Source organism: Actinocorallia populi, from assembly GCF_002995495.1.
Lineage (GTDB): Bacteria > Actinomycetota > Actinomycetes > Streptosporangiales > Streptosporangiaceae > Actinocorallia > Actinocorallia populi.
This window is the reverse complement of the sequence record NZ_PVZV01000004.1, coordinates 386,675-443,120: the sequence shown is the minus strand read 5'-3', so window position 1 is coordinate 443,120 and position 56,446 is coordinate 386,675. Positions and strand designations below refer to the sequence as shown.

The window sequence follows — 56,446 nt, the reverse complement described above, 5'->3', positions numbered from 1 at the left end:
GCGGATCTCCATCGGAGACGTGCCGGCGGTGCTGAAGCTGCTGGAGCCGTTGGACGACGCGGGATGCAAGGAGGTCGCACGCGAGCTGCCCGCCTTCGTGCGTTCACGTGACAACGAGAACTTCTGGCGCCGTACGGGGGGTGTCGAGCTGAACATCGCGCAGAACACGGCTTTGAAGGCTGCCGGAGCCGCGTGCCTTCCGCCCGCCGCCGCCACCACCTGGCTCTTCCGCCGGGACCTCGAGATCTGGCGGACCGCGCCCCGGGCGGCGGAGGCCGTGCTGCAGGCCGCCTCCCTCCGGCCCGTCTCGTGGCGGGCAGACGTCGGACGGCGGATGGCCGGGAGGCTCCGTCTCCGCGACATGGTGCCCTGGGAGGAGGAGGGCGGGCTGAGCTGGGAGGTCGCGGCGCGGCTGCTCGCCTCCGCCGGGGAGGCCCCCGCGACGGACGACGCCTTCGTCATCGGCTGGCTGGTCTGGCGGTGCACGACCCCGCGCGGGCAGGACCCGTTCTTCCCCGCGCTCGTGCCCTTCCTCTTCGAGGCCGAGGGAGTCGGCGCCCGGCTCGCCGACGAGCGGCCCGAGCAGAACGGAACGTGGAGCCGCACCGGTTCCTGGATCGGCAAGCTCCTCGCGGCGGCGGACTCCGCAGGCATCGTGAGCCCGGCAGGCGGTGCGGACGGCGCACAGGCGGATGCGGCGGTGAGCAGGGAGACGCTGCTCGACGGATGCGTCCGGCGTTTCCTGCGCGGCGGCCGGGCGCGGAACCTCGCGTGGTTCGTCCGGCTGCACCAGGCGCTGGCGCCGTCCGTCGAGGAGAGCTCCACCCGGGTCCGCGACTACGTGCGGCTGCTGGCCGCCGCGCCTACCGCCGTGGCGGACCTGGCGTTCGCGCAGGTCAAGGCGGTCGACGAGCGGACGCCGCTGGACGGCGGGCTCTTCGCCGAGACGGCCGAGGCCATGTTGTTCCGGCCCGAGGCCAAGCTCGTCAAGGCGGTGCTCGTCTGGCTGGACCGCACGGCGCGTGCCCGGGGGCGTGAGGCCGCCGTGGTCGGGTTCGCCGCGGGGTTGTTCGGGCACGAGCGGCCCGAGGTTCGGGAACGTGCGGTGAAGCTCGCGGTGAAGTACGCGGCGAAGGTCGACCCGCTCACGGCCGAGACCGTCCGGGAGGCCGCGAGCGTGCTGCCCGGCACGCTCCTGCCGCTGGTCGCCGAGGCGTTCGGCGCGGTCGAGGCCGCCGAGCCCCAGGCGCCTCCCGTGCTGTACGCGCCCGTTCCGACGGACCTTCCGGGGCCGATCGCCTCACCCGCCGAGCTCGTCGAGGAGACCGCGCTTCATCTGCATGACAGCCGCATGAGCTGGCCCGAGATGGAGCGGCTGCTCGCCGGTCTGGTCACCGTGGGCCCCGCCGCCGCCGAGGAGCTCCGGCAGCACGTCCAGAACAACATGCCGTACCTGCTGCACAGGAGCCACCTCGCCCATTTCCACGGGCATTTCCTCCTCGTCCACCTCCTGTTGCAACACCAGCCGAGCCGTTTCCTCGACGACTACCGCAGCTCCGTGCTCTCCCAGAGCGAGCTGAGCCTCCCCGCCCCCGCACGCCTGCTGCGGCTCCGTTTCCTCGACGCCGCGGCCTGTTTCGGCGCGCCGGTCCTGCTGGCCACCCCCACCTCCTCCACCGGCCACCTGGACCCCGACGTCTTCGCCGCCCGGCTGCGCACCCTGGAAGAGACGGGTCTGGAACCGGGACAGTACGACCTCGAGCAGGCCCTCCTGCGCCTCCCCGTCGGCACCGACCGCGTTCCCGCGCTGGACGGCCTGTCCTCCCCCGCCGCCGCACGGGCCCGCGCATGGCTGGCCGAGGGCGGTTACCGCGCTCCCGACCTCGCCTGCGGCTTCATCACGGTCAAACGACGCCATTACTCCTGGTCCCCGACCCCCGCCTGGACGGACATCTCGCACTTCCACGCCGCGGTCTCCTGCGACTCCCCCCTGGACGCGGGCCGCCTCATCGGCACGATCGCCCGGCCCCCGGAGAAGGAGGAGTACCCGCCCGGCCACCACGGCCCGTGGGCTCCCTGGTGGCCGGCGATCCTGCCCTCCCACCGCGAGCTCGTCGCCGCCCACCTGCTGCACCAGACCGCCACCCGCCCCTACGACTCCTACGACCCGGCCGCCGTCCTGCCCGCCCTGGCCGACGCGACGGGCCCCACCGGCTCCGCCACCGCGGCGGTCCTCCTCCACGGCCTCGGTTCCGAACGCGCCGCCGACCGCGCCGGAGCCGTCGACGCCCTCCTGTCGTTCGCCGCCCAGGGCGCCCTTCCGGCCGTCGAGCTCGGCCGGCTCCTCCCGTCCCTCCTGGAAGCCGGCTCCTTCCCCCTCACCCGCCTGCTCCCGCCCCTGACCGAAGCCGTCCGCGCGGGCGCCCCGCTCTGGCCCTTCTTCGCCGAGGCCGTTCCCGTCCTCCTCCCCCTGCCCGGCGCCTCCGCCCGCTCCGGCCTCGCCTCCTTCCTCGCGCTGGCCACCACCACCGCCGAAATCCACCATGTCCGCGAGGCGCTTCCCGCCCTCGCCGACTGGACCCCGGCCTCCCCTTCCTCCCGTCCCGCCAAGGAAGCCGTCCGCCTCCGGCGGACCCTCGCCGCTCCCTGACCCGAGCCCGCCTCGCGGCCGCCTCACTCGCGGAGGCGGCCGTCTCCGCCGATCCCGCCTCCTTTCGGAGGCGCCTGCACGCCTTTTCCGGCTTAGTGGCGGATGTCCGCCGAAATTTCCGGTGGGCGAATACCTTTCGCCGACCAGATGAACGGCCTGCCGATATCCGGTGACGTTTTCCGGGCGGCGACCGTAAACGGGCCGACGCGTCCACACGAGGCGATTTCACGCACTTTCGGTGGCATGAAGGGCCGGGTCAGGGGCGGCGTTCCAGGGAGGTGCGGTCCCAGTGGGCCCGGGTGGCGGCGGCCTCGTAGGTGGACTGGAGAAAGGCCAGGAGAACGGCGTCGGGATCGGGGGAGGTGCGGACGGTCTCGTAGGGGAGGACGAATTCCCCCAGGGACTCGTCGTAGCGGGCCTGGGGCGGGGAGACGGGCGCCTCGCGGTAGGCGGGGGGCTCGGGGTAGGCGTAGGAGTAGAAGACGCCTTCGCCGTCGGGGCCCGGCCAGTAGCCGCAGCTGCTGACCTCGTGGGAGTAGGCCTCGAGCATGACGTGGGGGCCGCAGTTGGGGACGGTGGCGGTGTAGGGCGGGGCCGGGCGGCCGGAGAAGCGGGTGGCGGCCAGGTCGAGGGCGCCCCAGAAGAGGTGGACGGGGCTGGCCTTGCCGACGAAGCGCGACGTGAACTCGGTGAGGACGCGGTGTGCCTGGACGAGGAGGCGCCAGAACAGCAGGGCCTGGGCGGGGTCGTACTCCCGGTGGACGTCGTCCTCGGGGAAGGGGACGGCGTCGGGGAGTTCGACCGGGACCGGCCAGATGGGGGTGGCCAGGCCCAGCCCGTCCAGGGCGGACATCAGGCGCCGGTGGAAGTCGGCGACGTCCGCCGTCTCCGACAGGGTGAACGAGCGGACGGCGCCGTCGGTGACGAGGACGTCGAGGCGGTCGGCGTGGAAGTCGAAGTCGATGCTGAAGGCACGGCCGGACGAGTCGGGCATCAACGACGTGGTCAGGCCGCGTGCGGTGAGGTAGAGGGGCGCGTTCCACCAGTGGTTGACCGGCGGGGTGCGGGCGATGCGGATCTTGCCGACGATCTGCGTCCACAGGGTGAGGGTGTCGCGGGTGGGCCGCCATTCCGCCACCGGCAGGCGGGGCCACGCCTCGGATGGGACCATCATCGTTCTCTCCGTCCGCCGAACGCCCGGTTGACAGAGCCCTTCCCCGTAAGCGCGGGCGGAGCACCCTAACGGTCGCTTGTCCGGGCGGGCCGGCGGCGGATCCGGGGTGCTCCCGCCGGGTCCGGCGGGAGCGGAGGGGCGTCAACTGCCTTCCAGCTCGCGCATGACGGCGCGGGCCTGGGCGAAGAGCATGCCGACGTTGACGTGGCGGGTGCAGATGATGGTGGCGACGATGTCGGGGTTGGTCTTGCTGCGCATGAAGAGGTGGACGAGGTTCTCGCTGTTGACGAGGATCTCGTTGAAGTAGCGGCGGTTGTCGCTGGTGCCGCGGTTCTGCTTCCAGAGCTCCTCGATCTGCAGGACGGTGCGGCCCTGGAAGAGGTCGGCGGTGGCCGCGGCGAGGATGTCGAGGATCTCGCGGGGGTGGTTGTCGACGGTGTCGACGGCCAGCAGCATGCCGGTGGAGATGTCGACGACGCCCGCGCCCACGTAGTCGGGGACGTTCTGGCGGAACGACTTCATGGCCGTGTTGACGACGTGCGTGAGATTCATCTGCCGCTTTCTTGGGACAAGCGCACTATTTCCGAGGAAAAATGGCACGCTGGATGGAGCGTACGGCACGCGGTCGATCGCGCTGGGTCGTGGCACGGCTCTTGCCCGGTCTGCCGTATACATGCCCAGCACGCCTTTGATGGCGTTACTACGACGGCGATACGCTGTGACTATAGTCAAATAGTGTGAATCTGGGGACTTAAGACCCTAGCGGAAAAGAACCTCGGAGGCGAAGGGCGGGTGGGAAGTGTCCGCGGTCATCGACGAGCTCGACGCCCTGGCACGTGACGGGGCGTCCGGGGCCCTGAAGGTCGAGGGGCGGCAGCAGGGCACCGTCTACCTGGACGGCGGACGCTTCGTCTTCGCCGAGTCGACGGGGGTCCCCGACCTCGCGTCCCGGCTGATAGGGGCGCGCCGGCTGTCCGCGGAGCGCTGGAACACACTGCGCACCGAGGGACGGCCCGGCGAGTTCGGCGCCCTCCTGGTGGCACGCGGTGTCATCGACGAGGAAGAGCTGGCGGACGTCCTCCGCTCGGCCTTTCTGGACGCCCTCACGGCGCTGGCGGCGGGCGGAGAGACCCCCGAGACGAAGTTCGCGCCGTTGCAGCGGCCGTGGATCAGCTCCGCGCTCGACCTGGAGATGGGTTTCCTCCGCCAAGAGGTCGTCCGCCGCGCAGGCCACGAGTTCCCCCTCGACGCGCGCCCCAAGCTCATCGACCTGAACAGCCCCTGGGGCATCGTCGAACGCGGTCAGTGGGCCGTCGCCTGCCGGATAGACGGCGTCACGACCCTGCGCGACCTGGCCTGGCGCAACGGATTCTCGTTGTACGAAACACTCGAGAACGTGCAGGGCCTCGTCCGGGCGGGCCTGTGCGCCTTGCCCGCGTCCGGGACGCCCGAGCCCGAAGCGCCCGTCATGGAACTCGCGGCGCCCGTCGCGGAGGATGAGGACTCACTCCTCCCCCGGCGCAGACCGGGCACCACCATCTGGGACAGGACGCCCGTCGAGACCGGCCTGACGAACGCCGCCCTGGAGGGCAACTCGATGTTCACGATCCCCGACAACGACCTCCTGAAGCGCCTCATCCAGGAACTCCAGCAGATGAACTAAAAGCCTTCGGGCGGCTGGATGAGGCGTCTGCTCTGTGCGGATCGTTCCAGGTGGTAGGCGATCCGCTTGGTGAGATCGCGGATCTGGTAGTGCAGCATCCCCACGTTCAGTTCGTTGGAGCCGAGGACGGCCACGACGGCCCTGTCTCCGGCCGCGAACACCGCGAGGTAGCCGTCGCTGCCGCGCGTCAGCGACTCGCTGAACCGGCCGCGGCCGGTCACCTGCGTGGCCTGGCGGGCCAGTCCGAGCGTGGTCGCGACGAGTGCGGCGATCCTCGTCGGCTCCAGATCGGGGATGTCGTTGGCCACCATGAAGCCGTCGCTGGTGGCGACCATGCTTCCGTGCACGCCCATCACCTGTTCGCGCAGTTCGCGCAGCTCCGCGTGAATCAGCTGCTCGGGGCTCGGCGTCATTCCGTCACCGCCCGCAGGAACGACAGCGTGTCGCGCTGCGGCACCGTTCCGGAGGCCGATGCGAGAAGCCGCAGGACGAGCAGCCGGAAGACCTCGACGGTGGTGCTGAAAACGCTGTGCCCGATCTCCCAGGCGAGTTCGCGGGGCGTCGCCTTGTCCCCCACTCGCACGAGCAGCGCCCACTGCAGCTCCGACACCTGTACACGAGGCACGTCGAGGGGCGCGTTGCGCGTCACCGTCGTGTCGGCCGTGACGTGGTCCGCCAGCTGGCTCAGGACTCCCTGCCGGCGCTCCACCTCGGTGAGCAGGTCTCCGTACGACATACCGCTCACCTCCCCCACATCGGGTTTCTCCGTCTCCCGGAACGGCTGGCGCAGCGCGGGACGCGGCCTGCCCGACAGCAGCTCCAGCGCGGCGTCGACCGTCGCCTCACGGACGGCGTACCCCCATCCGGGCGCGCCGGGCCGGACGAGCCCGCGGTCGGGCGCGGGGGTCCGCCGCGACTCGGCGTACACGATCCGGCCCTCGTCGAGGTAGATGGTCCCGCCGAAGTCCCCCGGAACCCGCAGCGCCCCGGTCTGTCCGGAGTCGGCGAGCCTGCCCAGCCGGGTGACGAGCGGTTCCCTGGCGAAGTACACGATGGCTCCTGTCCTTGCTCGGGTTCAGACGGTGCTGGGGCGGCGCTCCGGCGCGCCGCCCCGGACGAAGCTCACGTCGAGGTCGCGGAGCTGCCGCAGGGCCATGGCGAGGTTGGTCCCGGCACGGTCCAGCACGACCAGCAGCAGGAAGTTCAGTTTCGGCGCGGGGCTGAACCGCCGGATCAGGTGGTAGCGGCCCCGGAGGGTGATGATGACGTCCTCGAGGCCGCCCTCGGCCGCCAGCTCGCCGCTCATGAGGGAGACCACGTGCGCGACGTCCACCGCTCCGGCCGCGGCGACCTGGACGTTCGACTCGCCCTCGTCCTGGACCGACCCGAGCACCATGCCCGTGGCGGCGTCGACGAGGCAGCCCATGACGAGCCCCTCGATCTGCCGTACCCGCTCGAACAGGAGGTCGAGGGAGGAGTCGGGCATGAGCGGCGTCCTTTCCAGCAACACGGCAGGCCGGGATCGAGGGGAAGTCCGCGCTGTCACCCGGCGTCCGGGGCGAAGACCCGGTCTCATCGGTGCAGGTAAGCATACTCGTACTCCCTGAGATCCCCCGGGAAAGTACATATCTCTCGATGCTCGCATTTCAGATTATGTGCAACGCTCCCGAGCCCGCCGGACGTCCTGGAAGGGACGGAAAGGAACCCTCCATGCGACGGGCGAGACCCTTCATGCTGCTGCCGCTCCTCCTCGCGGCCTGTTCCGCTCCGCCTCCGGACCGGACCACGAAGACCCCCGCCGAACCCGTCCGCACGATCGAACGGGCCCCGATCCCCGCCCGTTCCTCGCACACCGCCGTCTGGACGGGCGAGGAGATGCTCGTCTGGGGCGGCCAGGGCGCACCGGACGACCCCCGCGACTCCTACGCGACGCTCCTGACGGACGGCGCCGCCTACGATCCCGACTCCGACACCTGGCGCGTGATGGCGAAGAGCCCCCTGAGCGGCCGGACCGGACAGAACGCCGTGTGGACGGGAAGCGTCCTGCTCATCTGGGGCGGCGACGCCCACCGCAAGAAACTCAAAGACGGAGCCGCCTACGACCCCGCCAAGAACACCTGGACGGCACTGCCCGACGCCCCAGACGCCCGTTCCGGAGCACAGACGGCCTGGACGGGCACCGAAGCCCTCTTCATCGGAGGCTCAGGGAGCTCACCTAAGGGCGGAGTCGGCTACAACCCCGCCACAGGTACCTGGCGCGCCCTTCCCGATCCTCCTTTTCGCTCCTACAACTGGTCTACGAGCGTCTGGACCGGTGAAGAGCTCCTGTTCTTCATCCAGACGTCCGCCTCCCATGGGGTACTGGGAGCCGCCTACGACCCCGCGCACGATGACTGGCGGAAGCTCCCGCCCGGCCCGGTCGCCGCAGGAGCCGCCTCCGGCCTGGTCTGGGCGGGCGACCGCGCCGTCTTCTTCTCACCTTCACCGGAGCGGCTGGGCGGAGACCGCACGAGCCCCTCGCCGCCCTTGGACCCGGGAGGTGCCTACCTGCCGAAGACCGACAGCTGGGAGCGGATCCCTCTCGCACCGCCCGGGACCCCCGGCCACGGTGAACCCCTGCCGACAGGCCGGGAGATCGTCCAGTGGGGAGGGACGGGTCCGGCGGCCGCCTACCGCCTCGACGAGTCCCGCTGGCGGACGATCCCCCTCCCGCAAACCCCCTGGCGCGAGTTCCCCTCCCTCGTCTGGACGGGCACCGAGATCATCGCCTGGGGCGGCGGCTCCTGCCCGCCCCTCGCCGACTGCTTCGCCCCACCTCCCGTGGAGGGCGGCGTCGCCCTGAACCCCGCCCTGACCTGACGGAACGCCGCCGGAGCCGGGAAGCGCGGCCGGGTGGATGCCGCGCACGCCCGTGGTTCCCGGCCTGGACCGGCGGGGCCGGGCGTTGCGGTCACGCCGGGAGCGGGACTCCCAGTTCCGCCGCGTGCGCCCTGCGGCAGTGCTTGGTGCAGTAGCCGTAGACGTCTCCCTCGTGCACCAGGGTGATCGCGGAGTCGTCGAGCTTGACGACCATGCTGCACACCGGGCAGTGCACCGTGTCCGGCTCCGGGCCCGGAACCGGGCCCTCGCCGCGCACGGACTCGCGCCACGAGCCCGTGAACAACCGCCCGATCGCCTCGGCGCCCATCGCCCTGCCGTCCAGCCCCAGGGCCCCTTCACGCACGCCGTGCACCTCGACCCACACCTGCGGCTCGGCGTCGAGGCCCAGCACCTCCCGGACGGTGCCGGCGACGATGCGGTCGTAGCGCTCGATGAGCTCCCCCGCGACCTGCTTGACCCAGGGAGCCGGGATCCGCGCCCGCACGACGTAGCGCCGGGGCCAGTCGACGCCGACCGCGCGGTCACCGGCGAGCCAGGTCAGCGGCTCGTGCACGACCACCTGCGTGTAGGCGCGCGAGTTCTCCTCGACGGACTCCGGGTGGTACTCGCCTCGGTCCACTCCGTCGTCCAGCTCCACCAGCCTCGTGGCCAGCAGCTCCCTGCCTTCGGCGCCCAGGACGCCTCGCGGGGCGAAGACCTCGATGAACAACATGCCTGTACTCCTTTCGCCGGCTCGTCCGCCGACGGCCGTCCCTCAGTGGCTCAGCCCCGGATCGCGGTCGCCACGAACCCCGATACGGGCTGGCGCACGCCACCCGCCGCCTCGTGGGGGGCGAGCGCCGCGCGTACCGCCTCGTGCGCACGGTGCTCGGTGTCCGCGTCGGCGTCGCGGAACCAATGGCGTACCGGCCCAAGACCGAAGACGAAGTCGGCGGCGTCCTTCGCGGTCCTGCCGAGCATCGCCGTGTAGCCGTGCGGCTCGACCGCCACCGACACGAATCCCGCACCGGTCAGCACGGTCGCGATATCACCGGGCGTCGCCATCGTGGTCAGGGCCCGGCTCTCGTCCTCGGTGGCCAGGACCGGCGGATCGGGCAGGTACTCGCCCATGATCCGGAAGATGTCGGGGAAGCCGGTGCCGACCCGGCCGCCCGTGCTGTCGGGCGTCGTGATCGCGAGGCGGCCTCCGGGACGCAGGGCCGAACCGATGTTGGCGAACGCGGCGAGGGGGTCGGCGAAGTACCAGATGCCGCCCCGGCTGATCACCACGTCGAACTCCCCCGCGGCGAACGGGTGCACCTGCGCGTCGCCCTGCTCGAAGGAGACGTTGGTGATCCCTTTTTCCGCGGCGACGGCGCGGGCGCACTCCAGCATGGGCGCCGACAGGTCGACGCCGAGCGCGCGGCCCCGCGGAGCCAGGACCGCCGCCCGGCGGGTCGTCAGTCCCGCACCGCAGCCGATGTCGAGCACCCGGTCGTCCTGCCCTATCCGGGCCGCCTCGAACAGCGGGCGGTTGGATCCGCCGACCATGGCCTCGTAGCGGTCCTGGTTCTCGGCCCAGTGCCGCCCTTCGTAGCCGTTCCAGGCCTCGTACTGGTGGACGTTGGCGATCGTCTTCATCAGGGCCGTCTCCCGTCAATCTCGATGCACGGCCGGCACCGGTGCGGCGCCGGCCGTGCATCGAGATTGACGGCAACGGTGCGGTCCGTCGATGACCCGGGAGGTCATTGCCGCACCGCCGCCGGTGCGGGAACGTTGCCGCATGACTGTCCCCACCGAACCGGTCGGAGCGCTGATACGGCGCTGGCGCGAGCACCGGCGGCGTTCGCAGCTGGACGTGTCGCTCGCCGCGGAGGTCTCCACCCGCCATCTGAGCTGTCTCGAGACCGGCCGTGCCAACCCCAGCCGGGAAATGATCGAGCGGTTGTGCGAGGAGCTGGACGTCCCCCTGCGAGAGCGCAACGCGCTCTACCTGGCGGCCGGATTCGCCCCCGTGCACTCCGAGCGCCCCTTCACCGGCCTGGGCGCCGCGGGCGACGTCGTGCGTTCCATCCTCACCGCTCAGGAACCCAGCCCGGCGCTCGCCGTGAACGTGTGCTGGGAACTCCTCGCGGCGAACCGCGCGATGTCGGCGTTCCTTCGTGACGTGCCGCCGGAGCTGACCAGGCCCCCGATCAACGTACTGCGCGTGACACTGCACCCCGACGGCCTGGCCCCGCGCATCCGCAACCTCGGCCAGTGGCGCCGCCACGTGCTGCGGCGGGTGCGCAGGCAGCTCGAACGCACCGTCGCACCCGGCCTGGCCGAACTGCTCGCCGAGCTGGAGGGCTATCCCGCCCTCGTGCCCGGCCCTGCCGAGGACGACACCGCCTCCGGCGACCTCGCCGTCCCCATGCGCGTGGCGACGGAGCACGGCGACCTCGCGCTGCTCTACACCACCACCGTGTTCGGATCGCCGCGCGACGTGACGCTGGACGAGATAGCGATCGAGACGTTCTACCCCGCGGACCCCACGACGGCCCGCCTGCTGCGCGCCATGCGGCAGGCACACGAGGACGGCGGCTGAGCGGCACCCGGAGCCGGGGCACGGCGAAGGACTCCGAGGTGATCGTCCGTGGTCCTTCCGCGCGGGACGGCGGCCGGATTCAGCCACGTCACATGCCGAAGATCTCCAGGATGTCGGCTTCGCCCTCCCAGCCGGGCCACAGGTCCCGGTAGAGGGCCAGGAAGCGTCCGGTCCACTCGACGGCCTCCGCCTTGTCCCGGACCTGGTAGATCCCGTAGCTGACCATCTCTCTGGACTCGGCGAAGGGGCCGTCGGCGACGGTGAGCTCTCCGCCGAAGAGGCCCACCCGCGCGCCGCCCATCGAGCCGGGCAGCAGACCTCCCGTGTCCAGGAGCACGCCCGCCTTGGTGGCCTCGTCGCTCAGCGACATGACCGCCTCCATCAGGTCCGGTGGCGGCACTTCGGTCGGTGAGGCGCTCTTGAAGGCGACGAGGTAGCGCATGTCCCTTCAGTTTAGAGGGCTGCGGAACCTAGAGGCTGGTGGGGCGGGTGGGGGCGAGGGCCAGTTCGCCCGCGTGGACGCGGGAGAGCATGGTGCGGGCGGCTTCGACGATGTGGGGGACGTTCGCCAGGAGTTCCTTCGCGGACGCCTCGTGTTCGGGGGTGCGGCAGGTCTCGGGGAGGCCGGTGAGGCGTTTCTCCAGCCAGGCGAAAGGGTCCTGGGTGAGGGAGCGGTCGAAGACGCGGGAGCCCGGTTCGCCGGCGTCCATCTCGGGGTGGTGGTGCATCCGGTCCTTGCTGCCGGGGCCTCGGGCGATGGACTCGAAGAAGTCCGCCCGCCACAAAGCCTCGTCGAGGACGAAGCGCTGCGCGGCGTAGATGGAGCCGCGCCACTCCTGCGGGGGCAGCAGGCGCAACTCCACGCGGACGCCGCGTTCGGGTCCGTCCTGCCCTGGCGCGGGGGTCGGGTCGATGAAGTAGAGGTCCTCGAGCGTCACGCCCAGCGTGCCGAAACAGAACGCCTGCAACATGACACGATGCTGCGCCCGGCCGTGCCCCCCGTCAAGGCCGCCCCGTGCCCGGATGGGGACGGGATCAGAGGGCGGGACGGGCGGTCCGCGTGAGGGTGGCGGTGATCTCGCGGACGGCGCGGAGGCCGGATTCGACGGCGCCGTCCATTTGACGTCCTCCCCTGCTACACCTGTGCGGGTGTGAGCTTGGAGTGGGTTCCTGCTTCGCCGCGCGGTGCCGGGACGAGTCCCGGTCTTACCTGCGCTCCACAGGCGTTGAGCCTGTCCACCCGTCCGGCGGCCAGGATGTTTCTCGCTGCGTTGACGTCCCGGTCGTGAACGGCACGGCAGGCCGGACACGTCCACTCGCGGATGTGCAGGGGCTTGGGACCGTCCTTGACCCCGCACGCGGAGCACACCTGGCTGGTGGGCTCGAACCGGCCGATCCTCGCGAAGTACCGCCCGTACCGGGCGGCCTTGTACTCCAGCATGTTCACGAACGCCGACCAACCGGCATCGTGCACGGACTTGGCCAGCCGGGTGCGGGCCAGGCCGCTCACGCACAGGTCTTCCACGTACACCGCTTGGTTGTCGCGGACGATACGGGTGGAGAGCTTGTGCGCGAAGTCCCGGCGGGCGTCGGCCACCTTCGCATGGAGTTTCGCGACGCGGACGCGGGCCTTGACCCGGTTCCTGCTGCCCTTGGCTTTGCGGGACAGGGCCTTCTGCGCCTTCTTCAGACGCCGTTCTGCCCGCCGCAGCACACGGGGGTTGCCGATCACGGTTCCGTCCGAGCAAACGGCGAAGGACGTCAGCCCCAGGTCGATCCCCACCTCCGGCTCCACTTCGGGCAGGGGCGTGTCGGTGGTCTGGACGACGAACGAGGCGTAGTACCGGCCGCAGGCGTCCTTGACGACGGTGACCGATGAAGGCTCGGAAGGCAGGTCCCGTGACCAGCGGACCTCGATGTCGCCGATCTTCGGGAGCCGGAGCCTGCCGTTGTCCAGCAGCGCGAACCGGGCGTTCTTGGTGAACCGGATCGTCTGCCGGTTGTCCTTGCGGGACCGGTACCGGGGCGGGGCGACCTTGCGGCCCTTGCGGCGGCCGGACAGGGAGGCGAAGAAGTTCCGGTAGGCGGTGTTCAGGTCGGCCAAAGCCTGCTGGAGGACGACGGCGGAGACCTCACCCAGCCATGCCCGCTCCTCGGTGCGTTTGGCCGCGGTAATAACCCGCTTGGACAACTCCACGTCTGAGATATACGACTGCCCGGCCGCGTGCGCGTCCTGTCGTGCGCGCAGTCCGTCGTTGAACACCACCCGCGCGCACCCGAACGCCCTGGCCAGCGCTTGCTGCTGGCCGAGCGTCGGGTAGAGGCGGAAGCTGTACCGGAGCCGCACACCCGAACATTACCGTCTGTTTACAGGCGACCGCGTTAAGGCACGATGGCAGGCAGACGCTGCGCTCTCGCGCTCCACGCGCCCCGCCCCGCCCCGCCCCGCCCCGCCCCGACGACCACGACGTCCACCGACCCGCCCATCGTCCAGCCCCCTCCGCGACCGCGCCTCACGTGTCCGTTCAACCGTAGAACGTCCCCGTCACACGGCCGGGTAGACGTGGAAGGGCCCGGCTTTACCCGGACGCGCCGAAGCGCCGCCCGCGGACCGCCTCACCGGGTGAAGTGCACGACCGTACTTTCGGCCGGTTCCCATCGGGCGCCTCCTGCCTAGCCTGATCAGCATGGACACTGCTGATCGTCCGGCGCGGCCGGGCAGGATACTGATCGACGTCTGCCTGGGTCTGGTCTTCGCGGCGGGACTCGTCTTCACCGCCTCGGCGATCTCCGCCAGCTGGGGCGGTTCCGCCTGGGTCCTCGACGCCGTCGCGGGGACGGCCGTCGCGGTGCTCGCGCTGGTGCGCGAACGGAACAGGCTCGTGACGGCGGCCGCGGGGCTCGCCGTCGCCGCCGTCGCGATCGCGGTCTCCGCGGCGGCGGACCTGCCGCGCGAGCCCGGGCCCGTCGCCTCGCTCGCCCTGGCCGTGCTCACCGTGTCCGCGGTCCGAAGGCTCCCGCCGTGGCAGGTCTGCGCGGTGGCCGCCGCGGGGGCGGCCGTCGTGGCGGCGGGCCAGCTCGCCGCCCGTCCCGCTTCGACCGCGGTGGCCGGTGTGGCGGTGTTCTTCGCCGTCACGTGGCTCGGCGCCGTCGTGGTCGGTGCGGTGCTGCGGGCCCTGGACGCCCGCGCCCGCTCCACGGCCGAGAGGGTGCGCAGGGCCGAGCGGCTCGACCTCGCCCGGGAGCTGCACGACGTCGTCGCCCACCACATCACCGGGATGCTCGTGCAGGCGCAGGCCGCCCAGGTCGTCGCCCGGCGCACGCCGGAGAAGGTGCCGCAGACCCTCGCCGGGATCGAGGCGGCGGGAGCCGACGCGCTGGCGGCGATGCGCCGGGCCGTCGGGCTGCTGCGCGACACCGCCGACGCCGCGCCGTCCTCGCCGGGGCCCGAGCGGCTCGAAGAGCTGGTCGAGCGGTTCGCGAGGCAGGGGACACCGGTGGAGCTGACCCTGCCGGACGACGCCTCCTGGCCGCCCGAGGTCGCCACCACCCTGTACCGGATCGTCCAGGAGGCGTTGACCAACGTCGCGCGGCACGCCCCGCAGGCGCGGTCGGTGGCCGTGGCCGTCGGCAGGGACGAGCGGTCGGTCGCCGTCGAGGTCGTCGACGACGCGCCGCCGCCCGCACGGCCGCACGGCCGGGGCGGGTACGGTCTGGTCGGGATGCGCGAACGCGTCGAGATGCTCGGCGGCACCCTGGCCGCGGGCCCCGGGCCCGGCGGCGGCTGGTCGGTCGCGGCCGTCCTGCCCCTGGCGCCGAAGGAGCCCCGATGACGATCAAGGTGCTGGTCGCCGACGACCAGGCGATGATCCGCGGCGGCCTGCGGCTCATCCTGGAGGACCAGCCCGACATCACCGTGGTCGCCGAGGCCGCGGACGGCGTCGAGGCGGTCGAGCTGGCCCGGCGGCTGCGTCCCGACGTCTGCCTGGTCGACATCCGGATGCCCCGCCTGGACGGCCTCGACGTCACCAGGGCGCTGGCCGGGCCGGACGTGGCCGACCCGCTCCGCGTCATCGTGGTCACCACCTTCGACCTCGACGAGTACGTGTACGGGGCGCTGCGCGGCGGCGCGGTCGGCTTCCTCCTCAAGGGCGCGGGCCCGGCCCTGCTCGTCGAGGCCGTCCGGGCCGCGCACGGCGGGGAGGCGCTGATCTCGCCGTCGGTCACGCTCCGCCTGCTGCACCGCCTGACCGCCGCCCGCGCCCCGCGCGGGCCGGTGCGGTCGCCCCTGTCGGAACGCGAGCTCGAGGTCGTCCGCGAGCTCGCCCGCGGCCGCACCAACCAGGAGATCGCGGCCGAGCTGTTCATCTCCCTGAGCACGGTCAAGAGCCACCTGTCGGGGATCCAGGCCAAGCTCGGCCTCCGCAACCGCGTGGAGATCGCCGCCTGGGCCTGGGAGCACCGCGTCGTCGAGGGCGCTTAGCCGAACCGGCCGAAAGTACGGCTGCGAAAGCGGCGAACCGTGCTTTGGGCCGACGCCCGGAGAGGGCCTCGAACACGACGATCAACGTATGTCCCGAGAATCCTCTCCCGTCCTGCAGGCCGAGCGCCTGACCAAACGCTACGGCCGGCGCACGGCCCTCGACGAGGTTGACCTCTCCGTCCCGCGGGGCCGCGTGATCGGCCTCGTCGGGCCGAACGGAGCCGGCAAGTCCACCCTGCTGCAGCTGGCCTGCGGGCTGCTCGAACCGTCGGCGGGCTCGTTGCGGGTGCTGGGCTCCCGGCCCGCGGCCGACTCGGCGCACCTGGCGCGGGTGGGCTTCGTGGCCCAGGACACCCCGGTGTACGCCTCCTACAGCGTCGCCGACCACCTCCGCATGGGCGAGCGGCTCAACCCGTCGTGGGACCGGGAGCTGGCCGAGCGCCGGATCCGGCGGGCCGGTCTCGACCCGGCGCAGAGGGCCGGGGGCCTGTCCGGCGGCCAGCGGGCGCAGCTGGCGCTGACGGTCGCCGCCGCCAAGCGCCCCGAGCTGCTCATCTTCGACGAGCCCGCCGCGGCGCTGGACCCGCTGGCGCGGCGGGGCTTCCTGCGCGACCTCCTGGAGTCCGTCGGCGAGCTGGGCGCCGGCGCGGTCCTGTCCTCCCACCTGCTGGGCGACATCGAGCAGGCCTGCGACCACCTGGTCGTGCTGTGCGCGTCCCGGGTCCAGGTCGCGGGCGACGTCCGGGACCTGCTGGCCGTCCACCACCGCCTGACCGCACCGCGCGACCGGCTGGCCGCCCCGCCGGACGGGGTCGAGGTGATCCGGATCGAGCACGACGGCCCGCACGCGCGCGCCGTGGTCCGCTCCGGCGCCGACCTCCGCGGCCTTCCCGGGGCGGTCGAGCCGGTCACGCTCGAAGAACTCGTCCTCGCCTACATGACCAGGGCGGCCGAGGACCCGGCACGGCCCGCGACCTCCCGACAGGAGACCGTCCGATGATCTGGCACAGCTGGCGCCAGTTCCGCCTCCAGGCCTTCGTGGCCCTCGGCGTGCTCGCCGTGGCCTGCGGCTACCTGCTGAAACTGGGCCTCGACATCCGCGACGCCCACGACGCCGCGCTGGCCCGCTGCGGGGGCGAGGACTGCGCACGGGCGCTGAACGAGTTCCAGAACCGCTACCGGGACACCCTGCTGTTCCTGGCCGCGGGCCTCGGCCTCGTCCTGGCCCTGATCGGTACTTTCTGGGGCGCTCCGCTCGTCGCGCGGGAACTCGAGAACGGCACCCACCGCATGGTCTGGAACCAGAGCGTGACCCGCCGCCGCTGGCTCGCCGTCAAGCTGCTGGTCACCGGCCTCGCGGCCGCGGTGGCGGCGGGCGCGGTCAGCGCCCTGCTGACCTGGGCGGCGAGCCCGGTCGACGAGGTCTCCGGCGACCGGTTCGACACCCTCCTCTTCGGCTCGCGCCACATCGTCCCGGTCTCCCACGCCCTCCTGGCGGTCGTGCTCGGCACCGTCGTCGGCCTGCTGGTCCGCCGCACCCTGCCCGCCATGGCGATCACCCTGGTCGCGTTCGTCGCCTTCCAGTTCCTCGTCCCGAACGTGATCCGCCCGCACCTCCTGCCCGCCGAGACGACGACCCTGGCGATGACCGCCGACGCCATCAACCGGGCGCGGAGCCTGGGCGACATCAGCGGCGCACCCGTGGTCGGCGGCATCACCCTCCCCCAGGCCCCCGACGCCTGGATCAGCGGCACCAGCCCCCTGCTCACCCCTGACGGCAGGCCCCTCAGCGAGGCGAGGTTCAACGGCTGCCTCGACGACCCTGCCCGCACCGGCGCCCCGGGCACCTTCGGCGACACCGCCGTCTGCCTGGGCGGGCTCGACCTCCACCTGGCCGTCTCCTACCAGCCCGCCTCCCGCTACTGGTCCTTCCAGGGCCTGGAGACCGCCTTCTACCTCGCCGTGACCGCCCTGCTCGCCGCCTTCGGCCTCTGGCGCATCCGCCGCCTGACCTGACCGCCGCGCGGAAGGACCCCCGTTGCGGGACCGCCGCGCGAAAGACCACCCCCGGGAGGACCGCCGCCGGAGGCCACCGCACGAAAGACCGCCGCGTGGAAAGACCACCGCCGGAGCCGCTCCGCAGGAGGAGCGCCCGCCGCAGGAGGAGCGCCCGCCGCAGGAGGAGCGCCCGCCGCAGGAGGAGCGCCCGCCGCAGGAGGAGCGCCCGCCGCAGGAGGAGCGCCCGCCGCAGGAGGAGCGCCCGCCGCAGGAGGAGCGCCCGCCGCAGGGGCCGTTGTGCAACGGCCCCTGCGGCGGCGCGGACAAAAGCCTGTAAGGGGATATGTCCGTGTACTGGTCCGCATGGCGTCGGGCTGGCATCCTTGCCGGGCAGGGCGAAGAAGGCGGAGGCTGACCGTGGTGAGCATCGGCGTGCTCGGGCCGATGGCGGCGACAGTGGGCGGCGGGCGGGCGGCGCTGGGGGGCCTGCGCCAGCGCGCGGTGCTGGCGGTGCTGGTGGCGGCGCGGGGCCGTGCCGTCTCCGAAGATGTGATCCTGGCGGGCGTGTGGGGCCAGGACGCTCCGGCGGCGGGGACGCTCCGCTCCTACGTCTCGGTGCTGCGGCGCGTCCTGGAGCCGGGGCGCGCGGCGAACGGCCCGGCGCGGCTGATCGTCCGGGAGGCCGACGGGTACCGCCTGCGGACGGACGCCGTCGAGATCGACGCGGAGGTCTTCGGCGAGCTGGCCGGGCGGGGCGAGGGGCTGCTGCGGGACGGGCGGGCCGCCGAGGCGCTGCCGGTGCTGGAGGAGGCGCTGGCGTTGTGGCGGGGCGAGCCGTACGGAGAGTTCGGCGGGATGTTCTTCGCCGCGCCGGAGCAGGCGCGGCTGGGCGGGTTGCGGCTCGCCGCGGCCGAGCACCTCTTCGAGGCGAGGCTGGCGCTCGGCGGGCATGCCGCCCTCGTCGGCGACCTGGAGAAGCACACCCTGCAGCACCCGCTCAGCGAGCGCGGCTGGGAGCTGCTGGCCACCGCCCTGTACCGCGGCGGCCGCCAGGGCGACGCGCTGGCGGCGCTGCGCAAGGCGCGGCGGGTGCTCGCCGAGGAGCTGGGCATCGATCCGGGGCCGGGCCTGCGCCGGCTGGAGGCGTCGGTCTTCGCCCAGGAGGAGCACGTCGGCGGCGCCCCCGCCGAGCAGGCCGCCGAGGTCCGCGCGGGCGGGCGGAGCAGGAACCTGCCGCACGCCCTGACCGGTCTCGTCGGCCGGACGGCCGAGCCCGCGGAGGTCGAGGCGCTGCTGGCCGCGCACCGGCTCGTCACGCTGACGGGGCCCGGCGGGATCGGCAAGACCACGCTGGCGCTGGAGACGGCGCGGGCCCGCCCGGACGCCGACGGGCCGTGGCTGGTGGAGCTGGCCGAGCTGGAGGACCCGGCGCTGCTGGCCGCCACGCTCGCCGGGGCGCTGGGGATCGCCGGGGCGACGACGGCCGAGCGGCTCGGCGACGTGCTGGGCGACCGGGAGGTCCTGCTCGTCCTGGACAACTGCGAGCACCTCGTGGACGTGGTGCGCGGCGCCGTCCGGACGCTGCTGGCCCGCGCGGGCGGGCTGCGGGTCCTGGCCACCAGCCGGGAGTCGCTGAACCTGCCGGGCGAGGCGGTGTACGAGGTGCGCCCGCTGCCCGTCGAGCAGGGCCTCGAGCTCTTCCTCTCCCGCGCCGCCGCGGCCCTCCCCGGCTGGACGCCCGACGCCGGGGAGGCAGAGGCCGTCCGCGGCCTCTGCCGGGAGCTGGACGGCCTGCCGCTGGCGATCGAACTGGCCGCCGCGCAGTGCCGGATGTTGTCGGTCGAGCAGATCGCCGCGGGCCTGGACGACAGGTTCGCGGTGCTGCGGGACGGCCCCGGGCCCGACCGGCACCAGACGTTGCGGCGCACCGTGCAGTGGAGCCACGACCTGCTCTCCCCCGCCGAGCGGGACGTCCTGCACCGGCTGGGCGTCTTCGCGTCCGGCTTCGACCTGGACGCGGCGGTGGCGGTGTGCGGGCGGCCGGTGTTCGCCGAGCTGAGCGCGCTGGTCCGCAAGTCGCTGGTGAGCGTGGAGGCCGGGACGTCCCCGCGCCGCTACCGGCTGCTGGAGACGATCAAGGAGTTCACCCGCGCCCACGTCGGCCCGGACGCGCAGGCCGCGCACCGCGCCTGGGTGCTGGCCGAGGCCGAGGCCGCCGCGCCGCTGCTGCGCGGCCCCCGCTCGGCGGCGACCGTCCGCAGGCTGACCGCGCAGCAGCCCGAGCACCGGGTGGCGCTGACCTCCTCGCTGCTGCTGGGCGACGGTGAGTACACGCTGCGGCTGGCGGGGCTGCTGGCCTGGTACTGGTACGGGCAGGGCATCGTCGCCGAGGGGCTCGGCTGGATCAGCGCGGCGATCGAGCTCAGCCCCGCCGCGGGCCCGGAGCTGACCGCGCCCGCGCTCCTGGCCAAGTGCCGCCTGCTGTACCTGGCGGGGGACTTCCCGACGGCCAGGGACTCCGCCGGGGACGCCGTCCAGGCGGCGCGGGAGCTCGGCGACGCCGAGACCGAGGCGCAGGCGGTGCTGCACCGCGCGCTGTTCGGCGCCCTGTGCGGCGAGGCGAACTTCCTGGAGCTGGCCCGCGCGGGCCTGGACCAGGCGCGTTCGCTCGGCATGGCCTGGCTGGAGTGCGAGGCCCTCATGATCACCGGGATGCTGCTGCGGTTCGCCGGCCTGATCGACGAGGCGCGCCGCACCCTCGCCGAGTCCGCGGCGATCGCCGAGCGCTGCGGCTACGTCTTCATCCTCTCCTCGTCCCTGTGGCTGGTCATGAAGATCGATCTGGACCTCGGCGCGTACGACCGCGCCCTGGCGGGCGGCCTGGACATGCTGCTGCGCCTGGACGGGAACGGCGACGTCACCTCCTGGGTCGTCGCCGTGCACAGCCTCGCCGCGGCCCTGGCCCGCACCGGCAGCCCCGCCGAGGGCGCCATGCTCCTGGGCGCCGCCGCCCACCACGGCTCCCTGGTCGGCTTCTCCCCCGTCGAGATGGACCCCCTCGACGCCCCCCGCCAGGCCCGGCTCGTGCGCGACGCCCTGCCCCCCGAGGTCTTCGACACCTGGTTCGCCAAGGGCTGCTCCCTCACCCGCCCCCAGATCCGCGCCCTCGTCGAGTCCTGGCAGCGCACCCGCGCGACCTGACCTCGAAGGAGACGAAAGCGCCCCGCCCGGGGTCCGCGGGCGGGGCGCGGCGAGACCGGTCAAGCTTCGATCGGAGTGCGGGCGGCCGCCCAGGCGCCGCAGAGCCCTCGAAGGAGACAAGAGCGTCCCGCCCGGGGCCTCCGAGCGGGACGCAGCGGAGCGGGACAGGCCTCCGCCAGGGTCCGGGCAGCCACCCAAGCGCCGTAGCCGCCGAAGAAGACGAAAGCACCCCGCCCGGAAGCTCCGGGCGGGGCGGGGCGGGGTGGGTCAGGCGTCCGCCGGGGTGCGGGCGGCGGCCCAGGCGGTGTAGCCGCCGAGCAGGTCGGCGACCTCGGTGCGGGCGGCCCTGCGCAGCAGGCTCGCGGCGACCGAGGAGCGGGCGCCTCCGGCGCAGTGGACGACGACCCTGCGGTCGGCGGGGATCTCTTCCAGCCGCTTCGGCAGTTCCGCCAGCGGGATGTGGAGCGAGCCCTCGATCCTTCCGTCCGCCAGTTCGCCGGTGTTGCGGACGTCGATCAGCAGCGGCGGCTCGGGGCTCGCCAGTGCCTCGCGCAGTTCGGCGAAGGTGACCCGCTCGGCCTTGGCGGCCTGTTCGGGCGCCGAGACCAGGGCGGCCTCGGGGTCGGCCAGGTAGCCGGCGGTGTCGTCCAGGCCGATCCGGGCCAGTCTGACGACGACCTCCTCCTCACGGCCTTCCGGGGCGATCACCACGATCTCCCGGCCCGGTTCGACGACCATGCCGGCCTGCTCGGCGAACCGGCCGTCGGCGGGGACGTTGATCGAGCCGACCAGGTGCCCGGCGGCGAACTCCTGGGGGTCGCGGGCGTCGACGAGCACCGCTCCGGCGTCCCGGCGGGCCAGCGCGTCGGCCAGGGACAGCTCCTTCAGGTGCTCCTCGACTCTCAGCAGCTCCCGCTCCTTGCGGTTGAGGATCGCGTCGTGGGCGAAGTAGCCGGGGGCCGCGGGCTGGCCTTCGGTGACGATGTCGATGAACTCCTGCTCGTCCATCGGGGCGCAGGCGTAGTTGCTCAGCCGCTGCGCGCCGATGGTGGACTGCAGTTCGGTCGACAGGTTCTTGCCGCAGGCCGAGCCCGCGCCGTGCGCCGGGAAGAGCCGGGTCTGGTCCGGCAGCGCCATCAGCCTGCGCTGGACGCTGTCGTAGAGCATCCGGCCCAGCTCCTCGGCGGTGACGCCGACGGAGGCCAGCAGGTCGGGGCGGCCGACGTCGCCGATGAACAGGGCGTCACCGGTCAGGACGCCGTAGGGGACGGTGTCGTCGCGGTGTTCGAAGACCAGGACGCTGACCGACTCGGGGGTGTGGCCCGGGGTCTCCAGGATCTCCAGGGTGACGTCGCCGAGGCTGATGCGCTCGTGGTCGTGCAGCTTGCGGATCGGGAACTCCGCCTCGGCGCGGGAGCCGTAGCCGATCCAGGCGCCGGTGCGGGCCGCCAGCTCCAGGTGGCCGGAGAGGAAGTCGGCGTGGAAGTGGGTGTTGATGACGCCCTCGATGTGCAGGCCGTTGGCCTCGGCGTCGTCGAGGTAGTCGGAGACGTCGCGGCGGGGGTCGACGACGACGGCCCGCCCGGTCTCGCGGTCTCCGATCAGGTAGGACGCCTGGGACAGGCAGTCCAGGTAGTGCTGTGCGAAGTACATCCGTGTCTCCTTCGGCTCCCTTGTCCCGGGATCCTTTACGAGGGTGTTCTGGACGGCGGTCCGGGTCCGCCGGACGATCAGGGCGACGGCCGCGGTGGCGGCGGCCAGGGCGACGGCTCCCAGGAAGAGGGGCTGCACTCCCGGAGGGACTTCCCGGCCGAGGACGTAGCCGGACATGACGATCACGAACCAGCCGAAGGCCTGGCGGAGGCGGTCGGGGTCGACCATCCCGGAGAGCCGGGAGCCCAGGAGGCTGCCGGTGATCGCGACGGCGGAGACGGCCAGGGTCAGCGGCCAGTCGATGGAGACGGTCTGCAGGTAGCCGGCAAGCCCCGCGAAGGACTTCATCGCGATGACCAGCAGGGACGTGCCGACGGCGACCGGCATCGGCAGCCCGCCCAGCAGGGCCAGGGCCGGTACCACCAGGAAGCCGCCGCCCGCGCCGACCAGGCCGGTGACCAGGCCGACCGCCCCGCCCTCCAGCAGGATCCTGGGGAGGGGCCGGTCCGCGCGGCGGCCGCCCGGCTCCGGGTTCCCGCCCCCGCGCAGCATGGCGGCCGCGGTGACGGCCATCATGATCCCGAAGGCGATCAGCAGGACGTCCGCCGGGACGAACGCCGCGAGCCTGCCTCCCGCGTAGGCGCCGACCATGCCCGCCGCGCCGAAGACGGCTCCGGTCCGCCAGCGCACCCGGCCGGCACGGGCGTGCGGGATCACCCCCGCCACGCTCGTCGCCCCCACGACGAACAGCGACATCGCGATCGCGGTCCTGGCGTCGACGCCGGCCAGGTAGACCAGCACCGGGGTGGTGAGGATCGAGCCTCCTCCGCCCAGCAGTCCCAGCACGACGCCGATGAGCACCGCCGCGGCGAGCGTGATCCCCAGGGTCATGACGCGGGCTTCCGCTCGGCCGGACAGGAGGTCCGGTCCGGGACGCGGTTGTAGGGCAGCTTCGCCAGCAGCATGCCCATCGCGCAGGTGTTCGTGAGGGCGGCGAACACCAGCCCGGCCCCGACGAAGGCCGACACCCACTTCAGACCGGGAATCGCCGCGCTGCCCAGCACCCCGGCCAGCACGATCGACCCGGCGGCGAGCCGGACCTGGCGCTCCAGATCCCAGCGCTGCCGCTCGCCCCGGTCGACCGGCGCGCCCGCGACCTCCCACGCGAGGATCCCGCCTGCCAGGACGGCGCCACGGGCCGGTCCCGCCGCGGCGAGGATCTTCGCCGCCTGCGCGGCGCGGGCGCCGGAGCGGCAGACGAACACCGTCTCCCCAGGGCCGCGGCGGAGCTCCTCGCAGTGCTCACGCAGCGTGTCCAGGGGGACATTGCGGGAACCGGGGATGTGCGCGGTGGCGAACTCCCCCGGCGTCCGGACGTCCAGGAGGCGTGGCGGGTTGGGCCCCGCCAGCCGTTCCCGGAGTTCCTTGACCTGCAGTTCATTGGTCATGTTCGTCACAGAGAGGCCTCCTCGCCGGCCGGGTACAGGTTCCTTGGATACCCCAGGGGGTATATTCCTCACCGTAGCCGACGGTCGCGCCGACCTCAAAATACCCCCAGGGGTATCAACGGACGAGGGAGGGCCGAGGACCGGCGGGAGGCGGATGCGCCGCATGAGTCGCGCCGAACCCTTATGCTCCTGCTCCGGCAAGAGATGAGGAGCAGACACTCAGTGGCAACCAAGACCATCGTTGTGGACGACATCGACGGGTACGACGGCGACGACGTGACGCGCCGGGAGTTCGAGGTCGGCGGCGGCAAGTACGCCATCGACCTGGGGGACGCCAACTTCAAGAAGCTCGGTGAGCTGCTGGCCGAACTCGCCCCGTTCGTCGAGAGGGCCGCAGTGGTCAAGCAGGCCGGACGCGCGCGCAAGAGCGCCGCCGACCCCGCACCGCGGCTCCAGGGCTACACCAACACCGACGTGCGCACCTGGGCGACCGAGCAGGGCATCGAGGTCGGCCGCGGCAAGATCGCCGACGAGGTGTACGACCGGTTCGTCGCGGCGCACCCCGACGCGCGTCCGGAAAGCTGACCCCGCCTCCCCCGCGCGCCGCGCCGAAAGGCGTTGCGCGCGGGGGAGGAAGGCCTCTACCGTCGTTCCGCCCGTCCCCCGCCGCCGACGAGGGGACCGCGATGCTCGACCTCTGCTTCGACCTGGAGACCCAGGATCCCGACGACGTCCTGACCCTGTGCCTGACGGCGTGCCATCCGCGGGTGCGGCTGCGCGCCGTGACGGTGACGCCCGGCTCCCCCGGGCAGGTCGGCCTGGTCCGACACGTGCTGCGCCTGCTGGGCCGCGATGACGTCCCCGTGGGGGCGAGGGACCCCGGCACGAACAGGGAGCACGTCTCGGGCTTCCACCGGCGCTGGCTCGGCGGCTGGCCGGCGGACCGTCCCGACGGGGACGTCCCGGAGGTCCTGCTCCCGGTGCTGGCCGCGCATCCCGGAACGACGCTGCTGACCGGCGGCCCGCTGCGCAACCTGCGCCTCCTGCTGGAGTGCGGGCGTCCGGTGCGGCTGGCCCGGTGGGTGGCTCAGGGCGGTTTCGCCGGAGACCCGGTGGTCCCGCCGGAGCGCAGGCTCGCCAAGTTCGACGGGCTGACCGCCTGCCCCACCTTCAACTTCAACGGCGAACCGACGGCCGCCCTGGCGGCGCTGGCGCCCGGCGCACCGATCACCCGGCGCGAGCTCGTCTCCAAGAACGTCACGCACGGCGTGCGCTACGACCGCGCCTTCCACGAGCGCCTGGAGCCCCACCGGGACGCCACCGCGGGACTCGCCCTCATCTGGCAGGGCATGGACCTGTACCTGCGCCGCCGCCCCGGCGGCAAACTGCTGCACGACCCGACCGCGGCCTGCGCCGCCATCGACCCGTCCATCGCCGTGTGGGCCGAGGCGGAGATCACCCGCGAGCCCGGCGGCTGGGCCGCCCGTCCGGGCTCGGGCACCCGCACGTTCATCACCACCGGCCTGGACCGGGACGCCCTGTTCGCCGTCCTGGCGGAGGGGGCGCGGCCGAAATAGTCAGCATTGACTAATCAACCTCGGATAGTCGATAGTGAATACGATGACGCCGTGAAGGAGAACAGGGCGAAGAAGCGCAAGGTCTCGAACCTGCTGGCGTTGGCGGTGCTGTCGTACCTCGTCCAGGGCCCCCGGCATCCGTACGAGCTGAGCCGGATGCTGCGGGACAACGACGACGGGCGCAGCATCAGGTTCAACCACGGATCGCTGTACATGGTGGTCCAGCAGCTGGCCAGGGCCGGTTTCATCGCCGCGCAGGAGACGACCCGGGAGGGGCAGCGCCCCGAGCGGACCGTCTACGCGCTCACCGAGGAGGGCAGGAGGGAGCAACGCGACTGGCTGTGCGGGCTCGTCGAGGAGCCCCAGCACGAGTACCCGCAGTTCGTGGCGGCGCTCTCGCTGATCGGCGCGCTGCACCCCGACGAGGCGGTCGGGCTGCTGCGGCGCAGGCTGGAGCGGCTCGACGGGCGGATCGCGCAGACGCGCGACCTGGTCGACGGGGCCTCCGCCCTGGGGGTGCACCCGCTGTTCTCCGTCGAGGAGGAGTACCGGCTGGCGCTGCTGGCGGCCGACCGCGCCTTCACCGAACGGCTCATCGCGCAGATCACCGACCCGGAGGACGGCTGGGCCGCGGAATGGGCCCGGTTCCACGAAAGGCAGGATCCATGAACCGAGCGCGAACGGCCCTGGTCATCGGCGGCGGCATCGCCGGACCCGCGGCGGCGATGGCCTTGCGGAAGGCCGGCGTCGAGGCGTCCGTCCACGAGGCGCGCCCCGGCACCGCCGACGGCGCCGGCGTCTTCCTCACCCTCGGATCCAACGGGCTGGCCGCCCTGGAGATCCTCGGCGCGGACGCCCGTGCGCTGGAGGCCGGCTTCCCCACGCCGGGAATCCTGCTGCGCGGCGGCGGCGGCAAGGAGCTGGGCGTCAGCCGGATCAGCGCGGCCGACCCCGTCAGCCGCACCCTGCGGCGCTCCGACCTGTACCGGGCGGTCCGCGACGAGGCGCTCGGCCAGGGCGTGCGGTTCGAACACGGCAAGCGCCTGGTCGAGGCCCGCGACACCGGTGACGGCGTCACGGCGGTGTTCGCGGACGGCACCGAGGCGTCCGCCGACCTGCTCGTCGGCGCCGACGGGGTGCACTCGACCGTCCGGCGGATCATCGACCCGAAGGCGCCCTCCCCCTCGTACGGGGGGTTGCTCAACCTCGGCGGCCACGCCCGCGGGGTGAAGGCGGACGCCGAGCCCGGCTCCTACGTCATGGTCTTCGGCCGCAAGGCGTTCTTCGGCTACGTGCTCTCCCCCGACGGGGAGGTCTGGTGGTTCGCCAACGTGCCGTGCAAGCACGAGCCTGCCCGGAGCGAGCTGGAAGGGATCTCCGCGGACGCCTGGCTGGAGCGGCTGAAGGGGCTCTTCGCACGCGACGCGGGTCCCGCCGTGCGGATCCTGGAGGCCACCGACCCCTCGGACGTGATGACGGCGAGTCCCCTGCACCTGCTCCCCCACCTGCCGCACTGGCAGCGGGGCCGCATGGTCGTCGTCGGGGACGCCGCGCACGCGCCCTCCCCCAGTTCGGGGCAGGGCGCGTCGCTGGCCGTCGAGGACGCCGTGGAGCTGGCCCGCTGCCTGCGTGACGTCCCGAACGACCCTCTCGCCCGCTTCGAGCGGCTCCGCCGGCCCCGCGTCGAGCGCATCGTCAAGGCCGCGGCGCGCGTCAACTCCAGCAAGGCTCCGGGCCCCGTCGGGCGGGTCCTCCTCGAGGCGTTCCTGCCGGTGGTCCTCAGGTCCGCCGCTTCCGGACGGCAGGTCCGGGAGGTCTACGGGCACCGCATCGACTGGACGGCCTCCGCCGCCTGACCGCAGAGGCGCGGGAGCCGCGCCGGGCTCCCGCTGTTCGCCGGATGGCAGCCGTCCGTTCACGGAGGCTGCCTAGGTTGGCCGGGTGAGCTGGAAGCAGAAGGTCCGCGCCACCGTGGCGCAGCGCACGGGGTACGAGCTGCGCAGGGTCGCCGCCCCGCGGCCCAGGACCGAGCACGACGTCCCCAGGCCGCCCGCGGATCCCGAGCACGACCGGCTGCTGCGGGCCCCGGTGTTCCTGCTCTCGTCGGTGCGGTCGGGCTCGACCCTGCTGCGGCTCATGCTGGACAGCCACCCGCTGGTCCACGCCCCGCACGAGACGCACGTCCGCAGGCTGGGCGTGGAGTTCCGGACCCCTCCGGTGCGCCAGGCGATGGAGGCGTGCGGGCACCGCCGGACGGACCTGGAGCACCTCCTGTGGGACAGGGTGCTGCACCGCGAGCTCGCCAGGAGCGGCAAGCGGGTCCTGGTGGAGAAGACGCCGAGCAACGTCTTCGTCTGGCAGCGCATCAGGAAGTGCTGGCCCGACGCCCGGTTCGTCTTCCTCATCCGCCACCCGCTGTCGATCGCCCGCTCCTGGCACGAGGCCGACCCGGAGAACCGGCCCTTCGACCTGGCCGTGGAGCGGACCCTGCACTACATGAAGGCTCTGCAGCGCGCCCGCCGCGGGCTGTCCGGCCCCACCCTGCGCTACGAGGACCTGGTCGCCGACCCGGAGGCCGAGACCCGCCGCCTCTGCGCGGCGCTCGGCGTCCCCTGGGACGCCGCGATGCTGGAGTACGGCGCCCACGACCACGGCGAGATCGCCAAGGGCATCGGCGACTGGCGCGAGAAGATCACCACCGGCCGCGTCCAGCCGGGCCGCCCCCTGCCCTCCCCCGAGGAGATCCCCGAGCTCCTCCTGCCCATCACCCGGACCTGGGGCTACCCGGCCTCATGACCCGCCGGCGAAGGCGCGGGCGCCTTCGGCCCAGGTGCGGTCCAGGTCGGAGTCCGGGAGGAAGCGGCCGTCCAGCTCGAGGATCACCATGCCGTGGGCGAAGGCCCACAGGGCCTGGGCGCGGTGGGGGTCGCCGGCGGCCAGGAAGAAGGGCGTCCCCGACCATTCCTCCAGGCCCGGCGCCAGGCGGTCGCGGGCCAGGGGCTCGGCGGTGGCCAGGCGGTACAGGTGCGGGGCGCCCAGCGCGTGCTCGCGGTAGGCGCGCAGCACCGCGGCCACCGGTCCGGGCTCCGCCAGCGCGCAGTACAGGACGGCCCCCAGTTCGGCGAGGCCCCGCTCGATCAGCGCGGCCTCGACCGCCGCCTTGTCCGGGAAGTGCTTGTAGAGGGAGGCGGCGCGGATGCCCAGGCTCGCGGCGATCTCCCGCATGGTCAGTGCCTCCGCGCCCCTCTCCTCCAGCAGGACCCGGGCGGCCGAGACGATCTCGACGGCCCGGGGGGTCAGCGGGGAGAGCGCCGGTTGTGCTGTGCTCATCCGGTCATTGTCTCCACTCGCGTCTTCAGTGCCGCGTTCATCGCCTTGAACCCGTCCTCGACGTCCAGCGCGCTGCCCGCGACGGGCACGAGCGCCCCGGTGAACCGCTCGCCCTGCACGAACCGGCTGCGCCCGGCACCGGCCGGCTCGATGAGGAAGTAGTGTTCACCGTCCGCCAGCCCGGGGAACACGAAGTTGCCGATCCAGCGCAGTTCCCGTCCCGGCTCCACCACCAGGACCCGCGGTTCGAACTTCATGGTGCCGCCGTTGTTGGAGATCTCGTTGGCCAGCCGTCCGCCCTCGCGCAGCTCACCCGTCGAGCTCACCAGGAACGGGTTCCACTCGGGGTAGGCCCGCTGGTCGGTGAGCACCGCCCAGATCCGCTCGGGCGACGCCTCGATCTCGATCTCGGTGCGGATCTCGTGCGGCCGCAGCCGTGTCCATCCGTACGACCCCAGGGCGACGACGACCAGCAGGACGACCACTCCGCCCAGCACCATTTTCCACATCGCGGCCTCCATCAGGCTAACGTTGTTAGCCTGAACTCTAGGCTAACAACGTTAGCCGCACAAGCCCGTACGGCTCACGGAACAGGGGCACGTGTGAAGGAGAAACGCGACCGCCGCCGCTCAAGAAAGCGGCGGCGGACGTCAAGCGCGGGTCAGGCCCGCCACCAGGCGGCCACGCGCGCCCAGAAGGACGAGGGCGCCGGGGGCGGCGCGACCGGCTGCCGCGGGACGGGGGCGAGGGCCCTGGCGGGCGGGTGGTCCGGTTCCGGGGTGGGCGTCAGGACGGGGACGGGCGTGAACCGCACGGGCAGGCCCGCCATCGAGCGGTGGAAGGGGCCGGGACGCCACTGGATCTTGTCGGCGGAGACGGCCAGGTCGAGGTCGGGCAGCCGGTCCAGGAGCTTCTCGAGGGCGATCGTGGCGATGATCCGGGCCGGGCCCTTGGCCGGGCAGGTGTGCGGTCCCGCGCTGAAGGCCAGGTGGGCGCGGTTGCCGGTCCGGTGGGCGCTCCACTTGGACGGGTCGGTGTTGACCGCCTTGTAGGCGATGGCCACCGGCTGGTCGGCGGGCATGACGTGGCCCTCGCGCTCCACGTTGCGCACCGGGTAGGTGAACCCGAAGTTCGCGATGGGCGGGTCGGTCCACAACACCTCGTCCAGGGCGTCCTCGATGGGCAGGCTCCCGCCGGACAGGTCGCCGGCGAACCGCTCGTCCGACAGCAGCAGCCGCAGCGCGTTGGCGACGAGGTCGTGCACCGGCGCGGTGCCGGTGGCCATGAGCAGGCCGATCTGGTCGGCCAGCTCCTCGTCGGTGAGGTTCGCCGGGTGCTCGGCCATCCACGAGACGATGTCGGAGGCGGGCTGCACCCGCTTGAGCCGGGCGAGCTCCAGCGCGGCCTGGTTGAACGTCGCCATGGCCTGCCCGGGGTCGACCAGCTCGGCCACGCCGAGCAGGCCCTGGACGAGCCGGTCGCCGATGTCCGGCGGGCAGCCGAAGAACCGGTTGAACACCAGCAGCGGGAGCTGCGCGCTGTACTGGGCGGCCAGGTCGGCCTCGCCCTCCTCGGCGAACCGGTCGATGAGGAGGTCGGCGCTCTGCTCGACGTACTCGCGCAGCGAGACGGCGTCGGCCCGCTCGAACGTGTCGGTGATCGTCTTGCGGAACCGGGAGTGCTCGGCGCCGTCGCTGTACAGGACGCCGGGCCGGTACCCCATGACCGGGCGCACCGGGCACTCCGCGGGCATCGTCCGCTCCCAGCGGCGCGGGTCCTTGGGGAAGGTGACGGGGTCCCGCAGCACCTCCAGCGCCGCGTCGTAGCCCAGGACGACCGTCACGGGCACCCCGGGCGCCAGTTCGGCGGGGGCGTAGTTGCCGTAGCGGGCGCGCAGCGTCTCGTAGACGCCTCCCGGGTCGGCGGCGAACTGCGCGTCGTAGAGCTTGACGCGCTCCTGGTCCGGTTCGGTGTTCATGCGGGGTCCCGTTCGAGGGAGATCAGGTGGTCGACCAGCGCGATCAGCGCCCGCACCGACGAGTCGTGGTCGCGCGCGTCGCAGAGGAGCAGGGGGGTGGTGGGGAGCAGGTCGAGCGCCTCGCGGATCTCCTCCAGCGGGTAGGAGGGCGCCCCGTCGAACTGGTTGACGGCCACCGCGTACGGCAGGCCGCGCTGTTCGAGCAGGTTCACCACCTCGAAGGACATCTCGAGGCGGTTGGTGTCCACCAGGACGAGCGCTCCCAGCGCGCCCAGGGACAGGTCGTGCCACAGCTGCGTGAAGCGCTGCTGTCCGGGCGCGCCGAAGAGGTACAGCACGAGCTGCTCGGTGAGCGTGAGGCGGCCGAAGTCCATCGCCACGGTCGTCGTGGTCTTGTCCTCGACGCCGGCCAGGTCGTCGACGAGCTCGCCGGCCCTGGTCATGCGCTCCTCGGTGCGCAGCGGGCGGATCTCCGACAGCGTGCCGACGAACGTCGTCTTGCCGACCGCGAAGTGCCCGACGACCAGGATCTTCACGGCGGTCTTCACCGACGCGCCGAGGTACAGCCCGTCAGAGGCGAGCGCGGAGCCCATCCAGCACCTCCTGGAGAAGACCGGCCGAGGGCCGCTGCGACGGCGCGGGAGAGCGGACGACGAGGTGGCCGCTGTCCACGAGGTCCGAGAGCAGGACCTTGGTGATGGTCACGGGCAGCCGGAGGTGGCCGGCGATCTCGGCGACCGACAGGGCCCCGCCCCGGCACAGCTCCATGACGCGGCGCTGCTCGGGGGTGAGCCCGGTGGTGGCGGGACGCGCGACGGCCACCAGGGTGACCAGGTCGAACACGTTGCGGCTGGGGTGCGCCCGGCCGCCCGTCACGACGTGCAGGCGGACGAGTGGGCGTTCGGGCGGTCTCATGCGGAGGCGCCGCCCTGGCGGGCCGGGCTCATCAGCTCCTTGCCCAGCCGCTGGACGAGCTCCTGCAGCCGGTAGGAGACCGCCTCCATGTCGACGGCCGGTCCCGCCGACACCGCCAGGTAGGCGTTCATGCCCGCGGCGACCAGGAAGACGTAGCCGTTCTCGAACTCGTTCACCGTCTGGTGCCAGACGGTGTCGGGGTCGCCGCAGAACTCGGCGGTGCTGCGGGCGAGCGACTGCAGCCCGGACATCCCGGCGGCCTGCCGTTCGGCGTCGTCGCGGGGGATGCCCTCGGAGTGCGCGATGAGAAGCCCGTCGGCCGACAGCAGGATGGCGTAGCGCGTCTCCGGCATGCGCAGCGCGTCGTCCAGCATCCAGCCGAGCTTGTTGTTCGTGACCTCTGTCAACGCTGGTCCTTCTCTTCGCTTGCGGACGGGGAGCCGGCCCGGCCGGACCGGGTGCCGCGCTGCCAGGCCCCCAGGCCCGCGGCCTTCTGCCGGGAGGGTTCGGGCCGGGCGGGCTCGGCGGGCGCGGAAAGGGAGACCACGGGTTCGCCGGCCTCGCCGGCCTCCTGCCGCCGCCGTTTGGGCAGGCCCCCCGAGGTCAGCACCGGTGCGGCCGGCACGGCCTCGAAGCGGGGCGGCGCCTCCCGGGTGACCGCGGTCAGCAGCTCCGACGGCAGGAACACCACGGCGCGCACCCCTCCGTACGGGGAGCGGCTGTCGACCGAGACCCGGAAGCCGTAGCGGGCGGCCAGGACGCCGATGGCGGCGAACCCGATCTGCGGCGGGTCGCCGAGCCGGTGGACGTCCACGGACCGCCGCCCGTCCAGCAGCTCGGCCGCGTGCTGGAGCTCCTCGGCGTCCATCGCGACGCCCGCGTCGTCGATCATGATGGCCAGGCCGTTGTGGGTGGTCTGGAAGTTCACCTCGACCGGGGTGCTGGGCTGGGAGTGCCGGGCGGCGTTGTCGAGCAGTTCGGCGACGGCCAGCACGACCGGCTCGACCGCGCGGCTGACCACCGCGACGTTCGGCTCGGCGTAGATCTTGATCCGCAGGTAGTCGCGGATGCGGGAGGTCGCCCCGCGCACCACGTCGTCGAGCGACGACGCCTGGCGCTGCAGGCCCGGCCATGAGCCGCACAGCACCGCGGTGGCCTGCACGCGCCGGCCGAGCTGGGCGTTCATGTGGTCGATGCGCAGCAGGTCCTCCAGCACCGCCGGGTCGTCGTGCCGCCGCTGCATCTCGGTGATGACGACCTGCTGCTCGTTGGCGAGGCTCTGCACGGTGCGCATCATCGTGCGGAGCGTGCCCTTGGCGGACTTGTCGGCGTGCGACCTGATCCCGTCCGCGGCGGAGGCGAACATGCCGGTGACGGCGTCGAGGTCGCGGGCGAAGTCGGTCTGGTGCAGCAGCCCGCGGTGGGGCGCGGCGGGCGGGTGGCCGGGAGAGGCCATCACCTGGGGGAGGCCGACCGCGACCAGGTGGTTCAACGCCTGGTCGCGCGCGGTCAGCTTGGCCGCCAGCAGTGCGCTCTCCTCCTCCAGCCGCGCGGTCAGCCGCCGCTGGCGCACGAGCACCAGCGAGACGGCGAAGAAGGCGATGCTCGCGCAGACGAACGCGAGGAGGGACAGGTGCTCCATCTGACTGCTGTCACTCTCAGTAATGTCCGGGACACGTGGGATTAGAGACAGTAGAACCCCGGCTTCCTGCGCACTTGTGGTCACGCGCAGAGAACTTTTCCCCGAACGCAGTACAAACCGCCCGGTTGTCATGGCGTTTTGTACTAATCTGCCGAAACCGTCGGGGGAAGTACGGTCAAAAGTTCGCATGCGCGGTGCCGTGCGCGTGCGCGGTGTCTGGAGGGTGCACGAGCAGTGCCCTGGAACGTCTACACGGTCGAGCGCGCCTCCACCGACGAGTTGCCCCCGCGCGAGCGCGCTGAGTTCTGGCGGGAGCACATCACCGCCCACCAGTGCGACCTGGACTACCGGTTCTCCGGTCCCGGCTTCAGCGGGACGACCGTCCACCAGCGCAGCGCGGCCTACCAGCTCGTCGAGTTCCGCTCCGACGCGATCTCCTACCTGCGCACCCCCGCGCACATCCGCCGCGCGCCCGACGAGGACTACCGCCTCGTCATCCCGTTCGCCGGCGGGATGACGGTGCGCCAGCACGACCGGTGGAGCCGGCTGACGCCCGGCACCGGCGCCCTCGTCACCCTCGCCGAGCCGCTGGAGCTCAGGCAGGCGTCCGACACGCACGGGCTCGTGCTGACCATCCCCGCCCGGCAGGTGGACGAGCCGCTCGGACGCTCCACGCCGCCGGCCCTGCAGCTGAACCTGCGCGTCGGGCTGGGGCGCGTCGTCGCCGACCTGCTGAAGGGCCTGGCCCGCGAACGCCACACGCTGACCGGGCCCCAGTTCGACGCGGCCTGCGACCGGCTGGTGGAGCTGCTGTGCCTGATCTCGACCGGCGACGAGCGGTCCGACGCGCCCGCCCGCCTGGCGGAGCTCTCCGCTCTCGTCCGCCGGTACGTCCGCGCCCACGCCGCCGACCCCGACCTGAACGGCACGACGATCGCGCTGGACCTCGGCTGGTCCCTGCGCCAGATCCAGCTCGCCCTGCAGCACGCCGGCACCACGCCGCGCGACCTGATCCGCGAGGAGCGGCTGCGGCTGGCCCGCCGCCTCCTGCAGGACCCCTCGCACGCCCACCTCCCGATCACCGACCTCGCCTACGCCGCGGGGTTCTCCTCACCCAGCGCGCTGAGCACCGCCTTCCGTCACCGCTACGGCACGACGCCACGGGAGGCGCGGCGTTCGGCCGCCCTCCCCGTCCTCGGAAAGGGCGGCTGAACCTCAGGCCGCGAGCCCGGCCAGGTCCTCCCGGGTGAGGCGGAGGTCCGCGGCGGCCATGTTCTCCTCCAGGTGGGCCAGGGAGCCCGTGCCGGGAATGGGCAGCATCACCGGAGAGCGGGCCAGCAGCCAGGCCAGGGCCACCTGGTTGCGGGTCGCGCCGTGCCGGGCGGCCACGCGGTCCAGGCCCGCCGCCGCGAGCGGCTGGAAGCCGCCGCCCAGGGGGAAGAACGGGACGAAGGCGATGCCGGAGCGCTCGCACTCGGCGATCAGTTCGGCGTCGCCGGGACGGGTGTTCATCAGGTTGAAGCTGTTCTGCACGGCCGCGACGGGCGCCACCTCCCGCGCCTCGGCGAGCTGGGCCGGATCGACGTGGCTCAGGCCCAGATGGCGGATCAGGCCCTCCTCGCGCAGTCCGGCCAGGACGGCGAAACGTTCGCCCACCGGCTCGCCGCCGGGGACGCCCAGCCCGCCCACCCGCAGGTAGACCAGGTCGAGGCGGTCCACGCCGAGCGCCTCCATGTCGGCCTCCACCAGTTCGCGCAGCCGCTCGGGCGGCGCCTGGCGGGAGGGGACCCCGTCGTCGCCCAGGAGCGGGCCGACCTTCGTCGCGACGGCCAGCCCGTCGTAGGGGTGCAGCGCCCGCCGGATCAGGTCGTGCGCCCGCACGCCCTCCCGCGCGTAGAAACCGGCCGAGTCGATGTGGTCGGCGCCCAGCTCGACGGCCCTCCGCAACACCGCGACGCCTTCTTCGGGGTCGCGGACGTCGCCGGAGAACCCGAAGGACGCGGGCAACCGCATCGCCCCGAACCCGAGCCGGTTGATCTTCAGGTCTCCGCCCAGCGGGAAGCTTCCCGCGGTGTTCGTCTGGATGTTCATGCCCCCCACCGTGGCCCGTCCGCCGTCCCGCCGCCAACGTCTGGCAGCAAGCTGCCATCCCGCCCCTTCCGTAGGCGAGACTGGACGGGTGGAGACCACCGACCGCATCGTCACCGTGCGCGGCGAGGAAGAACTGCTCGCCCGTGCGGGTCATCTGTTCACCTCGGTGCGCGAGGACTTCCTCTGCGCCGCCCGCGACCCGGACACCTGGTCCCAGCCCGCCGCCAGGCACGCCGTCCGCGACCGCATGCGCACCTCCGGCACCGGCGCCTTCACCGTCCGCAAGCTCTTCAGCCCCACCGCCCTGGCCGACGAACCCACCCGCGCCCACCTTCACAGGGTCTCCGCCGCGGGCGCCCTGGTCCGCATCAGCGCCGCCCCCCTCCCCCACGAAACGATCATCATCGACCGCCGCCTGATGGTCCTGGCCGGCCCCGCCACACCCGCCGGCCGCGAGTACACCATCACCGCCTCGCCCGTCCTCCTGGGCAGCGTCCTCTCCCTCTTCGAAGCCGCCTGGGAGACCTCCCCTCCCTTCACCTCCTGGCTCACCGCCGAAGCCCCCCACCTGGACCCCGGCTCCCGCGCCGTCCTCCAAGCCCTCGGCTCCGGCCTCACCGACGAGACCGCCGCCCGCCGCCTGGGCCTCTCCCTGCGCACCTACCGCCGCCGCGTGGCCGCCCTGATGACGGCCCTCCAGGCCGACTCCCGCTTCCAGGCCGGCCTCCACGCCGCCGCCTTCGGCCTCGCCGAACACCGCTGACCCCGCGACGGGTTCAGACGGGGACGTTCAGGCGGGCGGTGTAGCCGCTTTCGGGGTCTCCGGTGACGGTGGCGAGCTGGAGGGAGTGGCCGTCGGCGAAGACGCCGTCCTCCGCCAGGGAGGAGCGGGCGAGGTGGGCGGCGCTCCGTTCGTAGCCGGGGGCGGTGTAGGCCTCGGCGCAGGCGGCTTCGGGGAAGGCCAGCTGGGAGGTCTTGATGCCCTTCGCGGAGGCGGTGGCCTTGGCGAGAGTGGCGTAGACCTCGAAGTGGATGTGGGGCCAGCGGCCTGGATAGGAGCCGGGGAAGATGGTGACGAAACGGACTTTGCCTGTCTTGTCGGCTTCCTGGACGCCGCGCAGGTAGTTCTCCTCCGTCGCGCCCGCGGAGTAGAGGGAGTACCGGCCCTCCCGGTCGCAGTGCCACACGTAGACGGCGGCGCCACGGTAGGGGGCGCCGCCGTCGGTGACGGTGAGTTCGACGGTCACGGGGACGCCCTCGGCGGTGCCGGAGGCGGAGCCGAAGCTGGAGCGGATGTCGCTGCGGACGACGCCGCTCTCGGTCAGGACGTCGGGGCCGTTGGAGCCGTCCGCGGGATAGGGGCCGGCGGTCTCGTCGGGGATCTCCCCCGCCGCGGGCGCGGCTGGCGCGGACGCCGGGGACGCGGGGGTCTCCTCGGCGGCGCAGGCCGCCGTGCCCAGCAGGACGGCTCCGCCCAGCAGGCCCAGCATGCGGCGGCGGTCCAGGAGCCTCGGCAGGTCGTGGGACAGGCCCCGGTCGTGGTCGTCCTCGTGGTGGTGCATGGGCCGGTCCCTTCTCGTCCTCGGCGGCCGTCGCCTTCAGTGTCCCCCTGGCGGGCCGGGACGCCGCCACGTCAGGAGGATCACCTTCCTTCCGGAGGGTTCCCGGCATCGGGCGTACCCACGAGGGAAGGGAAAAGTCCAGGAACAGGGCGCGCGGCGGGGAACGGGGGAAGAGTGAGCGGTGGTGACGGGGCGGTACGGGCCGCGGTACGGGGGCTGACGACCGCGGAGGCCGCGGAGCGGCTGGAGCGGGACGGCCCCAACGCGCTGCCGCAGCGGCCGCCCACGCCGTTGTGGCGGCGGGTCGCCACCCAGCTGCGCGACCCGCTGATCGTCGTGCTGCTGGTGGCGGCGGTGCTGACGCTGCTCACCGGCGACTACACCGACACGGCCGTCATCCTGCTGGTCGTCATCGCCAACACCGCGGTGGGCGTCTGGCAGGAGGTGCGCGCCGACCGGGCGATCACGGCGCTGTCGGAGCTCACCGCCCCGGCCGCGCGGGTCGTGCGGGACGGCGGGCAGCGGGAGGTACCCGGCGACGAGGTCGTCGTCGGGGACCTCGTGGTGCTGGGCGAGGGCGACATCGTCCCGGCCGACGGCGTCCTGGTGGAGGCCGCGGGCCTGCTGGTGGACGAGTCGTCACTGACGGGCGAGTCGGTTCCGGTGGACAAGACCGCCTCCGCGTCCCCCGAGGACGAGAAGGCCGACACGTCCCGGGTCGCGTCGGGGACCGTGGTGTCCAAGGGCCGGGGGCAGGCCCTGGTGACCGCGACCGGCGAGAAGAGCTCCGCCGGGCGGATCGCCGCGATGCTCGGCCGCGAGGTGGGGCTCACCCCGCTGCAGAGGCGCCTCGCGGGCGTCGGACGGCTGCTGGCGGTGCTGGCGGTCGTCCTGTGCGTCGTCGTCCTGGTGCTCGGCGTCGTCCGGGGGCAGCCGCTCGAACTGATGGTGGTCACCGCGATCAGCCTCGTGGTCGCCGCCGTCCCGGAGTCGCTCCCCGCCGTCGTCACGCTCGCCCTGGCGCTGGGGGCACGGCGCATGGCGGCCCGCAACGCGCTCATCCGCAAGCTCCCCGCCGTCGAGACGCTCGGCTCGGTGACCGTCCTGGCCACCGACAAGACCGGCACCCTCACCGAAGGGCGGATGGTCGCCCGGTACGCCTGGACGCCCGGCGGCGCGGAGGCCGAGCTCACCGGCACCGGATACGCCCCCGAAGGCGACGTCCTCCTGGACGGGAACCCGATCGGCCCCGGCGACCGGCCGGAGGTCACCGGCCTGCTCACCGCCGCCGCCCTGTGCAACGACGCGCGGCTGGCCCCGCCGGACGGCGACCGCGCGGACTGGGCGGCCCTCGGCGATCCCACGGAGGCCGCGCTGCTCGTCGCCGCGGCCAGGCTCGGCCTCGACCACGACGGGCTCGGTGAGGAGTTCCCCCGCACCGCCGAGCTCCCCTTCGACAGCGACCGCAAGCGCATGACGACCGTCCACCGCCTCCCCGACGGCCGGTACCGGGTGGTCTGCAAGGGCGCTCCCGAGGTCCTGCTGGACTCCGGGTTCCTCACCGACGGCCCGGACGTGGTCGAGCGGGCCGCCGCCAAGGCCGACGAGTACGCGCGGGGCGGGCTGCGCGTCCTGGCCGTCACCGAGGCCGAGCGGGAGGACGACGCGCCCGGCGAGCACCTGGAGCGGGGCCTGCGCCTGCTCGGCCTCGTCGCCATCCTCGACCCGCCGCGCGAGGCGGCGGCACGGACGATCGCGGCCTGCCGCGGCGCCGGGATCCGCCCCGTCCTCATCACCGGCGACCATCCCGGCACCGCCCGCGCCATCGCCTCGGAGCTGGGCATCGCCGAGGAGGCCGACCAGGTCGTCGACTGCCGCGGGCCCCGCCCGGAGAACCTCCGCGAGGTCACGGTGTTCGCGCGCGCCGACCCGCGGCACAAGCTCGACATCATCGAGGCGCTGAGCGACGGCGGCGAGATCGTCGCGATGACCGGCGACGGCGTCAACGACGGGCCCGCGCTGCGCCGCTCGGACATCGGCGTGGCGATGGGCGGGCGCGGCACCGAGGTGGCCCGCCAGGCCGCCGACCTGGTGCTCGCCGACGACGAGCTGGGCACCGTGGTCGCCGCCGTCGAGGAGGGGCGGCGGGTGTACTCCAACATCCGCCGGTTCCTGGTGTACGCGCTGTCCGGCGGGGTCACCGAGATCGCGGTCATGCTCCTCGGCCCGTTCGCCGGCCTCGCGCTGCCGCTGCTGCCCGCGCAGATCCTGTGGATCAACCTGCTCACCCACGGCCTGCCCGGGGTCGCGCTCGGCGGGGAGCCCGCCGAGGAGTCCGTGATGCGCCGCCCGCCGCGCCCGCCGGAGCAGAGCATCCTCGGCGCGGGCCTGTGGCAGCGGATCGTGCGGATCGCGGTCGTGCTCACCGCCGTCACCCTGGGTGTCGCGCTGTGGGCCGAGCACACCGGCCGCCCCTGGCAGACCATGGCCTTCTTCACCCTCGGCGCGCTGCAGCTGGGCGCGGCCCTGGGCTCGCGCGCACGGCCGCGCTCCCTGGCCAACCCGATGCTGCTCGCCGCCGTCGCGGGTGCGCTGCTGCTGCAGCTGGCGGGCGTCTACCTGCCGCCGCTGCGGGAGCTCCTGGGCACCGAGCCGCTGGCCCTGACGGACCTCCTGCTCGTCTGCGCCCTGTCGGTCCCGGGCTACGCCGCCGTCCGGCTCGACCGCGTCCTGCATCCGGGTCCCGCCGCACGCGCCGCCCGGAGGCGGGACCCGCGCGGGTGAGCCCGTGCGGCGCCCCGGACTCAGGAGTTCGCCTCCCGGTACCCCGACACCTCCCGGGTCATGTCCGTGAGGAACCTCTCGATGGCGGCCATGTCCTGGGGGGAATAGTCCTCCATGGCCGCGGTCAGCCGGGCGTTGAGGGGGTGGAAGAAGCCGGCGGCCAGGGTCATGGCCTCGGGCGCGACCTCCAGGTGCACGCGGCGGCGGTCGCCCGGCACCGGGCGGCGGACCAGGTGGTCGGCCTGCTCCAGCCGGTCGAGGAGCGAGCTGACGGCCGCCGTGGTCAGGCCCAGGCGGCGCGCGAGGTCCCCGGGGGTGATGGGGGTGCCCGCCAGGCCCGACTCCATGATCAGGAAGATCGCCCGGACGTTGGTGGGATGCAGCGCGTGCTTCTTGGCGAAGACGTGCCCCAGCTGGTCGAGCTCGCTGTTCAGCCGGCGCATGAGCCTGATGAGACGCCGGCGTTCCGCCAGTTCCTCGTCCACGGCCCGCCTCACCCCTTTCGTTAGCTAGACTATCTAGCTAGATTGTCTAATTACTAGACTATCTAGGCAATGACCGCGTCGGCACCGCGGCGCCGGGCTCCCACCTGTCCAGTGACCTGCCCTGCCCGCCGTGCGACGACGAACACACTATTGCGGAAAGAAGCCTGACGATATGTCGAAGAAGTGGCGGCGCCGGCTACCGCTCGCCCTCGTTCTGCTCATCTGGGTCGCCGCGGTCGGCCCCCTCGGCCAGTACACCGGCCGCCTCGGCGAGGTCCAGTCCACCGACAGCACCTCCTTCCTCCCGGCCACCGCCGAGTCGACGCGCGTCGCCGAACTCCGCAAGGGCTTCGAGGACCGCAGCACGGTCCCCGCGGTGGTCGTCTGGGAGTCCGCGGACGAGATCGGGCCCGACGACGAGAAGCGGGCAGCCGCCGCGATCGACCGCGTCCGGCGAGAAGGCATCGCCGCCGAGACGCCGTCGCCGCCCCTGCGGTCCGACGACGGCCGCGCCCTCCAGTCGGTGATCCCCCTCGCCGCCGACCTGGACGACCCGCCCGTCGACCGCATCAGGGAACTGGCCGCCGTCCCCGGCCTCAAGGTGTACGTGACGGGCAGCGCGGCCGTCAGCGCCGACCTGTCCAAGGCGTTCGCCGGCATCGACGGGCTGCTGCTCCTGGTCGCGCTCGGCGTCGTCCTGCTCATCCTGCTGCTGGTCTACCGCAGCGTGCTGCTGCCCCTGGTGGTGATCGTCACCGCGGTGCTGGCGCTGGCGCTGGCCTCCGCCCTGGTCTACCTGCTGGCCGACCGCGGCGTGCTCACCCTCGACGGGCAGACCCAGGGGATCATGTTCATCCTGGTGGTCGGCGCGGCCACCGACTACGCGCTGCTGCTGGCCGTCCGGTACCGGGAGGAACTCGCCGAGGCCGACAAGTGGCCGGCGCTGAAGCGCGCCTGGCGCGCCTCGCTCGCCCCCATCACCGCCAGCGCCTTCACCGTCGCGGCGGGCCTGCTGACCCTGCTCCTGAGCGACCTGAACTCCAACCGCTCCCTCGGCCCCGTCGCCGCCATCGGCGTCGGCTGCGCCCTGCTGGCGGTGCTCACCTTCCTTCCCGCCGCGCTGGCGCTCCTCGGCCGCGCGGCCTACTGGCCCTCGCGCCGCCTCGACCGCGGCCACAAGGTGTGGGACCGGCTCGCCGGGATGATCTCCCGCCACCCGCGCCGCACCTGGATGACGACCGCCCTCGCCCTGGGCGTGCTGGCCGTGTTCATGCCGACGCTGAAGGCCGACGGCATCGCGCAGTCGGACGTCTTCCTCAACAAGGAGCCCTCGATCGTCGGGCAGGAGGCGCTGCAGCGGCACTTCCCGTCCGGCTCCGGCAACCCCGCGGTGGTCCTCGTCGAATCCGGCTCCCTGCAGAAGGCGGCGCAGACCGCGCAGTCCGTCGAGGGCGTGGACTCCGTGCGGCCGGTGGCGGACCCCTCCGGCCGACCGAAGATCGTCGACGGGCGCGCCATGCTGCAGGCCACCTTCACCGACGCGCCCGACTCCGCCGCGGCCATGGACACCGTGGCGGGCCTCCGTGACGCCCTGCACCCGCTGCCCGGAGCCGACGCGCTCGTCGGCGGGTACACCGCCTCCCAGTACGACACGCAGGTGACGGCCGAACACGACCGCACGCTCATCATCCCCGTCGCGCTGCTGGTGATCCTGGCCATCCTCGGAGTGCTGCTGCGGGCCATGACGGCGCCCGTCGTGCTCATCCTGACGGTCGTGCTGTCGTTCGCCGCCACCCTCGGCGTGGCCGCGCTCATGTTCAACCACGTCTTCGACTTCCCGGGCTCCGATCCGTCGGTGCCGCTGTTCGGGTTCGTCTTCCTGGTGGCGCTGGGCGTGGACTACAACATCTTCCTCATGACGCGGGTGCGCGAGGAGGCGCTCGAACACGGGGCGCGTGAAGGCGTCCTGCGCGGGCTGGTCGCCACCGGCGGCGTCATCACCTCCGCCGGGGTCGTGCTCGCGGCGACCTTCGGCGCGCTCGCGGTGCTCCCACTGGTCTTCCTCGTCCAGCTCGCCTTCATCGTGGCGTTCGGGGTGCTGCTGGACGCGCTCGTCGTGCGCTCCCTGCTCGTCCCCGCGCTCGCCTACGACCTCGGTCCGAAGATGTGGTGGCCGACCCGCAACAAGATCCGCCCCTGATCCCGGCCCGCGCCCCTTTCCCCGTCACCGGGCGGCACCTCCGCCGCGGAGCGGGGAAAGGGGCCCTGCGGGACCTGCGCGACCGGCCCCCGCTTCTCAGACGTGACGAAGGTGACATTCGTCCTGGAAAGCCCCTTCGCCTTTGCTCAAAGCGGTGTTCAAGCCGTGCGGCTTTCCCTCCGGCCATGACAACGGAGAGTGACGAATAGCCGTCAATCGTGCCACACATGTATATTTCTCAGCGGCTGTCCATCCCCGGCCCTTTGGTTCGTGCCTGAATGACCGAAATGGGAGGTTTGCCGGGTAGCCCTGTCGCGAGTGGGACTTTTGTCATGTCGGGAGTTGCGGCAAACTGCATCTCCTCCACCGGGAAATAAGGCAAGCTGCCCACTGTAGCCACCTACTTCCGTCTTCAGCCTGTTGATGAGGACCCGAGAAAGATGTCACACGCTTCCCAATCCGGGCGGGCAACGCGCCCGCCGGTGGAGAAAGCCCTGATCGCCTGGCTGATCTGCGTTCTCGGCGCCGGCGCGATCTGGTTGTGGGCGGTGACGTCCGTTCCCACCGAGAACCGGCAGGTGGCCGGCTGGGCCGGCGGAGCCGCCGCGCTCGCCTTCTGCGTGGCCAGCGCGCTGGCCGTCTACTTCGCCGCCAAGGCGAACTGGGCCGGTCGGCGGCTCGCCCAGGCCGGGAGTGAGATGGCCGGTACCGAGCAGGAGCTCCACCGCATCTGCGAGGAGACCCTCCCCGGCCTGGTCCGCCGGGCCCGCGAGGGCGCGCCGCTGGAGGCGGTGCTCGCCGAGACCCAGCCTCCCGCCCACCTCCAGCTGCAGCGGCTGCTGTACGTCACCGCCAGCGAGCTGACCGCCGCCGAGCAGCGGACCGCCGCCGCCGTCCGCAGCGGCGCCGCGGCGGGCCAGGACCTCGCCCGGTTCACCGAGGAGATCCTGCCGGAGCTGGTCCGCCGCATCCGGGAGGAGAACGCCTCCCTGGAGACCGCGGTCGCCGCCGTCCCCCAGCCCGACGACCCCGCCCTCGGCAGGCTCCTGGAGTACGTCGCCCAGGAGGTCGTCGCCGGGGAGCGCCGCGGCACCGCCGCGATGGCCGCCTGCGCCAACGCCGCGGCCCGCGTCCAGGCGCAGACCACCAGCCTCCTGGCCGAGCTGCGCGAACTGCAGCACCGGTACGGGGAGGAGAAGGTGTTCGCCGACCTGCTCGACCTCGATCACCGGATCTCCCAGCTCGGCCGCCTCGCCGACAGCATCGCGCTGCTCAGCGGCGGCCGCTCCGGGCGCCGCTGGACCAAGCCCATCGGCATGGAGAGCATCCTGCGCGGCGCGATGGGCCGCATCAACGCCTACCGGCGCGTCCGCCTGCACTCCACCAGCGACTCGGCCATCGTCGGCTACGCGGCCGAGGGCGTCATGCACGCGCTCGCCGAGCTCATGGACAACGCCACCACGTTCTCCGCGCACGGCAGCGAGGTCCACGCCTACCTCGAGGAGGAGGACGCGGGCATCATCATCACCATCGAGGACAGCGGCCTGGGCATGCGCAAGCGCGAACGCCTGCGCGCCGAGGCCCTGGTCTCCGAGCGGAGCGACCTGAAGACCCTGGCCGGCACCCGGCTCGGCCTGGCCGTGGTCGGCAGGCTCGCCGACAAGTACGGCCTGTCGGTGAGCTTCCGCCCGTCCTCCCGGGGCGGCACCGGGGTCGTCCTGATGATCCCCCGCCAGCTCGTCACCCAGCCGAAGCCCGCACCCAAGCCCCCCCGAGAGGCCATGGCCCCGCCGACCCCAGAGCCCTCCGACCCGACCGCAGGCGTCTCCTCCGGGACCGTGGAGTGGACCGATCTGCCCAAGCGCCCCCGGGGCGCGGCGCTCGCCGCCGCCGAGCAGAACGTCCTTCCCGTCGCCGAGGCCGACGCTCCGGCGTCGCCCCGTGACACCGGAGCCCGGTTCGCCGCCTTCCGCAAGGCCGCCGGCCAGGACACCTCCACCTCCCAGGACGAGAGATAGGGATCGGCTCCCCGATTATGAGCACCATCGACTCACCCAGCGCCACCGAGCAGACCCTGGAATGGCTGCTGGAGGGCCTCCGGCAGCGGACCCCCGGAGTCCGGCACATCCTCGTGCTGTCCAAGGACGGCCTGAAGATGTGCTTCACGTCCGGGCTGACCGTCGACAAGGCCGACCACCTCTCGGCCATCGCGGCCGGCATCCAGAGCCTGTCGCTCAGCGCCTCCGCGGAGTTCGGCAACCGGCTCGGGCCCGGCCAGGCCATGGTCGAGTTCGCCGGCGGGCTGCTGCTGATCATCCGGGCCGGGGCGGGCGCCCACCTCGCGGTCGTCGCCGACGAGGACGCCGACGTCGGCATCGTCGGCCACAACATGAACGAACTGGTGGAGCAGATCGGCGGCTTCCTGACGGCCGCTCCGCGCGGACCCGAACCGGCGTCGTGAGCAGGCGCAGGCTCGACGACGAGAGCCCCGACCGCCTGTACACCGTGACGGGCGGCCGGGGCGACGCCAGCGACATCGAGCTGGACCTGGTCACCCTGGTCATCGCGGAGTTCGAACCCGCGGCGGGCATGCAGTCCGAGCACACGCGGATCCTGGAGCTCAGCCGCGGCCCGATCGCGATCGTGGAGCTGTCCGCCGAGCTCCACCTGCCCGTGAGCGTCGTGAAGATCCTGGTCAGCGACCTTCTCGACACCGGACGGCTCTCCCTGCGGCGGCCGTCGCCGCCGCGGGGAAAGGCGCAGCTCCCCGACATGGAAACCCTGAAGCAGGTGCTCATTGGACTCGAGAGTCTCTGACCCGGCCGCGCGCACGCCCCTGAGCGGCACGGCCACCACCGGACTGAAGATCGTGATCGTGGGCGGCTTCGGGGTCGGCAAGACCTCCCTGGTCAGCGCGGTCAGCGAGATCAGCCCGCTGAGCACCGAGGAGATCATGACGCAGGCGGGGGTCGGCGTCGACGACATCGCCCAGGTGCGCGACAAGCGGACCACCACCGTCGCCTTCGACTTCGGGCGCATCACCCTCAACGCCGAGAACATCCTGTACCTCTTCGGAGCCCCCGGCCAGGAGCGCTTCTGGTTCCTGTGGGACCAGCTGTTCGCCGGCAGCCTCGGCGCGGTCGTCCTGGTCGACACCCGCCGGGTGGAGGACTCCTGGTACGCCATCGACCGCCTGGAGCACCACGGGATGCCGTTCGTGGTGGCGGTCAACCGGTTCGAGAACCGCGGGCCGAGCCTGGAGCAGATCCGCGACGCGCTCTCCCTCGCACCTGAGATCCCCCTGCTCGACTGCGACGCCCGGCTGCGGGAGTCCTGCAAGCTCGTCCTGATCACGTTGGTCCGTCACCTGACACGTCTCGCGGAGCGTACGCCATGACCACGGAAGAGCCTGTCCGCCTCTACGGCACGCACATCGCCGCCGACCCCTCGGAGCTGTACGAGGAGATCCGCGCCCGCCACGGGCGGGTCGCGCCCATCCTGCTGGACGACGACATCCCCGCCTGGTTCGTGATCGGGTACCGGGAGGTCCACCACGTCACCAGCAACCCGCAGCTGTTCGCGCGGGACTCCCGGCGCTGGAACCAGTGGCCCAACATCCCCGAGACCTGGCCGCTGCTGCCCTACGTCGGCTGGACGCCGTCGATCATGTTCGCCGAGGCCGGCGAGCACCAGCGCAGGGCCGGCGCGATCGGCGACGCGCTGGACGTCATCGACCGCACCGAGCTGTCGTCCATCTGCGAACGCGCCTCGGACCTGCTCATCGACGCGTTCGCCGGGGACGGCGAGGCGGACCTGGTCGCCCAGTACGGCATGATCATGCCGCTCTACGTGCTGGCGAAGATCTTCGGGCTGCCCGACACCGACGTGCCGGTGCTCGTGCGCGACATCGCCGAGTCCCTGGACGTCGGGGAGGGCGCGGCCGACGCGTACGCCCGGGTGCAGGCGCGGATGCAGCGGCTGGTCAAGGAGAAGCGCGACGATCCGGGCCCGGACGTGCCGTCCCGGCTGCTGGCCCACCCGACGGGCCTCACCGAGGAGGAGATCGTCATCGACCTGCTGGTGGTGCTGGCCGCCGCGCAGGCCCCGACGGGCAACTGGATCGGCAACGCGCTGCGCCTGATGCTCATCGACGACGACTTCTCGGTCAGCCTGCAGGGCGGGCGCAGCAGCGTCGCGCAGGCGCTGAACGAGGTGTTGTGGAAGGACACCCCGACCCAGAACTTCATCGGGCGCTGGGCGGCGCACGACTGCGAGCTGGGCGGGCGGCGCATCCGCCGCGGCGACCTGCTGGTGCTGGGTTTCGCCGCCGCCAACCGCGACCCGCAGGTACGGCCGTCCTTCCATGACACCGGCACGAACCGGGCGCACATGTCGTTCGGGCACGGGGAGCACGGCTGCACCTACCCCGGCCCCGAGATGGGCGAGATCATGGCCAAGACCGCGATCGAGGTGCTGCTGGACCGGCTGCCCGACGTCCGGCTCGCGGTGGACGCGAAGGAGCTGCAGTGGCGTCCGTCGTTGTGGATGCGCGGACTGTTCGCCCTGCCCGTCGCCTTCACGCCCACCACGCGCGTCTCACGCGGTTAGGCGCGCGGCCTCACGCCGGGGTGAACTTCACCCGCAGCTCCGCCGGGCCGCGGGTGAACACGCCCTTCTCGCCGGGCTCGAAGCCCTCTTCGAGCTCCATGTGGGGCATCGCGTCGAGCAGCATGTTCGTGGCGACCTCGACCTCCGACTTCGCCAGCAGCGCGCCGACGCAGAAGTGCCGGCCCAGCGCGAACGCCAGGTGGTTGGCGGCCGCGGAGAAGGCGCTGGTGACGTTCAGGTCCTCCCGGAAGATGTCGAAGGAGTCCGGGTCCTTGTAGCGGCGCTCGTCGCGGTTGGCCGCGCCGATCAGCGCGGTGACCGTGCTGCCCGCGGGGATCACACCGCCGGCGATCTCCACGTCCGCCGAGGGCTCCCGCATGATCATGTGGACCGGCGGGTGGAAGCGCAGCGCCTCGGCGAAGGCGCGGTCGATGAGGCTCCGGTCCTCGCGCACCGCCTGCAGCTGGTCGGGGTGCTGCAGCAGCAGCGCGAACATGCTGGCCAGCGCCTTGTCGGTGGTCTCGCCACCGGCGGCCAGCAGCAGGCTGCAGAACGACTTGACGTCCTCGTCGCTCATGACCTCGCCGTCGATCTCGGCGGTGACCAGGGTGGACAGCAGGTCGTCGCCGAGGTGGGAGCGCCGGTCCCGGATGATCGGGATCATGTAGTCGGCGAACTCCTCCTTGGTGCGCAGGCCCGCCTCGGTCACGTCCGGGTCCTGGGTGAGGTTGCCCAGGAAGGCGATGATCGAGGTGTACCACTTCTGGAAGCGGTCGTGGTCGGCCTTGTCGAGCCCGAGCATGTCGACGATGACGCCGATGGGGAAGCGGGTGGCGAACTGCGCGACCAGGTCGACGGTCCCCGCGGTCCGGAAGCCGTCGATCAGTTCGGAGGCGTTCTTCTCGATGACGGGAAGGAACTTCTGCTCCAGCTCGCTTCCGCGGAACGCCGGCGCCACCAGTGCCCGCCGCACGGAGTGCTCGCGGCCGCTCAGCTGAAGAATGGTCTTGCCGTGCACCGGCTCCAGCTGCCAGTTGTAGTTGGCGGTGGTGAAGACCTGGTCCTTGAAGACCCGCTCGACGTCCTCGTAGCGGGAGACGACGTAGGACTGCATCGCCTCGTGGTGGTACAGCGGGGCCTCGTCGCGCAGGACCCTGTAGGCCGGGTAGGGGTCCGCGGCGAATTCGGCGGACAGAATATCGGGTATTTCAGACCCCATAATCAACCTCTCAGAAGGGGCATATTGCCAATACCACCATAAAGAGGTCGGGGTTCATGATCAAGATCCAGCGGGATGTGTCCCGCCGTGTCGCGTATAAATCTTGTTAAGAGCGTGTTTCGCGACACGGCGAGACACATCCGTCGGTATTACTGCGCGCCGGTGACGGTCACCAGCGGGTCGGAGGCGTCGCCCGTCGACCACACGTAACCGGCCGAGGCGGCGTCGCCCAGCGCGGCCTTGAGGAATCGGGCCGCCCAGCGCGCGGCGGTCTCGATGCTCTGCTGCTGCCCGATCGTCTGGGCATTGGCGTCGGGGTCGGCACCGGCGGGGTTCTGCACGTCCGTGATGCCGTAGTGGTTGGCGCCGGACAGCCGGACGATCTGCTTGGGACCGTCCTTGATCTTGCCGTAGGTGGTCTCGGCGTCGCCCGGCAGCGCCACGCCGTCGGCGGTGCCCTGCACGAGCTGCAGGGGGACGAGGTTGTCGACCTCGGGGAAGACCCCGATGCCCGGCAGCATGTTGTTGGTGCCGAAGAACGAGCCGGCCTTGACCTCGTCGGGCATGTCGTAGGCCAGGCTCGTGCAGAACGGCGTGACGCACGTGCTCTCGGCGACGGCCAGGCCGGTCGCGCCGCCGAAGGAGTGGCCGAGCAGCACCAATGTGTCGGTGTCGATCCTGCCCTGCAGCGGGGACGACGCGTTCGCGTTCTCGTCGTCCATCCACTCCACGGTCTCGGCGGGCTGGCTCTGCGAGGCGTAGTAGTCCTGGTCGAAGAAGAGCAGCCGCTTGTGGTTGGGCACCACGACGACGAAGCCGTGCGAGGCGACCTCCTGCGCGTACTGCTCGTAGTGCATCCGGTGGACCTGCGCGCCCTGGAGCATCAGCGCGACGGGGAGCTCCCCGGTGGCGCCGGTCGGGTAGTAGACGTCGGTCCCGTCGTTCTTGATCTGCGACGAGTAGCGGGAGACGCCCGGGTCCGCGGAGGCGGGGGCGGCGAGGCCTGCGGCGAGGCCGGTCAGGAGGGAGGTGAGGACGGTGGCGGCGGCCAGACCGCGAAGACGCATGAATCCTCCATGGAAGGGAAACGTTGTTCCGTTACAGCAGACAGAGTTTCCTTGATGGATACATAATCGTCAATAGGGAGCGGGCCCCGCCGACGGCGGCCGGGCGCGGCCACAGTCCGCCACTCGCCCCACCGGCCTTGACAGGCGCGGAAGATCGATAAAGCCTCAAAATTGAGAATCTCAGGGAGGTTCCTGTGGGCTTCGCCGACGAACCGACGACGTACGACCACGTCTTCCTCATCCGGGACGACGGCGGTTACCTCGGCCCCGAGGCCGCCCCGGAGGCGCTCCCCGTCGGGCCCGTCCCTCCCGGGGAGGCGCCGCTCTACCTCCGGACGTCGCGGGTGTTCGGCCGGCTCAAGGCGCGGCACAAGGACATCTTCGACTTCCTCGTCATCGTGACGGACGACCTCACGGGCGGGCACCGCCGGGGGACGCGCAACCTGCACCGGTCCGTCCAGGACAAGGACGCGCTCGGCACGAGGCGGCTGATGGGCGTCGCCACGCTCTCCGCGGGATGCCTGCGGGAGCAGCCCGCCCACGGGAGCCGGGCCGTGCTGCACGAGTTCCGGCACCTCGAGTCGGCGTCCAGGCCGCAGGCGGCGGTGACGCTGTACCAGGCGGCGTTCGTCCTGCTCACCCGCGACCCCGAACGCGCGGTGAAGGAGGGCACGGCGGACCTGGTGAACGAGTGCCGCAAGTCCTTCGAGGTCCTCATCTACGAGGCCACGCAGAAGCTCCTGCTGATGCGCACCAACCTGTGGTGAAGCGGCCCGTGCGCTATTTGCGGGTCATCCGGTAGCGCAGGACCAGGAACGGGATGCCGAACAGGGCGAAGGAGTGGTCGGCCTTCAGCTCGCCGCCGCGGACGTAGACGTCGAGCCTTTCGGAGAAGCCCTTCACCGAAAGGGTGGTCAGCTCGTCCTTCTCCGGGTCCACGTAGGTGAGGTAGTGGCCGGGGTGGGGCAGGTCGCTGGTGCTGGTGAGCGTCAGGCCGCCGTCGGTCCTGGCCAGCGGCGCCAGCGTGGCGGTGAAGCTGGACTGCGGGGCGGGGAAGCCGACGCTGACGTAACCGCGGCCCGCGTGCCGGTAGGTGGTGTAGATGCCGACGTAGATGGGCTCGTCGGTGTCGGAGTAGGCCCTGATCCAGCCGCGGAGCTGCCGGTCGGGGAGGTTGACGGTGTGGATCCGCCCCCGCACCCCGCGCTGGGCCTCCTTCTGGTTCATCGGGACGTTCGCCTGCCCGAGCGGACGGGCGACGAACGTGCGGTACAGCAGGTAGCCGGGCCGCACCCACGTCCGCCATTCGGGCACGATGTCGAGGGCGAAGCGGCTGGTGTGCTCGTAGAACTCCCGCACCAGAGGGTCCACCCGTCCGGGCGTGAAACCGGGCCCCTCCAGGACGTCGAGGGTGGGCACGATGCCGACGTTGGGCGCGTCCTCGACGTACTCTCCGCCCAGATGGGAGGCGAGCTCCTTGACGTAGCCGGTGCCGACGTAGGACGAGCGCGCCGCCATCGGCACCACGAACGGGAGCTCCTCGGCGGTCACCTGTTCGGCGAGGAGTTCCACCTGGGCGTCCCGGAACAGCGCGGAGGAGACGGTGCGGAACGCCACGACCGCCGCCGCGGCCGCCGCCGCCGGGGACAGGTCGCGCCCGGCCCACCCCGCGGCCATCCCGACCACCGGCCCGAGCAGCACCTTCTGCGGCCGCACTCCCAGCGCGCCCGCGACGCTCCCCGCCACGAACGCCGTCGTGCCCGTGGAGGCCCCCGCCCTCCCCGCCAGCCACCCCAGCGGCGCGGAGACCGCCCCGCTCATCGCGATCCGCTGCCACAGCGGCGGGATCTCCCCGTCCTTCATCCCCCGGCGCGCCACCGCCTCCGCCGCTCCGAGCCCGACGGCTCCCGCCAGCACCCCCGCCGCGGTCCGCCGCACTCCCCCGCGCCCGCCCAGCGCGGCACCGGCCAGCCCGCCCAGCACCGCGGCGGATCCCACTGATCTCCAGAAATCTTCACCCACGCCCCAGAACCTATCGGTCCCGGCACCGGAGCTTGATCGGCTTTCCGCGGAAGGCGGCCGCGGCCGCGGCCGGGGCCGCGCCCCTCGGCCGGTCCCGCCGCCATTCACGGCGGAATACGCTCCAGCAGAATAAGAAAGTGTACATGGCGAAGTGCAATGTAAAGCGAGAGGGATAAGCTTGCTTCATTCGGATGGCCGCTGTAATGTCTTGAATTTATGCAGGAAAGGCTTACTCTCTCCCCCGCTCAGTTCAGCATCTGGGCTGCTCAGCAGCTGTCCCCCGAGCTTCCGATGAAGATTGGGCTTTACGCGGACCTGACCGGTCCGTTCGATGCGGAACTGCTGTGCCGGGTAGCCGGTCGCACACTCAGGGAAATCGAGGCGCTGCAGGTCCGGCTGGGCGAGGAAGACGGGATTCCCTGGCAGGCGGTGGACCATTCCCGGATCGAGCCCGTCCTGCGGATGGACTTCGGCGCCGAGGCCGATCCCGAGGACGCGGCGCTGCGGTGGATGTGGGACGACCTGTTCGCGCCGCTCGACCTGACCCGCGACGCCCTGGCCCGGCTGGCGCTGCTGCGCCTGGGGCCGGAACGCGCGTACTTCTACGTGCGGTCGCACCACATCGCCCTGGACGGGTACGGCGGGCAGATCGTCCTCCGGCAGGCGGCGGAGGCCTACACGGCGCTGTCACGCGGGGAGGAGCCCCGGTTCGAGCTGGGGTCCCTCACCGAGCTGCTGGCCGGGGAGCACGCCTATGCCGGGTCCGAGCGGCACGCGCGGGACCGCGACCACTGGGTGGGCAGGTTCGAGGAGCTGCCGGAGGTGCGGAGCCTGTCGGGCCGGTCCGCGCCGCCTTCGGCGGGCTTCCACCGGCAGAGCGGGACCGTCACGGGCGACCTGCCGGAAGCCGCCCGCAGGCTGGGCACGAACGTTCCGGGGCTGGTCCTCGCGGCGGCCGCCGCCTACACCGGGCGGATGACCGGGACCGACGACGTCAGCCTCGGACTGCCGGTGACGGCCCGCACGACGCCGGCGGCCCGCCGGACGCCCGCCATGACGTCGAACGTCCTGCCCCTGCGGGTCGGGCTGGAGCCGTCGATGAGCGTGGCCGAACTGGTCAGGCGGGTCACCCGCGACGCCGGGCAGCTCCTGCGCAGGCAGCGTTACCGCTACGAGGAGCTGCGCCGCGAACTGCAGCTCACCCACGACCCGAGGCCGCTGTACGGGCCCGTCGTCAACATCCTGCGGATGGACCGGAAGGTCTCGCTGCCCGACGCGCGGGTCGACCTGAAGGTGCTGTCGCTGGGACCGACGCAGGACCTCTCGATCAACGTCTACGACGGGTTCGAGGACGAACTGCGGATCGACTTCGACGGCAACACCGGCCTCTACGAGCCCGAGGACCTCGCCCGGCTGCGGGACGGCTTCCTGGGCTGCCTGGAGGCCCTCGCCGGAGCCGACCCAGAGACGCCGATCGCACGGATCGGATTCGGGGCGGAAGCCCCGCCGCTGGACGGCGGCCCCGCCGCCCCGCCGGTGAGCTTCGCCCGGCTGGTCGAGGAGCAGGCCGGAAACCGGCCGCACGCGATCGCGGCCCGGTACGGCGAGCAGACCCTCACCTACGCCGAACTGGAGGCCGCCGCCGACGGGCTCGCCCGCTTCCTGCTGGAGAAGGGCGCCGGTCCCGGCCAGTTCGTCGCCCTCGCCCTCCCCCGGTCGCTCGCCCTGGTCGTCTCCGTCGTCGCGGTCGGCAAGACCGGCGCCGCCCACGTGCCGCTGGACCCCGCCTACCCGGCCGACCGGCTGCGCTACATGCTCGACGACTGCCGTCCCGCCCTCCACCTCACCTCGTCGCAGCACCTGGACGGCCTCCCGGAAGCCGACTGGCACTGCTACGAGGACCACCAGGACCACGAGAGCACCGGCACCCCCGTCCGCCACGACCCGCATCCCGACGAGGCCGCGTACCTCATCTACACCTCGGGCTCCACCGGCAGGCCGAAGGGCGTCGTCGTCCCGCACCGGGGACTGGCGAGCCTCGCCCTGAGCCAGGCCGGTTTCTGGGAGGTCACCGGGGACTCGCGGGTCCTCCTGCTCTCCTCCCCCGGCTTCGACGCCTCGTCGCTCGAACTGCTCATGGCGTTCTGGTCGGGCGCGTCGCTGGTGATCGCCCCGCCCGGCGTCCAGGCCGGGGAGCAGCTCCACGCGCTGCTCTCCGAGGTCACCCATGCTCTGGTCATCCCCTCCGCGCTGGCCACCGTGGACCCGGAGGGACTGCCGGAGCTGCACGGCCTCACCGTGGGCGGCGAAGCCGTCTCGGAGGAACTGGTGGCCGGCTGGGCCGGCGGCAGACGCCTGACCAACGGCTACGGGCCCACCGAGACCACCATCGCCGCCACCTTCGGAACGCTGCCCCACGGCCGGGGCACGCCCATCGGCGGCCCGGTCCGCGGCACCCGCGCCTACGTCCTCGACGGCGCGCTCCGGCCGGTCCCCGACGGGGTGCCGGGCGAGCTCTACCTGGCCGGGGCGGGCCTGGCCCGCGGCTACCTCGACCGCCCGGGGATGACCGCCGAACGGTTCGTGGCGTGCCCGTTCGAGCCCGGTGCGCGCATGTACCGCACGGGCGACCTGGCCAGTCGGCGCCCCGACGGCGTCCTGGACTACGTCGGCCGGGCCGACGCGCAGGTGAAGATCCGCGGTTTCCGCATCGAACCGGGCGAGATCGAAACCGTCCTGGCACGGCACCCGCAGGTCTCCGGCGCGGTCGTCGCGGTCCGCGAGGACGGCGGGCACAAGCGGCTCGTGGCCTACGTCACCGGGTCCGGCCCCGACCCCGCCGAGCTCCGCCGCCACGCCGCCGCGGTGCTGCCCGACCACATGGTCCCCGCGGCGGTCGTCCTCATGGACGCCTATCCGCGTACGCCGAGCGGCAAGCTCGACCTGAAGGCCCTGCCCTCGCCGGAGTTCGCCACCACGGCGGGCCGCGCGCCGCGCACCCCGCACGAGGAGATCCTCGCCGGGATCTTCGCCGAACTGCTGGCGCTGCCCGAGGTGGGTGCGGACGACGACTTCTTCGCGCTCGGCGGCGACTCGCTGATCGGCACCCGGCTGGTGTCGCGGGCACGCACGACGCTCGGCGTCGACCTGACCGTGCCGGACCTGTTCGAGAACCCGACCGTGGCGGGACTGGCCGCCGTGGCCGCCCGCCGGGGCGGCAGCGAACGCCCGCCGCTGGAGCGCCGCGAGCACCCCGAGCTCGCCCCCGTCTCCTACGCGCAGCGCCGCCTGTGGTTCCTCGACCGGCTGGAAGGCCCGTCCGCGACGTACAACATGCCGATCTGCCTGCGGCTGAGCGGCCAGGTCGACGTGACGGCGATGGAGAACGCGCTGCGAGCGGTCGTCGCCCGCCACGAGGCGCTGCGGACGGTCTTCGTCGAGGTGGACGAGGAACCGTGCCAGCGCGTGCTCGACGAAGAACCCTCCCTGACCGTGTCGGACATCGCCGAGGCGGACCTCGTCGCGGTGCTCACCGAAGAGGCGTCACGCGGATTCGACCTCGCCCGCGAGATCCCGATCCGCGCGCACCTCTACCGGATCTCCCCCGACGAGCACGTCCTGCTGCTGGTGATCCACCACATCACGGGCGACGGATGGTCGATGGCGCCGCTCGCCCACGACGTCATCACCGCCTACACGGGCTCACCTCTGGCTCCGCTTCCGGTCCAGTACCGCGACTACGCGGCATGGCAGCGGGACCTCTTCGGCGACGAGAACGACCCGGAAAGCCTGGCCTCCCGGCAGGCCGACCACTGGAAGAAGACACTCGCGGGCCTGCCCGACCAGCTGCCGCTCCCCCTCGACCACGAACGGCCGCCCATCGCGTCGTACCAGGGCCGAGCGCACACCTTCACACTGGACCGGCGCCTGCACGAGAACCTGCAGAAGCTGGCCCGCGCCTCGCAGGCGAGCCTGTTCATGGTGCTGCAAACCGCGCTCAGCGCGCTGCTGACCCGGCTCGGCGCGGGAAACGACATCCCCCTCGGCTCCCCCATCGCCGGCCGTACCGACGAGAAGCTGGACGGCATGGTGGGCGTCTTCGTCAACACGCTCGTCCTGCGCGCCGACACCTCCGGCGACCCCTCCTTCCAGGAGCTGCTGGCCCGGGTGCGCGACACCGACCTCGCCGCCTACGCCCACCAGGACCTGCCCTTCGAGCGGATCGTGGAGCTGCTGAACCCGGCGCGTTCGCTGTCCCGCCACCCGCTGTTCCAGGTGATGCTCACGCTGCAGAACAACCCTCCGGCGCGGGTGGAACTGGACGGCCTCACCATCGGCAGGCAGGACATCGACCCGGGCGTCGCCAAGTTCGACCTGGAGTTCCAGTTCGAGCCCACAGACGAGGGCGGGCTCGCCGGGCGGATCGACTACGCGACGGACCTGTTCACCGACGCGACCGCCGAGCGTCTGGCCGCATGGCTGCGGCTGATGCTGGAGGCGGCGAGCGACGATCCGTCCCGCACGATCGAATCCTTCGACCTGCCGGGCGCCTCCGAGGTCCGCGACAAGGTGCGGCGGCGCGTGGCGGAGGCCGCCGACCCCCGGCTCGTCGCCTACGTGGTGCCCGCTCCGGGAGCCGTCATCGACCCTGCGGAGCTGCTGAGCTTCGTCCGGCAGCACCTGCCCGAGTCGATGGTCCCCGCCGCGCTGACCGTGCTGAACTCCCTGCCGCTGACGAGCAACGGCAAGGTCGACGTCAAGAGCCTGCCGAAGCCGGATCCGTCCGCGCTCGCCAAGACCGCCTACCGGCCTCCGCGCGACGAGCGAGAACGCGTCCTCGCCGGGATCTTCGCCGAACTGCTCGGCACGGAACGCATCGGGATCGACGACGACTTCTTCCTGTTCGGCGGCAACTCGCTGCTGGCGATGCGCGTCGTCACCAAGGCCCGCGCCGCGCTCGGCACCGAACTTCCGGTGCGCGCGCTGTTCGAGACGCCCACCGTGGCGGGGCTCAGCGCGCTGCTGGAGGACACCGCCGCATCCCGTCCGGCGCTGCTCCCGGTACCGCGTCCGGCGCAGATCCCGTTGTCGTACGCGCAGCAGAGGCTGTGGTTCCTCAACAAGTTCGAAGGTCCCTCGGCGACGTACAACATGCCGATCGCGCTGCGCCTGACCGGAGAACTCGACCGTGACGCCTTCCAGCGAGCGCTCGGGGACGTCGTCGAACGGCATGAGACCCTCCGCACGATC

51 protein-coding genes (2 of these 51 cut by a window edge) are annotated in these 56,446 nt (G+C 72.5%); 26 read left to right on the top strand and 25 right to left on the bottom strand.

Features of this window, described 5'->3' with window-relative positions:
* Nucleotides 1-2,650 carry the 3' portion of a DUF6493 family protein gene (locus C2865_RS18785; protein WP_106399783.1) on the top strand. The gene continues 26 nt to the left of window position 1, outside the view, so only the last 2,650 of its 2,676 coding nucleotides appear in the window; its start codon lies off the left edge, out of view; the stop codon is at nt 2,648-2,650.
* A gap of 256 nt (nt 2,651-2,906) precedes the next feature.
* Here C2865_RS18785 and C2865_RS18780 read toward each other — a convergent pair whose 3' ends face one another.
* The gene (locus C2865_RS18780; protein ID WP_198653416.1) at nt 2,907-3,824 is read right to left on the bottom strand and encodes a DUF5996 family protein; all 918 of its coding nucleotides are present in this window, start codon (nt 3,822-3,824) and stop codon (nt 2,907-2,909) included.
* Between the two features lie 141 nt (nt 3,825-3,965).
* A complete protein-coding gene (locus tag C2865_RS18775) occupies nt 3,966-4,376 on the bottom strand; it encodes a hypothetical protein (RefSeq protein ID WP_106399782.1) in 411 nt (136 codons plus the stop codon).
* A 247-nt stretch (nt 4,377-4,623) separates the two neighbouring features.
* Here C2865_RS18775 and C2865_RS18770 point away from each other — a divergent pair, with 247 nt between their 5' ends.
* Nucleotides 4,624-5,487: a DUF4388 domain-containing protein gene (locus C2865_RS18770; RefSeq protein WP_106399781.1), complete on the top strand. Its 864-nt coding sequence runs from the start codon at nt 4,624-4,626 to the stop codon at nt 5,485-5,487.
* Here C2865_RS18770 and C2865_RS18765 read toward each other — a convergent pair.
* Genes C2865_RS18765 through C2865_RS18755 form a run of 3 tightly spaced genes read right to left on the bottom strand, consistent with a single transcriptional unit; the run spans nt 5,484 to nt 6,973 of the window.
* Nucleotides 5,484-5,900, bottom strand: coding sequence for a roadblock/LC7 domain-containing protein (locus C2865_RS18765; RefSeq protein WP_106399780.1), 417 nt, complete (start codon nt 5,898-5,900; stop codon nt 5,484-5,486). The two genes, C2865_RS18770 and C2865_RS18765, sit on opposite strands and share 4 nt — an antisense overlap.
* A complete protein-coding gene (locus C2865_RS18760) occupies nt 5,897-6,538 on the bottom strand; it encodes a DUF4388 domain-containing protein (protein WP_106399779.1) in 642 nt (213 codons plus the stop codon). The genes C2865_RS18765 and C2865_RS18760 overlap by 4 nt, the downstream gene beginning before the upstream one ends.
* A 24-nt stretch (nt 6,539-6,562) precedes the next feature.
* Nucleotides 6,563-6,973: a hypothetical protein gene (locus C2865_RS18755; RefSeq protein ID WP_106399778.1), complete on the bottom strand. Its 411-nt coding sequence runs from the start codon at nt 6,971-6,973 to the stop codon at nt 6,563-6,565.
* A 224-nt stretch (nt 6,974-7,197) separates the two neighbouring features.
* Between C2865_RS18755 and C2865_RS18750 the strand changes: the two genes are divergently transcribed.
* Entirely contained in the window at nt 7,198-8,346 is a 1,149-nt protein-coding gene (locus C2865_RS18750; RefSeq protein ID WP_198653415.1) for a Kelch repeat-containing protein, read from the top strand.
* 91 nt (nt 8,347-8,437) lie between these two features.
* On the opposite strand, the gene C2865_RS18745 is transcribed toward C2865_RS18750, so the two are convergent.
* On the bottom strand, nt 8,438-9,079 hold the full coding sequence (locus tag C2865_RS18745) for a hypothetical protein (protein WP_106399776.1): 642 nt from the start codon (nt 9,077-9,079) through the stop codon (nt 8,438-8,440).
* Between the two features lie 50 nt (nt 9,080-9,129).
* Entirely contained in the window at nt 9,130-9,987 is an 858-nt protein-coding gene (locus C2865_RS18740; RefSeq protein WP_106399775.1) for a class I SAM-dependent methyltransferase, read from the bottom strand.
* 142 nt (nt 9,988-10,129) lie between these two features.
* On the opposite strand from C2865_RS18740, the gene C2865_RS18735 reads away from it, so the two are divergent.
* Nucleotides 10,130-10,933 carry a helix-turn-helix domain-containing protein gene (locus C2865_RS18735; protein WP_106399774.1) on the top strand — a complete coding sequence of 268 codons (804 nt, stop codon included), beginning with the start codon at nt 10,130-10,132 and terminating at the stop codon, nt 10,931-10,933.
* 88 nt (nt 10,934-11,021) lie between these two features.
* Here the strand turns inward: C2865_RS18735 and C2865_RS18730 are convergent, their stop codons facing one another.
* The 3 genes from C2865_RS18730 to C2865_RS18720 all read right to left on the bottom strand — a co-directional run bounded on the left by C2865_RS18730 (nt 11,022) and on the right by C2865_RS18720 (nt 13,280).
* A complete protein-coding gene (locus C2865_RS18730) occupies nt 11,022-11,375 on the bottom strand; it encodes a YciI family protein (RefSeq protein ID WP_106399773.1) in 354 nt (117 codons plus the stop codon).
* A gap of 28 nt (nt 11,376-11,403) precedes the next feature.
* A complete protein-coding gene (locus tag C2865_RS18725; RefSeq protein ID WP_106399772.1) occupies nt 11,404-11,904 on the bottom strand; it encodes a hypothetical protein in 501 nt (166 codons plus the stop codon).
* A 164-nt stretch (nt 11,905-12,068) separates the two neighbouring features.
* Nucleotides 12,069-13,280, bottom strand: coding sequence for an RNA-guided endonuclease InsQ/TnpB family protein (locus C2865_RS18720; RefSeq protein WP_106399771.1), 1,212 nt, complete (start codon nt 13,278-13,280; stop codon nt 12,069-12,071).
* 340 nt (nt 13,281-13,620) lie between these two features.
* Here C2865_RS18720 and C2865_RS18715 point away from each other — a divergent pair, with 340 nt between their 5' ends.
* From C2865_RS18715 to C2865_RS18690, 6 genes are all read left to right on the top strand, one after another.
* The gene (locus C2865_RS18715; RefSeq protein ID WP_106399770.1) at nt 13,621-14,766 is read left to right on the top strand and encodes a sensor histidine kinase; all 1,146 of its coding nucleotides are present in this window, start codon (nt 13,621-13,623) and stop codon (nt 14,764-14,766) included.
* On the top strand, nt 14,763-15,416 hold the full coding sequence (locus C2865_RS18710) for a response regulator (protein ID WP_106399769.1): 654 nt from the start codon (nt 14,763-14,765) through the stop codon (nt 15,414-15,416). Before C2865_RS18715 ends, C2865_RS18710 begins: the two co-directional genes overlap by 4 nt.
* Nucleotides 15,417-15,504: 88 nt before the next feature.
* Nucleotides 15,505-16,416 carry an ABC transporter ATP-binding protein gene (locus tag C2865_RS18705; RefSeq protein WP_106399768.1) on the top strand — a complete coding sequence of 304 codons (912 nt, stop codon included), beginning with the start codon at nt 15,505-15,507 and terminating at the stop codon, nt 16,414-16,416.
* Nucleotides 16,413-17,432, top strand: a complete 1,020-nt coding sequence (locus C2865_RS18700; protein ID WP_106399767.1) for an ABC transporter permease subunit — start codon at nt 16,413-16,415, stop codon at nt 17,430-17,432. Before C2865_RS18705 ends, C2865_RS18700 begins: the two co-directional genes overlap by 4 nt.
* 22 nt (nt 17,433-17,454) lie before the next feature.
* The gene (locus C2865_RS39475) at nt 17,455-17,751 is read left to right on the top strand and encodes a hypothetical protein (RefSeq protein WP_157963797.1); all 297 of its coding nucleotides are present in this window, start codon (nt 17,455-17,457) and stop codon (nt 17,749-17,751) included.
* A gap of 83 nt (nt 17,752-17,834) precedes the next feature.
* On the top strand, nt 17,835-20,615 hold the full coding sequence (locus C2865_RS18690) for an ATP-binding protein (protein WP_198653414.1): 2,781 nt from the start codon (nt 17,835-17,837) through the stop codon (nt 20,613-20,615).
* A gap of 267 nt (nt 20,616-20,882) precedes the next feature.
* Here the strand turns inward: C2865_RS18690 and C2865_RS41745 are convergent, their stop codons facing one another.
* Nucleotides 20,883-23,159: a TSUP family transporter gene (locus C2865_RS41745; protein WP_106399765.1), complete on the bottom strand. Its 2,277-nt coding sequence runs from the start codon at nt 23,157-23,159 to the stop codon at nt 20,883-20,885.
* Nucleotides 23,156-23,716 carry a rhodanese-like domain-containing protein gene (locus C2865_RS18680; protein ID WP_106400056.1) on the bottom strand — a complete coding sequence of 187 codons (561 nt, stop codon included), beginning with the start codon at nt 23,714-23,716 and terminating at the stop codon, nt 23,156-23,158. The genes C2865_RS41745 and C2865_RS18680 overlap by 4 nt, the downstream gene beginning before the upstream one ends.
* 222 nt (nt 23,717-23,938) lie before the next feature.
* Here C2865_RS18680 and C2865_RS18675 point away from each other — a divergent pair, with 222 nt between their 5' ends.
* The 5 genes from C2865_RS18675 to C2865_RS18655 all read left to right on the top strand — a co-directional run bounded on the left by C2865_RS18675 (nt 23,939) and on the right by C2865_RS18655 (nt 28,089).
* A complete protein-coding gene (locus C2865_RS18675; RefSeq protein ID WP_106399764.1) occupies nt 23,939-24,301 on the top strand; it encodes an Lsr2 dimerization domain-containing protein in 363 nt (120 codons plus the stop codon).
* Nucleotides 24,302-24,402: 101 nt separating this feature from the next.
* Nucleotides 24,403-25,293: a nucleoside hydrolase gene (locus tag C2865_RS18670; RefSeq protein WP_106399763.1), complete on the top strand. Its 891-nt coding sequence runs from the start codon at nt 24,403-24,405 to the stop codon at nt 25,291-25,293.
* A 51-nt stretch (nt 25,294-25,344) separates the two neighbouring features.
* Nucleotides 25,345-25,962: a PadR family transcriptional regulator gene (locus C2865_RS18665; protein ID WP_106399762.1), complete on the top strand. Its 618-nt coding sequence runs from the start codon at nt 25,345-25,347 to the stop codon at nt 25,960-25,962.
* Nucleotides 25,959-27,149: an FAD-dependent monooxygenase gene (locus C2865_RS18660; RefSeq protein WP_106399761.1), complete on the top strand. Its 1,191-nt coding sequence runs from the start codon at nt 25,959-25,961 to the stop codon at nt 27,147-27,149. Before C2865_RS18665 ends, C2865_RS18660 begins: the two co-directional genes overlap by 4 nt.
* Nucleotides 27,150-27,234: 85 nt before the next feature.
* A complete protein-coding gene (locus C2865_RS18655) occupies nt 27,235-28,089 on the top strand; it encodes a sulfotransferase family protein (protein ID WP_106399760.1) in 855 nt (284 codons plus the stop codon).
* Here the strand turns inward: C2865_RS18655 and C2865_RS18650 are convergent.
* From C2865_RS18650 to C2865_RS18620, 7 genes are all read right to left on the bottom strand, one after another.
* Nucleotides 28,084-28,623, bottom strand: a complete 540-nt coding sequence (locus C2865_RS18650; protein WP_106399759.1) for a TetR/AcrR family transcriptional regulator — start codon at nt 28,621-28,623, stop codon at nt 28,084-28,086. The genes C2865_RS18655 and C2865_RS18650 overlap by 6 nt on opposite strands.
* Entirely contained in the window at nt 28,620-29,144 is a 525-nt protein-coding gene (locus tag C2865_RS18645) for an SRPBCC domain-containing protein (RefSeq protein WP_232835693.1), read from the bottom strand. The genes C2865_RS18650 and C2865_RS18645 overlap by 4 nt, the downstream gene beginning before the upstream one ends.
* A gap of 140 nt (nt 29,145-29,284) precedes the next feature.
* Nucleotides 29,285-30,601: a cytochrome P450 family protein gene (locus C2865_RS18640; RefSeq protein ID WP_106399757.1), complete on the bottom strand. Its 1,317-nt coding sequence runs from the start codon at nt 30,599-30,601 to the stop codon at nt 29,285-29,287.
* Nucleotides 30,598-31,194 carry a GTP-binding protein gene (locus C2865_RS18635; protein ID WP_106399756.1) on the bottom strand — a complete coding sequence of 199 codons (597 nt, stop codon included), beginning with the start codon at nt 31,192-31,194 and terminating at the stop codon, nt 30,598-30,600. The genes C2865_RS18640 and C2865_RS18635 overlap by 4 nt, the downstream gene beginning before the upstream one ends.
* Nucleotides 31,172-31,516: a DUF742 domain-containing protein gene (locus C2865_RS18630; protein ID WP_106399755.1), complete on the bottom strand. Its 345-nt coding sequence runs from the start codon at nt 31,514-31,516 to the stop codon at nt 31,172-31,174. Before C2865_RS18630 ends, C2865_RS18635 begins: the two co-directional genes overlap by 23 nt.
* Complete coding sequence (locus C2865_RS18625) at nt 31,513-31,923, bottom strand: roadblock/LC7 domain-containing protein (RefSeq protein ID WP_106399754.1); 411 nt, start codon at nt 31,921-31,923, stop codon at nt 31,513-31,515. The genes C2865_RS18630 and C2865_RS18625 overlap by 4 nt, the downstream gene beginning before the upstream one ends.
* On the bottom strand, nt 31,920-33,158 hold the full coding sequence (locus C2865_RS18620; RefSeq protein WP_106399753.1) for an ATP-binding protein: 1,239 nt from the start codon (nt 33,156-33,158) through the stop codon (nt 31,920-31,922). The genes C2865_RS18625 and C2865_RS18620 overlap by 4 nt, the downstream gene beginning before the upstream one ends.
* Before the next feature lie 234 nt (nt 33,159-33,392).
* Here C2865_RS18620 and C2865_RS18615 point away from each other — a divergent pair, with 234 nt between their 5' ends.
* Nucleotides 33,393-34,370, top strand: a complete 978-nt coding sequence (locus C2865_RS18615) for a helix-turn-helix domain-containing protein (RefSeq protein ID WP_106399752.1) — start codon at nt 33,393-33,395, stop codon at nt 34,368-34,370.
* Between the two features lie 3 nt (nt 34,371-34,373).
* On the opposite strand, the gene C2865_RS18610 is transcribed toward C2865_RS18615, so the two are convergent.
* Complete coding sequence (locus tag C2865_RS18610) at nt 34,374-35,249, bottom strand: aldo/keto reductase (protein ID WP_106399751.1); 876 nt, start codon at nt 35,247-35,249, stop codon at nt 34,374-34,376.
* Nucleotides 35,250-35,337: 88 nt separating this feature from the next.
* Between C2865_RS18610 and C2865_RS18605 the strand changes: the two genes are divergently transcribed.
* On the top strand, nt 35,338-36,012 hold the full coding sequence (locus C2865_RS18605) for a helix-turn-helix domain-containing protein (RefSeq protein ID WP_106399750.1): 675 nt from the start codon (nt 35,338-35,340) through the stop codon (nt 36,010-36,012).
* Nucleotides 36,013-36,025: 13 nt separating this feature from the next.
* Here C2865_RS18605 and C2865_RS18600 read toward each other — a convergent pair whose 3' ends face one another.
* Nucleotides 36,026-36,811 carry a dioxygenase family protein gene (locus C2865_RS18600; RefSeq protein ID WP_106399749.1) on the bottom strand — a complete coding sequence of 262 codons (786 nt, stop codon included), beginning with the start codon at nt 36,809-36,811 and terminating at the stop codon, nt 36,026-36,028.
* A 174-nt stretch (nt 36,812-36,985) separates the two neighbouring features.
* Between C2865_RS18600 and C2865_RS18595 the strand changes: the two genes are divergently transcribed.
* A complete protein-coding gene (locus tag C2865_RS18595) occupies nt 36,986-39,595 on the top strand; it encodes a cation-translocating P-type ATPase (protein WP_232835692.1) in 2,610 nt (869 codons plus the stop codon).
* A 20-nt stretch (nt 39,596-39,615) separates the two neighbouring features.
* Here the strand turns inward: C2865_RS18595 and C2865_RS18590 are convergent, their stop codons facing one another.
* A complete protein-coding gene (locus C2865_RS18590; RefSeq protein ID WP_157963796.1) occupies nt 39,616-40,080 on the bottom strand; it encodes a MarR family winged helix-turn-helix transcriptional regulator in 465 nt (154 codons plus the stop codon).
* 172 nt (nt 40,081-40,252) lie between these two features.
* Here C2865_RS18590 and C2865_RS18585 point away from each other — a divergent pair, with 172 nt between their 5' ends.
* The 6 genes from C2865_RS18585 (at nt 40,253) to C2865_RS18560 (ending at nt 46,888) form a co-directional block, all read left to right on the top strand.
* Nucleotides 40,253-42,280 carry an MMPL family transporter gene (locus C2865_RS18585; protein ID WP_106399747.1) on the top strand — a complete coding sequence of 676 codons (2,028 nt, stop codon included), beginning with the start codon at nt 40,253-40,255 and terminating at the stop codon, nt 42,278-42,280.
* Nucleotides 42,281-42,762: 482 nt separating this feature from the next.
* On the top strand, nt 42,763-44,298 hold the full coding sequence (locus C2865_RS18580; protein WP_106399746.1) for an ATP-binding protein: 1,536 nt from the start codon (nt 42,763-42,765) through the stop codon (nt 44,296-44,298).
* 17 nt (nt 44,299-44,315) lie between these two features.
* A complete protein-coding gene (locus tag C2865_RS18575) occupies nt 44,316-44,741 on the top strand; it encodes a roadblock/LC7 domain-containing protein (RefSeq protein ID WP_106399745.1) in 426 nt (141 codons plus the stop codon).
* On the top strand, nt 44,738-45,097 hold the full coding sequence (locus C2865_RS18570) for a DUF742 domain-containing protein (protein ID WP_106399744.1): 360 nt from the start codon (nt 44,738-44,740) through the stop codon (nt 45,095-45,097). Before C2865_RS18575 ends, C2865_RS18570 begins: the two co-directional genes overlap by 4 nt.
* Nucleotides 45,078-45,677 carry a GTP-binding protein gene (locus C2865_RS18565; protein ID WP_106399743.1) on the top strand — a complete coding sequence of 200 codons (600 nt, stop codon included), beginning with the start codon at nt 45,078-45,080 and terminating at the stop codon, nt 45,675-45,677. Before C2865_RS18570 ends, C2865_RS18565 begins: the two co-directional genes overlap by 20 nt.
* Nucleotides 45,674-46,888 (top strand): cytochrome P450, encoded by a 1,215-nt coding sequence (locus C2865_RS18560; protein ID WP_106399742.1) that lies wholly within the window; start codon nt 45,674-45,676, stop codon nt 46,886-46,888. Before C2865_RS18565 ends, C2865_RS18560 begins: the two co-directional genes overlap by 4 nt.
* A gap of 10 nt (nt 46,889-46,898) precedes the next feature.
* On the opposite strand, the gene C2865_RS18555 is transcribed toward C2865_RS18560, so the two are convergent.
* Both C2865_RS18555 and C2865_RS18550 read right to left on the bottom strand, forming a co-directional pair.
* Entirely contained in the window at nt 46,899-48,107 is a 1,209-nt protein-coding gene (locus tag C2865_RS18555; RefSeq protein ID WP_106399741.1) for a cytochrome P450, read from the bottom strand.
* A 149-nt stretch (nt 48,108-48,256) separates the two neighbouring features.
* On the bottom strand, nt 48,257-49,174 hold the full coding sequence (locus C2865_RS18550; protein WP_106399740.1) for an alpha/beta hydrolase family protein: 918 nt from the start codon (nt 49,172-49,174) through the stop codon (nt 48,257-48,259).
* A gap of 194 nt (nt 49,175-49,368) precedes the next feature.
* Between C2865_RS18550 and C2865_RS18545 the strand changes: the two genes are divergently transcribed.
* Nucleotides 49,369-49,941: a hypothetical protein gene (locus C2865_RS18545; RefSeq protein WP_106399739.1), complete on the top strand. Its 573-nt coding sequence runs from the start codon at nt 49,369-49,371 to the stop codon at nt 49,939-49,941.
* 13 nt (nt 49,942-49,954) lie between these two features.
* Here C2865_RS18545 and C2865_RS18540 read toward each other — a convergent pair whose 3' ends face one another.
* Nucleotides 49,955-51,196, bottom strand: coding sequence for a hypothetical protein (locus tag C2865_RS18540; protein ID WP_106399738.1), 1,242 nt, complete (start codon nt 51,194-51,196; stop codon nt 49,955-49,957).
* 216 nt (nt 51,197-51,412) lie between these two features.
* On the opposite strand from C2865_RS18540, the gene C2865_RS18535 reads away from it, so the two are divergent.
* Nucleotides 51,413-56,446 carry the 5' portion of a non-ribosomal peptide synthetase gene (locus tag C2865_RS18535; RefSeq protein ID WP_106399737.1) on the top strand. Its footprint extends 4,377 nt past the window's final position, so only the first 5,034 of its 9,411 coding nucleotides appear in the window; it begins with the start codon at nt 51,413-51,415; its stop codon lies beyond the right edge, outside the window.

Bases quoted from the DNA above. Each gene is read 5' to 3' on its own strand.
- C2865_RS18780 (WP_198653416.1), bottom strand. From the start codon at position 3,824: ATGATGGTCCCATCCGAGGCGTGGCCCCGCCTGCCGGTGGCGGAATGG.
- C2865_RS18775 (WP_106399782.1), bottom strand. From the start codon at position 4,376: ATGAATCTCACGCACGTCGTCAACACGGCCATGAAGTCGTTCCGCCAG.
- C2865_RS18765 (WP_106399780.1), bottom strand. From the start codon at position 5,900: ATGACGCCGAGCCCCGAGCAGCTGATTCACGCGGAGCTGCGCGAACTG.
- C2865_RS18755 (WP_106399778.1), bottom strand. From the start codon at position 6,973: ATGCCCGACTCCTCCCTCGACCTCCTGTTCGAGCGGGTACGGCAGATC.
- C2865_RS18750 (WP_198653415.1), top strand. From the start codon at position 7,198: ATGCGACGGGCGAGACCCTTCATGCTGCTGCCGCTCCTCCTCGCGGCC.
- C2865_RS18745 (WP_106399776.1), bottom strand. From the start codon at position 9,079: ATGTTGTTCATCGAGGTCTTCGCCCCGCGAGGCGTCCTGGGCGCCGAA.
- C2865_RS18740 (WP_106399775.1), bottom strand. From the start codon at position 9,987: ATGAAGACGATCGCCAACGTCCACCAGTACGAGGCCTGGAACGGCTAC.
- C2865_RS18735 (WP_106399774.1), top strand. From the start codon at position 10,130: ATGACTGTCCCCACCGAACCGGTCGGAGCGCTGATACGGCGCTGGCGC.
- C2865_RS18730 (WP_106399773.1), bottom strand. From the start codon at position 11,375: ATGCGCTACCTCGTCGCCTTCAAGAGCGCCTCACCGACCGAAGTGCCG.
- C2865_RS18725 (WP_106399772.1), bottom strand. From the start codon at position 11,904: ATGTTGCAGGCGTTCTGTTTCGGCACGCTGGGCGTGACGCTCGAGGAC.
- C2865_RS18715 (WP_106399770.1), top strand. From the start codon at position 13,621: ATGGACACTGCTGATCGTCCGGCGCGGCCGGGCAGGATACTGATCGAC.
- C2865_RS18710 (WP_106399769.1), top strand. From the start codon at position 14,763: ATGACGATCAAGGTGCTGGTCGCCGACGACCAGGCGATGATCCGCGGC.
- C2865_RS18705 (WP_106399768.1), top strand. From the start codon at position 15,505: ATGTCCCGAGAATCCTCTCCCGTCCTGCAGGCCGAGCGCCTGACCAAA.
- C2865_RS18700 (WP_106399767.1), top strand. From the start codon at position 16,413: ATGATCTGGCACAGCTGGCGCCAGTTCCGCCTCCAGGCCTTCGTGGCC.
- C2865_RS41745 (WP_106399765.1), bottom strand. From the start codon at position 23,159: ATGACCCTGGGGATCACGCTCGCCGCGGCGGTGCTCATCGGCGTCGTG.
- C2865_RS18680 (WP_106400056.1), bottom strand. From the start codon at position 23,716: ATGACCAATGAACTGCAGGTCAAGGAACTCCGGGAACGGCTGGCGGGG.
- C2865_RS18670 (WP_106399763.1), top strand. From the start codon at position 24,403: ATGCTCGACCTCTGCTTCGACCTGGAGACCCAGGATCCCGACGACGTC.
- C2865_RS18660 (WP_106399761.1), top strand. From the start codon at position 25,959: ATGAACCGAGCGCGAACGGCCCTGGTCATCGGCGGCGGCATCGCCGGA.
- C2865_RS18650 (WP_106399759.1), bottom strand. From the start codon at position 28,623: ATGAGCACAGCACAACCGGCGCTCTCCCCGCTGACCCCCCGGGCCGTC.
- C2865_RS18645 (WP_232835693.1), bottom strand. From the start codon at position 29,144: ATGGAGGCCGCGATGTGGAAAATGGTGCTGGGCGGAGTGGTCGTCCTG.
- C2865_RS18640 (WP_106399757.1), bottom strand. From the start codon at position 30,601: ATGAACACCGAACCGGACCAGGAGCGCGTCAAGCTCTACGACGCGCAG.
- C2865_RS18635 (WP_106399756.1), bottom strand. From the start codon at position 31,194: ATGGGCTCCGCGCTCGCCTCTGACGGGCTGTACCTCGGCGCGTCGGTG.
- C2865_RS18630 (WP_106399755.1), bottom strand. From the start codon at position 31,516: ATGAGACCGCCCGAACGCCCACTCGTCCGCCTGCACGTCGTGACGGGC.
- C2865_RS18620 (WP_106399753.1), bottom strand. From the start codon at position 33,158: ATGGAGCACCTGTCCCTCCTCGCGTTCGTCTGCGCGAGCATCGCCTTC.
- C2865_RS18610 (WP_106399751.1), bottom strand. From the start codon at position 35,249: ATGAACATCCAGACGAACACCGCGGGAAGCTTCCCGCTGGGCGGAGAC.
- C2865_RS18600 (WP_106399749.1), bottom strand. From the start codon at position 36,811: ATGCACCACCACGAGGACGACCACGACCGGGGCCTGTCCCACGACCTG.
- C2865_RS18585 (WP_106399747.1), top strand. From the start codon at position 40,253: ATGTCGAAGAAGTGGCGGCGCCGGCTACCGCTCGCCCTCGTTCTGCTC.
- C2865_RS18575 (WP_106399745.1), top strand. From the start codon at position 44,316: ATGAGCACCATCGACTCACCCAGCGCCACCGAGCAGACCCTGGAATGG.
- C2865_RS18560 (WP_106399742.1), top strand. From the start codon at position 45,674: ATGACCACGGAAGAGCCTGTCCGCCTCTACGGCACGCACATCGCCGCC.
- C2865_RS18555 (WP_106399741.1), bottom strand. From the start codon at position 48,107: ATGGGGTCTGAAATACCCGATATTCTGTCCGCCGAATTCGCCGCGGAC.
- C2865_RS18550 (WP_106399740.1), bottom strand. From the start codon at position 49,174: ATGCGTCTTCGCGGTCTGGCCGCCGCCACCGTCCTCACCTCCCTCCTG.